General features: G+C 64.8%; 50 protein-coding genes (2 of these 50 only partly in view). 26 read left to right on the top strand and 24 right to left on the bottom strand.

Features of this window, described 5'->3' with window-relative positions; all coding sequences use genetic code 11:
- The 5 genes in view from ACYU03_RS14275 to ACYU03_RS14255 are tightly spaced (at most 48 nt apart) and all read left to right on the top strand, a layout consistent with a single transcriptional unit that may run on beyond the window.
- Positions 1 to 173: the end of a carboxymuconolactone decarboxylase family protein gene (locus tag ACYU03_RS14275; protein ID WP_461885225.1), read on the top strand. The gene continues 385 nt to the left of window position 1, outside the view; 173 of the gene's 558 nt are visible here — the last part of the coding sequence; its start codon lies beyond the left edge, outside the window; it ends in the stop codon at positions 171 to 173.
- Between the two features lie 48 nt (positions 174 to 221).
- Complete coding sequence (locus ACYU03_RS14270) at positions 222 to 1,283, top strand: acyl-CoA dehydrogenase family protein (protein WP_461885224.1); 1,062 nt, start codon at positions 222 to 224, stop codon at positions 1,281 to 1,283.
- Positions 1,280 to 2,128 carry an ABC transporter ATP-binding protein gene (locus tag ACYU03_RS14265; protein ID WP_461885223.1) on the top strand — a complete coding sequence of 283 codons (849 nt, stop codon included), beginning with the start codon at positions 1,280 to 1,282 and terminating at the stop codon, positions 2,126 to 2,128. The genes ACYU03_RS14270 and ACYU03_RS14265 overlap by 4 nt, the downstream gene beginning before the upstream one ends.
- Positions 2,094 to 3,293, top strand: a complete 1,200-nt coding sequence (locus ACYU03_RS14260; RefSeq protein WP_461885222.1) for an ABC transporter substrate-binding protein — start codon at positions 2,094 to 2,096, stop codon at positions 3,291 to 3,293. The genes ACYU03_RS14265 and ACYU03_RS14260 overlap by 35 nt, the downstream gene beginning before the upstream one ends.
- Entirely contained in the window at positions 3,293 to 4,048 is a 756-nt protein-coding gene (locus tag ACYU03_RS14255; RefSeq protein ID WP_461885221.1) for an ABC transporter permease, read from the top strand. The genes ACYU03_RS14260 and ACYU03_RS14255 overlap by 1 nt, the downstream gene beginning before the upstream one ends.
- A 59-nt stretch (positions 4,049 to 4,107) precedes the next feature.
- Here the strand turns inward: ACYU03_RS14255 and ACYU03_RS14250 are convergent, their stop codons facing one another.
- Positions 4,108 to 4,794, bottom strand: a complete 687-nt coding sequence (locus ACYU03_RS14250) for a GNAT family N-acetyltransferase (protein ID WP_461885220.1) — start codon at positions 4,792 to 4,794, stop codon at positions 4,108 to 4,110.
- Between the two features lie 60 nt (positions 4,795 to 4,854).
- Positions 4,855 to 5,814, bottom strand: coding sequence for an N-acetyl-gamma-glutamyl-phosphate reductase (gene argC / locus ACYU03_RS14245; protein WP_461885219.1), 960 nt, complete (start codon positions 5,812 to 5,814; stop codon positions 4,855 to 4,857).
- A 107-nt stretch (positions 5,815 to 5,921) separates the two neighbouring features.
- Here argC and ACYU03_RS14240 point away from each other — a divergent pair, with 107 nt between their 5' ends.
- A complete protein-coding gene (locus ACYU03_RS14240; protein ID WP_461885217.1) occupies positions 5,922 to 6,806 on the top strand; it encodes a LysR family transcriptional regulator in 885 nt (294 codons plus the stop codon).
- A 106-nt stretch (positions 6,807 to 6,912) separates the two neighbouring features.
- Positions 6,913 to 7,848 (top strand): 5'-nucleotidase, encoded by a 936-nt coding sequence (locus tag ACYU03_RS14235; protein ID WP_461885216.1) that lies wholly within the window; start codon positions 6,913 to 6,915, stop codon positions 7,846 to 7,848.
- A gap of 6 nt (positions 7,849 to 7,854) precedes the next feature.
- On the opposite strand, the gene ACYU03_RS14230 is transcribed toward ACYU03_RS14235, so the two are convergent.
- The 7 genes from ACYU03_RS14230 to ribBA form a co-directional block, all read right to left on the bottom strand.
- A complete protein-coding gene (locus tag ACYU03_RS14230) occupies positions 7,855 to 8,514 on the bottom strand; it encodes a TIGR04211 family SH3 domain-containing protein (protein WP_461885215.1) in 660 nt (219 codons plus the stop codon).
- A gap of 172 nt (positions 8,515 to 8,686) precedes the next feature.
- Positions 8,687 to 10,060: a nucleotide 5'-monophosphate nucleosidase PpnN gene (gene ppnN, locus ACYU03_RS14225; RefSeq protein ID WP_461885213.1), complete on the bottom strand. Its 1,374-nt coding sequence runs from the start codon at positions 10,058 to 10,060 to the stop codon at positions 8,687 to 8,689.
- Between the two features lie 147 nt (positions 10,061 to 10,207).
- Positions 10,208 to 11,356, bottom strand: a complete 1,149-nt coding sequence (locus ACYU03_RS14220; protein WP_461885211.1) for an ABC transporter ATP-binding protein — start codon at positions 11,354 to 11,356, stop codon at positions 10,208 to 10,210.
- A 19-nt stretch (positions 11,357 to 11,375) separates the two neighbouring features.
- Complete coding sequence (locus ACYU03_RS14215) at positions 11,376 to 12,185, bottom strand: ABC transporter permease (protein WP_461885210.1); 810 nt, start codon at positions 12,183 to 12,185, stop codon at positions 11,376 to 11,378.
- 6 nt (positions 12,186 to 12,191) lie between these two features.
- Positions 12,192 to 13,100, bottom strand: coding sequence for an ABC transporter permease (locus ACYU03_RS14210; protein ID WP_461885209.1), 909 nt, complete (start codon positions 13,098 to 13,100; stop codon positions 12,192 to 12,194).
- A complete protein-coding gene (locus ACYU03_RS14205; protein WP_461885208.1) occupies positions 13,097 to 14,122 on the bottom strand; it encodes an ABC transporter substrate-binding protein in 1,026 nt (341 codons plus the stop codon). The genes ACYU03_RS14210 and ACYU03_RS14205 overlap by 4 nt, the downstream gene beginning before the upstream one ends.
- A 254-nt stretch (positions 14,123 to 14,376) precedes the next feature.
- On the bottom strand, positions 14,377 to 15,498 hold the full coding sequence (gene ribBA / locus ACYU03_RS14200; protein WP_461885207.1) for a bifunctional 3,4-dihydroxy-2-butanone-4-phosphate synthase/GTP cyclohydrolase II: 1,122 nt from the start codon (positions 15,496 to 15,498) through the stop codon (positions 14,377 to 14,379).
- Between the two features lie 76 nt (positions 15,499 to 15,574).
- Here ribBA and ACYU03_RS14195 point away from each other — a divergent pair, with 76 nt between their 5' ends.
- Together ACYU03_RS14195 and ACYU03_RS14190 are read left to right on the top strand one after the other, a co-directional pair.
- Positions 15,575 to 15,868 carry a DUF1330 domain-containing protein gene (locus ACYU03_RS14195; protein ID WP_461885205.1) on the top strand — a complete coding sequence of 98 codons (294 nt, stop codon included), beginning with the start codon at positions 15,575 to 15,577 and terminating at the stop codon, positions 15,866 to 15,868.
- A gap of 129 nt (positions 15,869 to 15,997) precedes the next feature.
- Positions 15,998 to 16,633: a helix-turn-helix transcriptional regulator gene (locus tag ACYU03_RS14190; protein WP_461885204.1), complete on the top strand. Its 636-nt coding sequence runs from the start codon at positions 15,998 to 16,000 to the stop codon at positions 16,631 to 16,633.
- Positions 16,634 to 16,646: 13 nt separating this feature from the next.
- On the opposite strand, the gene ACYU03_RS14185 is transcribed toward ACYU03_RS14190, so the two are convergent.
- Positions 16,647 to 17,660: an ABC transporter substrate-binding protein gene (locus ACYU03_RS14185; RefSeq protein ID WP_461885203.1), complete on the bottom strand. Its 1,014-nt coding sequence runs from the start codon at positions 17,658 to 17,660 to the stop codon at positions 16,647 to 16,649.
- Positions 17,661 to 17,740: 80 nt separating this feature from the next.
- Positions 17,741 to 19,888 carry a methyl-accepting chemotaxis protein gene (locus ACYU03_RS14180; RefSeq protein WP_461885202.1) on the bottom strand — a complete coding sequence of 716 codons (2,148 nt, stop codon included), beginning with the start codon at positions 19,886 to 19,888 and terminating at the stop codon, positions 17,741 to 17,743.
- A gap of 722 nt (positions 19,889 to 20,610) precedes the next feature.
- Between ACYU03_RS14180 and ACYU03_RS14175 the strand changes: the two genes are divergently transcribed.
- The gene (locus tag ACYU03_RS14175; protein WP_461885201.1) at positions 20,611 to 21,930 is read left to right on the top strand and encodes a Na+/H+ antiporter family protein; all 1,320 of its coding nucleotides are present in this window, start codon (positions 20,611 to 20,613) and stop codon (positions 21,928 to 21,930) included.
- Positions 21,931 to 21,965: 35 nt separating this feature from the next.
- Here the strand turns inward: ACYU03_RS14175 and ACYU03_RS14170 are convergent, their stop codons facing one another.
- The 3 genes from ACYU03_RS14170 to ACYU03_RS14160 form a co-directional block, all read right to left on the bottom strand.
- Positions 21,966 to 22,970 carry a FecR family protein gene (locus ACYU03_RS14170; RefSeq protein WP_461885200.1) on the bottom strand — a complete coding sequence of 335 codons (1,005 nt, stop codon included), beginning with the start codon at positions 22,968 to 22,970 and terminating at the stop codon, positions 21,966 to 21,968.
- Between the two features lie 161 nt (positions 22,971 to 23,131).
- On the bottom strand, positions 23,132 to 24,901 hold the full coding sequence (locus tag ACYU03_RS14165) for an acyl-CoA dehydrogenase C-terminal domain-containing protein (RefSeq protein WP_461885199.1): 1,770 nt from the start codon (positions 24,899 to 24,901) through the stop codon (positions 23,132 to 23,134).
- A 15-nt stretch (positions 24,902 to 24,916) separates the two neighbouring features.
- Positions 24,917 to 26,539, bottom strand: coding sequence for an acyl-CoA synthetase (locus ACYU03_RS14160; RefSeq protein WP_461885198.1), 1,623 nt, complete (start codon positions 26,537 to 26,539; stop codon positions 24,917 to 24,919).
- A gap of 191 nt (positions 26,540 to 26,730) precedes the next feature.
- Here ACYU03_RS14160 and ACYU03_RS14155 point away from each other — a divergent pair, with 191 nt between their 5' ends.
- The 3 genes from ACYU03_RS14155 (at position 26,731) to ACYU03_RS14145 (ending at position 30,205) form a co-directional block, all read left to right on the top strand.
- Complete coding sequence (locus ACYU03_RS14155) at positions 26,731 to 28,521, top strand: PAS domain-containing sensor histidine kinase (protein ID WP_461885197.1); 1,791 nt, start codon at positions 26,731 to 26,733, stop codon at positions 28,519 to 28,521.
- Between the two features lie 13 nt (positions 28,522 to 28,534).
- The gene (locus ACYU03_RS14150; RefSeq protein ID WP_461885196.1) at positions 28,535 to 29,167 is read left to right on the top strand and encodes a response regulator transcription factor; all 633 of its coding nucleotides are present in this window, start codon (positions 28,535 to 28,537) and stop codon (positions 29,165 to 29,167) included.
- A gap of 168 nt (positions 29,168 to 29,335) precedes the next feature.
- Positions 29,336 to 30,205 carry a pirin family protein gene (locus tag ACYU03_RS14145; RefSeq protein ID WP_461885195.1) on the top strand — a complete coding sequence of 290 codons (870 nt, stop codon included), beginning with the start codon at positions 29,336 to 29,338 and terminating at the stop codon, positions 30,203 to 30,205.
- 180 nt (positions 30,206 to 30,385) lie between these two features.
- Here ACYU03_RS14145 and ACYU03_RS14140 read toward each other — a convergent pair whose 3' ends face one another.
- Positions 30,386 to 30,613 (bottom strand): DUF6555 family protein, encoded by a 228-nt coding sequence (locus ACYU03_RS14140; RefSeq protein ID WP_461885194.1) that lies wholly within the window; start codon positions 30,611 to 30,613, stop codon positions 30,386 to 30,388.
- Between the two features lie 412 nt (positions 30,614 to 31,025).
- On the opposite strand from ACYU03_RS14140, the gene ACYU03_RS14135 reads away from it, so the two are divergent.
- Positions 31,026 to 31,289: a DUF1652 domain-containing protein gene (locus ACYU03_RS14135; protein ID WP_461885193.1), complete on the top strand. Its 264-nt coding sequence runs from the start codon at positions 31,026 to 31,028 to the stop codon at positions 31,287 to 31,289.
- 17 nt (positions 31,290 to 31,306) lie between these two features.
- Here the strand turns inward: ACYU03_RS14135 and ACYU03_RS14130 are convergent, their stop codons facing one another.
- The 5 genes from ACYU03_RS14130 to ACYU03_RS14110 all read right to left on the bottom strand — a co-directional run bounded on the left by ACYU03_RS14130 (position 31,307) and on the right by ACYU03_RS14110 (position 35,175).
- Entirely contained in the window at positions 31,307 to 31,921 is a 615-nt protein-coding gene (locus ACYU03_RS14130; protein WP_461885192.1) for a Yip1 family protein, read from the bottom strand.
- A gap of 95 nt (positions 31,922 to 32,016) precedes the next feature.
- Positions 32,017 to 32,304: a hypothetical protein gene (locus ACYU03_RS14125; RefSeq protein ID WP_461885191.1), complete on the bottom strand. Its 288-nt coding sequence runs from the start codon at positions 32,302 to 32,304 to the stop codon at positions 32,017 to 32,019.
- Complete coding sequence (locus ACYU03_RS14120; RefSeq protein WP_461885190.1) at positions 32,301 to 32,837, bottom strand: DUF4142 domain-containing protein; 537 nt, start codon at positions 32,835 to 32,837, stop codon at positions 32,301 to 32,303. Before ACYU03_RS14120 ends, ACYU03_RS14125 begins: the two co-directional genes overlap by 4 nt.
- Positions 32,838 to 32,983: 146 nt before the next feature.
- The gene (locus ACYU03_RS14115) at positions 32,984 to 34,570 is read right to left on the bottom strand and encodes a rhodanese-related sulfurtransferase (RefSeq protein WP_461885189.1); all 1,587 of its coding nucleotides are present in this window, start codon (positions 34,568 to 34,570) and stop codon (positions 32,984 to 32,986) included.
- Positions 34,567 to 35,175, bottom strand: coding sequence for a cysteine dioxygenase family protein (locus ACYU03_RS14110; protein WP_461885188.1), 609 nt, complete (start codon positions 35,173 to 35,175; stop codon positions 34,567 to 34,569). Before ACYU03_RS14110 ends, ACYU03_RS14115 begins: the two co-directional genes overlap by 4 nt.
- A gap of 261 nt (positions 35,176 to 35,436) precedes the next feature.
- On the opposite strand from ACYU03_RS14110, the gene ACYU03_RS14105 reads away from it, so the two are divergent.
- The 3 genes from ACYU03_RS14105 (at position 35,437) to ACYU03_RS14095 (ending at position 38,933) form a co-directional block, all read left to right on the top strand.
- Positions 35,437 to 36,519, top strand: a complete 1,083-nt coding sequence (locus tag ACYU03_RS14105; RefSeq protein WP_461885187.1) for an LLM class flavin-dependent oxidoreductase — start codon at positions 35,437 to 35,439, stop codon at positions 36,517 to 36,519.
- A 79-nt stretch (positions 36,520 to 36,598) separates the two neighbouring features.
- Positions 36,599 to 37,555 (top strand): ABC transporter substrate-binding protein, encoded by a 957-nt coding sequence (locus tag ACYU03_RS14100; protein WP_461885186.1) that lies wholly within the window; start codon positions 36,599 to 36,601, stop codon positions 37,553 to 37,555.
- 58 nt (positions 37,556 to 37,613) lie between these two features.
- The gene (locus tag ACYU03_RS14095) at positions 37,614 to 38,933 is read left to right on the top strand and encodes an LLM class flavin-dependent oxidoreductase (protein WP_461885185.1); all 1,320 of its coding nucleotides are present in this window, start codon (positions 37,614 to 37,616) and stop codon (positions 38,931 to 38,933) included.
- Between the two features lie 177 nt (positions 38,934 to 39,110).
- On the opposite strand, the gene ACYU03_RS14090 is transcribed toward ACYU03_RS14095, so the two are convergent.
- The 3 genes from ACYU03_RS14090 to ACYU03_RS14080 all read right to left on the bottom strand — a co-directional run bounded on the left by ACYU03_RS14090 (position 39,111) and on the right by ACYU03_RS14080 (position 42,190).
- On the bottom strand, positions 39,111 to 39,905 hold the full coding sequence (locus ACYU03_RS14090) for a class II aldolase/adducin family protein (RefSeq protein ID WP_461885184.1): 795 nt from the start codon (positions 39,903 to 39,905) through the stop codon (positions 39,111 to 39,113).
- 225 nt (positions 39,906 to 40,130) lie between these two features.
- A complete protein-coding gene (locus ACYU03_RS14085) occupies positions 40,131 to 41,021 on the bottom strand; it encodes a LysR family transcriptional regulator (protein WP_461885183.1) in 891 nt (296 codons plus the stop codon).
- A gap of 122 nt (positions 41,022 to 41,143) precedes the next feature.
- Complete coding sequence (locus tag ACYU03_RS14080) at positions 41,144 to 42,190, bottom strand: LacI family DNA-binding transcriptional regulator (protein ID WP_461885182.1); 1,047 nt, start codon at positions 42,188 to 42,190, stop codon at positions 41,144 to 41,146.
- A 261-nt stretch (positions 42,191 to 42,451) separates the two neighbouring features.
- Between ACYU03_RS14080 and ACYU03_RS14075 the strand changes: the two genes are divergently transcribed.
- The 5 genes from ACYU03_RS14075 (at position 42,452) to ACYU03_RS14055 (ending at position 48,542) form a co-directional block, all read left to right on the top strand.
- The gene (locus ACYU03_RS14075) at positions 42,452 to 44,686 is read left to right on the top strand and encodes a TonB-dependent receptor (RefSeq protein WP_461885181.1); all 2,235 of its coding nucleotides are present in this window, start codon (positions 42,452 to 42,454) and stop codon (positions 44,684 to 44,686) included.
- A gap of 28 nt (positions 44,687 to 44,714) precedes the next feature.
- Positions 44,715 to 46,058, top strand: coding sequence for an LLM class flavin-dependent oxidoreductase (locus ACYU03_RS14070; RefSeq protein ID WP_461885180.1), 1,344 nt, complete (start codon positions 44,715 to 44,717; stop codon positions 46,056 to 46,058).
- A complete protein-coding gene (mgrA, locus tag ACYU03_RS14065; protein WP_461885179.1) occupies positions 46,055 to 47,098 on the top strand; it encodes an L-glyceraldehyde 3-phosphate reductase in 1,044 nt (347 codons plus the stop codon). The genes ACYU03_RS14070 and mgrA overlap by 4 nt, the downstream gene beginning before the upstream one ends.
- A 3-nt stretch (positions 47,099 to 47,101) precedes the next feature.
- Complete coding sequence (locus tag ACYU03_RS14060) at positions 47,102 to 48,034, top strand: aliphatic sulfonate ABC transporter substrate-binding protein (protein ID WP_461885178.1); 933 nt, start codon at positions 47,102 to 47,104, stop codon at positions 48,032 to 48,034.
- A gap of 193 nt (positions 48,035 to 48,227) precedes the next feature.
- Complete coding sequence (locus tag ACYU03_RS14055) at positions 48,228 to 48,542, top strand: DUF2388 domain-containing protein (RefSeq protein ID WP_461885176.1); 315 nt, start codon at positions 48,228 to 48,230, stop codon at positions 48,540 to 48,542.
- A gap of 116 nt (positions 48,543 to 48,658) precedes the next feature.
- Here the strand turns inward: ACYU03_RS14055 and ACYU03_RS14050 are convergent, their stop codons facing one another.
- Complete coding sequence (locus ACYU03_RS14050; RefSeq protein ID WP_461885175.1) at positions 48,659 to 50,773, bottom strand: TonB-dependent receptor family protein; 2,115 nt, start codon at positions 50,771 to 50,773, stop codon at positions 48,659 to 48,661.
- A 510-nt stretch (positions 50,774 to 51,283) separates the two neighbouring features.
- On the opposite strand from ACYU03_RS14050, the gene ACYU03_RS14045 reads away from it, so the two are divergent.
- The 4 genes in view from ACYU03_RS14045 to ACYU03_RS14030 are tightly spaced (at most 23 nt apart) and all read left to right on the top strand, a layout consistent with a single transcriptional unit that may run on beyond the window.
- Positions 51,284 to 53,377, top strand: coding sequence for a TonB-dependent receptor family protein (locus tag ACYU03_RS14045; protein WP_461885174.1), 2,094 nt, complete (start codon positions 51,284 to 51,286; stop codon positions 53,375 to 53,377).
- Between the two features lie 23 nt (positions 53,378 to 53,400).
- Positions 53,401 to 55,116: an ABC transporter substrate-binding protein gene (locus ACYU03_RS14040; RefSeq protein ID WP_461885173.1), complete on the top strand. Its 1,716-nt coding sequence runs from the start codon at positions 53,401 to 53,403 to the stop codon at positions 55,114 to 55,116.
- Entirely contained in the window at positions 55,113 to 56,045 is a 933-nt protein-coding gene (locus tag ACYU03_RS14035) for an ABC transporter permease (protein WP_461885172.1), read from the top strand. The genes ACYU03_RS14040 and ACYU03_RS14035 overlap by 4 nt, the downstream gene beginning before the upstream one ends.
- Positions 56,046 to 56,066: 21 nt before the next feature.
- Positions 56,067 to 56,193, top strand: partial view of an acyl-CoA dehydrogenase family protein gene (locus tag ACYU03_RS14030; RefSeq protein ID WP_461885171.1) — the 5' end (the start) only. 1,139 nt of this gene lie beyond the right edge of the window; only the first 127 of its 1,266 coding nucleotides appear in the window; it begins with the start codon at positions 56,067 to 56,069; its stop codon lies beyond the right edge, outside the window.

Here is a 56,193-nt window from a genome sequence, read left to right as displayed (position 1 = left end):
ATGTCAGCGAGGCGGGCTACGCCGCCTTCCGCGAAGCTGGCTACAGTGAAGGCAACGCCCTGGAAGTGATTCTCGGCGTGAGCCTCGCCACCCTGTGCAACTTTGCTAATGTGTTCGCCCAGACGCCCCTGAATGACGAGCTGAGCACGTACCGCTGGCAGCCTTCGGCTTGATCGACGCGTGTTGCCGGCGGGGCCGGCGTATTTCAAAGGAGTAAGGACATGCTTGATCCTGCATTCCGGCAATGGCTGGATGCCAGCGCCGAGGCCATCGATCTGGGACAATGCGACCCGCAGCAGGTGCTGGCACAGGTGGCCGAAGCGCAAGTGCTGCGTATCGGCGTCGACCCTGCTTTGGGCGGTACGGGCGGCCAGGTCGCCGACGCGGTGGAGGCCATTGCCGCTATCGCCAGCCACTCCCTGGCGTCGGCGTTCGTCTGCTGGGGCCAGCGCGCCTTCATCGAATACCTGCTGCACAGCCCCAACCAGGCCTTGCGCGAGCGCTTGTTGCCAGACCTGCTCAAGGGCGAACTGGCCGGTGCGACCGGGCTGTCCAATGCCATGAAGTACCTCTCGGGCATCGAGTCGCTGCAAGTGCGCGGGCACGCCAATGACGCCGGCTGGACCCTCGAAGGCCGCCTGCATTGGGTGACCAACCTGCGTAAGAGCGGTTTCGTGGTCGCAGCGGCCATCGAGCACGGCGAGGGCGGTTCGCCTTTCGTCCTGGCGATTCCTTCCAGTAGCCAGGGCGTGGAACGCTCCGACGACCTGCAACTGATGGGCCTGCAGTCGAGCAACACCGCCGCCCTGGCATTCCATCAGGTCCGCTTGAGCCGGGAGTGGTTGCTGCATGAAAACGCTCGCGAGTTCCTGCCGGCAGTGCGCCCGGGCTTCCTGGCCCTGCAATGCGGCATGGCCATCGGCCTGGCGCGCCGGGCGTTGCTGGAAGTGCAGGGACACCTGCAAGGCCGTGGCTCGTTCCTCGATGAAGCCCAACAGGTACTGGGTGAACGCCTGGAAAACACCGTCAACGAGCTCAAGCGGGGCCTGTCCGACGGCCGCTTCATCACGCAGCCGGCCGCATTGTTCAAGCTGCGTATCATTCTTGCTGAAAGCGCGGCCGATGCCGTGCAACTGGAGTTGCAGGCCAGTGGCGGCAAGGCCTACCTCAGTGCCTACGGCGCCGGCTTCGCCCGCCGCTGGCGTGAGTCGGCCTTCGTGCCGATCGTCACCCCAAGCCGGGTGCAATTGCGCGCCGAGCTTCAGCGCCAGGCGGCAGCATGAGCGGGACCTTGCTCGAAGCCCGGGAGATCAGCCTGGGCTACCCCCGCGAGGGTAGCTGGCAGGCGGTGCTGGAGCAGTTCGACCTGCAGTTGGCGCCGGGCGAGGTGGTCAGCATCCTTGGCCCCAGCGGGGTGGGTAAGTCGAGCCTGTTGCGCGTGCTGGCCGGCCTGCAACAGGCGCACAGCGGCAGCGTGACGCTACTGGGCGAGCCTCTGCAAGGGCCGCACCCACGCCTGGCGGTGGCCTTCCAGGATCCCAGCCTGTTGCCCTGGCTGAGCCTGGAGAAGAATGTCGCCTTCGGCCTCGACTTCGCTCGCCAGCCCAAGCTGGCAGCCGCCGAGCGCCAGGCGCGCATCGACCATGCCATCGAGGCTGTGGGCCTGGCCCATGCCCGTCAGCACTACCCGGCGCAGTTGTCCGGCGGCATGGCCCAGCGTACCGCGCTGGCCCGCTGCCTGGCGCGTCAGCCGCAGGTGCTGTTGCTCGACGAGCCGTTCGGTGCCCTCGATGAAGTGACGCGGGCCGACATGCAGCAACTGTTGCTGCAACTGATCGCCACCCATAACACCGCTGCCGTACTGATCACCCACGATATCGACGAAGCCCTGCTGTTATCCGATCGGGTCCTGCTACTGGGCAACCACCCGGCGCGCACCCTCGGCCAATGGCATATCGACCTGCCGCAGCCTCGCGCGCAACGGGTCGAGGAACTAGGCGCGTTACGTATCGAGATCCTCAAGACCCTTCGGCGGGCAAGCCGCACAGCCGAACCTTCTTCTTCAACCTTGCCGTTGCCGCCGGAGACTGCCCATGTGCATGGACGACTTCACCCACACTCGTCGTGACTTCATCAAACTCAGTGCGCTGCTGACCGCTGGTGGCGCCATGCCGTTGCTGAGCAGCCTGCAGGCGCGTGCGGCGGCAGAGCCGGATGCGCCGGTGCGCATTGGCTACCTGCCGATTACCGACGCCACGCCGCTGCTGGTGGCGCACAACAACGGCCTGTTCGAGGCCGAAGGTATCAAGGCCGAGCGCCCGGTGCTGCTGCGCAGTTGGGCGCAGGTGATCGAGGCGTTCATTTCCGGCCAGGTCAACGTTATCCACCTGCTCTCGCCGATGACCGTCTGGGCCCGCTACGGCAGCAAGGTGCCGGCCAAGGTGGTGGCCTGGAACCATGTCGGTGGTTCGGGCCTGACCGTGGCCCCGGACATCACCGACATCAAGCAATTGGCAGGCAAGACCGTGGCCATTCCGTTCTGGTACTCGATCCACAACGTGGTGGTGCAGCAACTGCTGCGTGACAACGGCCTGGAGCCGGTATCCAAGTCGGCCAGCGCCACCCTGGCGGCCAATGAGGTCAATCTGCTGGTGCTGCCGCCGTCCGACATGCCGCCGGCCCTGGCCAGCAAGCGCATCGCTGGCTATATCGTCGCCGAGCCGTTCAACGCCCTGGCCGAGGACCTCAAGGTCGGCCGGGTGCAGCGGTTTACCGGGGACATCTGGCGCAACCATGCGTGCTGCGTGGTGTTCATGCATGAGCATGACCTGAACAACCGCCCTGAGTGGTCACAGAAGGTCGTCAATGCCATCGTCAAGGCCCAACTGTGGACCCGCGACCACCGTGCCGAAGCCGCCGCGCTGCTGTCCAAGAGCGGGCCGAACAAGTACACGCCACACACTCCGCAGGTGCTGAGCAAGGTGCTGGCGCCAGCCGCTGAAGACCGCGCCGCCTACCTGGCCAGCGGGGCGATCCGGCATGAGCAGTGGGACGAGAAGCGTATCGACTTCCAGCCCTATCCGTTTCCCAGCTATACCGACGAACTGGTACGCCGCCTGAAGAACACCCTGATCGAGGGTGACAGCGCCTTCCTCGCCGGGCTGGACCCGGCCCACACTGCCCGCGACCTGGTCGACGACCGCTTCGTGCGCAATAGCATCGAAGCCGTTGGTGGCCTGTCGGCTTTCGGCCTGGCAGACAGTTTCGAGCGCAGCGAGGAGTTCGCGGTCTGATGGGCAAGCATGTCATGCACGCTGCTCTGGGTTTGGCCGGGCTGCTCGGGTTGCTGCTGCTGTGGTGGCTGGGCGTGCACCTGTTCGGCGAGGCCGATGGCTTGTCGGCGCGCTTTTCGCCCCAGGCGACCTTGGCCAGCCTGATCGAGCTGCTGGGCGAGGGCGAGGTCTACGGGCATGTCTGGGTCAGTCTCAAGCGTATCCTGGTAGGCCTGCTGCTGGCCTTGCTGATCGGTGTGCCTCTGGGGTTGCTGGTGGGCAGCTACCGTCACCTGGAGGCGGCGACCACCCCGGCGTTCCAGTTTTTGCGGATGATCTCGCCGTTGTCTTGGATGCCCGTGGTGGTGATGCTGATGGGCGTGGGCGACCAACCGATCTACTTCCTCCTGGCCTTCGCCGCGCTTTGGCCGATCTTGCTTAACACCGCAGCCGGCGTGCGCCAGCTCGACCCGCGTTGGCTGCAACTGAGCCGCAGCCTCAGCGCCACACGCTGGGAGACCCTGTGCAAAGTCATCATTCCCGGGGTGCTCGGCCATGTGCTGACCGGCGTGCGGTTGGCCATCGGCATTCTATGGATCGTGCTGGTGCCCTGCGAGATGCTTGGGGTCAGCGCGGGGCTTGGCTACTTCATCCTCGATACCCGGGACCGCCTGGCGTATTCGGAGCTGATGGCCATGGTGCTGTTGATCGGGGTGCTGGGGTTCATGCTCGATGCGCTGGCGCGGGGGCTGCACCGGCGTTGGGTGCACGCCTGACGGTACTGCCGTTTCGAGATAGGGAGCCAGCGCCGGCCTTGAGCGTCTGGGGATAGGACTCAGTGTACCGTCGTGCGCTGGCGCACGAACTGCTCGGCCTGCCAGGTCAGTTGGTCCAGCCGGCGATCCCGTTCCTTCTCCGCTTCGATCATCGCTTCGTCTCCATGCTGTTTGAGCAGGTAGGCATGGATCTGTTGCACCTCCAGGGTGCGGTAGATCGGGGCGATGTCGAGCCGGCCGATCAGCGCGCCGCTGGCGTGCCCGGTGTTGCTCATCAGTACCTGGGGCCCAGCGGCGGCGGTCACCTGGAACCCCATGGCTTCGAACCATGGCACCTGGTGGACGAAGCAGTTGAGCTCGACACAGGCATAACGCGCCTGCAGATCGGCCGCCATGGCCCGAGCGATGCCCAGGCGCCGATGACTGGGAGCGACAGCCATGAAGGCCAGGGCGCAGGCTTGCGCATCATCCTGGGCCGGCAGGGCGAGGGCGAAGCCGAGCAGGATGTCCGGTGCATCGGCATCCAGCGCCAGCAGCAACTCCACCGACAGGCCACGTGAACCGCCCAGGGCCTGCAGATACTGGTGCACCTCGAGGCCAACGCCATACTGGTACAGCGGGTATAGCGGGTTGTCCGGAGCGATGGCCACGCTGCTCAGTTCGCTGACGTGGTCGATCACCAATTGGCGGATCTGGTTCTGGAAACTTTCCGGGGGCACGCCGTCGAGGCGGCGAAGGATGAACATTGGTGACTGGGCTCCGGGCTGTTGAGGCATCCCGCGCCAGGCCGGCGCGGGGCGCACAGTTTAACCGGTTTTGCCGATCAGGCTCTGCTCGCGCAGCGCGGTGAGCATCAACTCAAGGTTCTGCACCGCCGCGCCGGACGCGCCCTTGCCCAGGTTGTCGAACACGGCGGTCAGCAGTACCTGGCCGTGCGCCGGATTGGCGAACAGGGCCAGGCGCAGGTCGTTGCTGCCGTTGAGCGCCTCCGGGTCCAACGGCAGGGCCGCGCCAGCCTGATGCAAGGGGGCAAGCTGGACGTGGCGGGCGCCCTGATAGTGCCGCTCCAGGCACTGCTGCAACTGCTCGGCCTGCACGCCCGGCGGCAGCAAGCGCAGTTGCAACGGGATACTCAGGACAATGCCTTGGCGGTAGTGGCCATAGCCCGGCACGAACACCGGCCGTTCGCTGAGGCCGGCATGCCGCTGGATCTCCGGCACGTGCTTATGCGCCAGTTCCAGGCCGTAGAGTTGCAGGGCCGGCAGGTTGTCCGTGTGCGGCTGCTCATGGCGTTCGACCGCCGTGCGGCCGCCGCCGGAGTAGCCGGAAATGGCATGGATGGCCAAGGGGTAGTCCGGCGGCAGCAGCCCTGCCTGGACCAGCGGGCGCAGCAGGGCGATAGCGCCGGTCGGGTAGCAGCCGGGGTTGCTGACGCGCTTGGCGTGGGCAATACGCTCGGCCTGCTGGTCATCCAGTTCCGGCAGGCCGTAGACCCAGCCAGCGCTGGTGCGGTGGGCAGAGCTGGCGTCGATCACCCGCACCTCGGGATTGCGGATGGAGGCCACTGCCTCACGGGCCGCGTCGTCCGGCAGGCAGAGGATGGCCACGTCGGCGCTGTTGATCGCCTCGGCGCGGCGCTGTGGGTCCTTGCGTTCATGTTCGGCCAGGGTCAGCAGACGCAGGTCCTGGCGCCCGTGAAGGCGAGTGTGGATCTGCAGGCCGGTGGTGCCTTGGTCGCCATCGATGAAAACGAGTGGTTGGTGCATGTCATGGGTCCAGGGAAGCGGGAGGGGTGTTTATCCTCGCCTGCGGCTGGACGAAAGAAAATTTGAATATCATGATGCTGGAATTCAAGAAAACTGAACGACATCCCATGCGTGAAATCAGCCTCGACCGCTTGCGTACCCTGGTGGAGATCGCCGACCTGGGCTCCTTCGCCGAAGCCGCCCGGCGCCTCAACCTGGCCCCGCCGACCATCAGCCTGCACGTTGCCGACCTGGAAGCCCGCATTGGCGCGCCGTTGCTGTCGCGCACCCGTGGCCAGGTGCGGCCGACCGCCGTGGGCGAAACCCTGCTGTTGCGCGCCCGGCGCTTGCTGGCCGACGCCGATCAGGCATTGGACGATGTGCGCCGGCAGGTCGAAGGCCTGGTCGGCCGGGTGCGACTTGGCGCCTCCACCGGCGCCATCGCCCATCTGCTGCCACAGGCACTGGAGGTGCTGCGGGTGCAGCACCCCGGGATCGATGTGCAGGTCCAGGTGCTGACCTCGCAGGCGTCCCTGACCCGGTTGCGCGAGGGCAGCTTGGACATCGGCCTGGTGGCCTTGCCGCAGGTGGCGGGGAAGGGCATACAGGTGCGGCCTTGGCGGCGTGACCCGATCATGGCCTACGTGCCCGCCGAGTGGCGGCCGCCGGCCCGGGTCACACCGGCCTGGCTGGCCAGCCGCGCGCTGATCCTCAATGACAGCAGCACTCAGCTGTCCCGGGTCACGTCCGACTGGTTCGCGGCGGCAGGGTTGTATCCCCAGGCGCGGATCGAGCTGAACTACAACGATGCAATCAAGAGCCTGGTCGCGGCGGGCTACGGGGCGACCCTGTTGCCCCAGGAGGGCAGTGCGCCTGAGCTCGACCCGCGCATCGCCAGGCGTGCGCTGCGTCCCGGGTTATGGCGCCAGCTCGGCATCGCCTGCCGGGTGGGGGAGATGGAGCGGGCCACCGCCCATGTACTGGATGCGCTGGCCCGTTTGCAGCCTCCTTGAATGGTGGCGCCTGGTGTAAGCTCGTCCGGCCCGGTGGGGCCTTGCCTTGGGCGAGGCTTCAGCAGCTGACGCTGGTATCGCGCCGAATCAAACAAGGATTATTCCAATGCCCTACGAACTGGACAACCGCCTGGTCATCGGCGTCGCTTCGAGCGCGGTGTTCGACCTGAACGAATCCGACGCGGTGTTTCGCCGCGAAGGCGAGGCGCAATACCGCAAGTACCAGGAGCAGCACCTGAACGCCCCGCTGGGCAAGGGCATCGCCTTTCCGTTCATCAAGCGCTTGCTGGCCTTGAACGATTTGCGCAATGACCCCGAGGACCCGCTGGTGGAGGTGGTGTTGCTCTCGCAGAATGACCCGGATACGGGCCTGCGGGTGATGAAAACCATCGAGCACTACGGCCTGGGCATGACCCGGGCGATCTTCATGCAGGGCAAGTCGCCTTACCAGTACATCCCGGCGCTGAACATCGCCTTGTTCCTTTCGGCCAGCAAGCACGACGTGGACGCGGCGATCAAGGCCGGCTACCCGGCCGGGCAGGTGCTCGACTCACAGTTCGACGACGATGAGGATGATGCCAGCTTGCGCATTGCCTTCGACTTCGACGGCGTGCTGGCTGGTGACGAGTCGGAGTCGGTCATGCAGCGCGATGGCCTGGACAGCTTTCATGCCCATGAAGTGCTGAACGTCACCCAGCCGCACAATCCTGGGCCGCTCAAGGAATTCTTCGTGCGTCTGGCGCGGATCCAGGCGGCCGAAGAGGAGTACAAGGCCAGCCATCCCGGTTACGAAAACCGTATCCGCGTCTCCATCGTCACCGCGCGCAACGCGCCATCCCACGAACGGGCGCTCAATACCCTCAAGAGCTGGGGGGTGATGGCCAATGACGCGTTCTTCCTCGGTGGTATCGAGAAGCGCCGGGTATTGCAGGTGCTCAAGCCGCACATCTTCTTCGACGACCAGTCCGCGCACTTGAAGAGCACCAGCACCGTGGTGCCGTCGGTGCACATCCCGTTCGGCGTCACCAACCAGGGACGCTGAAGCCCGTCAGAACCAGCGGTCGTTGCGCTTGCGGCCGCGGGTCAGGGCCGGCAGGATCAGGCCGGCGAGCAGGCCGATACCGGCGATGCCGCCGCCGTAGACCATGTAGTTCATCATCACCTGCTTGTTCTCGTCGCCCAGGCGTGCCTGGGTGCTGCGCAGGTCGGACTGGGTCTGGGCGAGCTCCTCGTTGAGGCGCTTGTTGCGAGCTTCCAGTTCATCGATCAGGGCTTTGCGCGAGTCGAGGGTTTCCTGCATGCCTTGCACGCGGGTCTTCCAACTGTCGTCGATGGTTTTGAGCTGTTCGCTCAACTGCGTCACCTGGCTGTCCAGCTGGGGCAGGCGCTCTGCCTGGCCTGGCACGTCCTGTAGGTCGCTGCTGGGGATCCACACCACGCTGCCGCTCTCGCCACGCACCTGGCTGTAGCTGCCCTGGCTGCCGATCAGGGTGACCTTTTGCCCGGACTTGAGGGTGCCGACGATCCGGTGGCCATCGGTGGGGCCGCTGCGCACATAGGTGCTCAGGCTGTCACTGACCCAGCGTGCGTCGCTGGCGGTTTCTTCGGCATGCAGGGGGGAGGCAAGCAGGAGCAGGGCGCCGATCAGGCTGCCGCGCAGGGCAGGGAAGGCAGTGGAAACCGGGGAGGCAGGACGGGAATCAGGCATGGTGATCTTCGCATGAACAGGACAAATGAAGGCCCGGTGACTGGGCCGATAAACCGGTCGGGTGAATTGACCGTCAGCGACAGACCGTTTTTATCGAAGCTGGTTCACTCTCCAGTGTAGGAAAAATCCTGCAGAATGTTGCGGGCACCTCTAGTGCCCGCAACCGCAGGTGTCAGGTCACGACCTGGTAGCACGGCACGTATTCGGCGCCGCCCGGCAGTTTCATCCGGTGCTGGTCGACGAAGGCCTGCAACAGGCGGCCCAAGGGGTCGAGCACGGCGCTGTCGCCACGGATCTGGTACGGGCCGTGATCCTCGATCAGGCGGATACCCTTGTCCTTGACGTTGCCGGCGACGATGCCGGAGAAGGCCCGGCGCAGGTTGGCGGCCAGTTCGTGGGCCGGCAAGTCACGGCGCAGTGGCAGGTTGGCCATGTTCTCGTGGGTTGGGTCGAAGGGGCGTTGGAAGCCTTCCTCGATCTTCAGCAACCAGTTGAAGTGGAAGGCATCGTTGCGTTCGCGGCGGAACTGCTTGACCGCCTTGAGGCCGTCGACCATCTGTCGGGCCACCTCGACCGGGTCGTCGATGATGATCGAATAGTGGCGTTGTGCTTCCTTGCCCAAGGTCGAGCCGACGAAGGCGTGCAGTTGCTGCAGGTAGGGCTCGGCGCTCTTCGGGCCAGTGAGGATGACCGGGAAGGGCAGGTCCTGGTTGTCCGGATGCATGAGGATGCCGAGCAGGTAGAGGAACTCCTCGGCAGTACCGGCGCCGCCGGGGAAGATGATGATGCCGTGGCCGACGCGGACGAAGGCTTCCAGGCGTTTTTCGATATCCGGCAGGATCACCAGTTCGTTGACGATGGGGTTGGGGGCTTCGGCGGCGATGATGCCCGGCTCGGTCAGGCCCAGGTAACGGCTGCCATGCATGCGCTGCTTGGCGTGGGCAATGGTCGCACCTTTCATCGGGCCCTTCATGACACCGGGGCCGCAACCGGTGCAGATATCCAGTTTGCGCAGGCCCAGTTCGTGGCCGACCTTCTTGGTGTACTGGTATTCCTCGGTGCTGATCGAATGGCCGCCCCAGCACACGACAAGCTTGGGCTCGACGCCCGGGCGCAGGGTGCGGGCGTTACGCAGCAGGTGGAAGACATAGTCGGTGATGCCCTGGGAGCTTTCCAGGTCGATACGCTGGCTGGCCAGCTCGCTCTCGGTATAGACGATGTCGCGCAGGGCGCTGAACAGCATTTCGCGGGTGCTGGCGATCATCTCGCCGTCGACGAAGGCGTCGGCCGGCGCGTTCAGCAGTTCCAGGCGCACGCCACGGTCCTGCTGGTGGATACGGACTTCGAAGTCTTTGTAGGCTTCGAGGATGGTCTTGGCATTGTCGACATGGGCGCCGGTGTTGAGGATAGCCAGGGCGCACTGGCGGAACAGGGTATACAGGCTGCCGGTACCGACTTCACTCAGTTGCTGGACTTCACGTTGCGACAGCGTCTCCAGGCTGCCTTTGGGGCTGACAGATGCATTGATGACATGGCGTTGGGGCATGCTGGGTTTCCTGTGCGGGTAAACATCCTTCCGATACACCACCATACCGACAATTGCGGGCGGCAACGAGGGGGTGGGTGAAAAAGCGGATGGGATCGCCGACATGGGGCCCACCCCGGGCGGCGACCCAGGGTGGGGCTGGAAACCTCAGTGCGCGCCGGCGGACTTGCTCAGGTCGCTTTCGGCCCATTCGGTATAGACGCAGGCATCGGCGGTGGCCCAGCGGACTTTCACGGTGTCACCCGGCTGCATCGGCATGCCCGCCGCCGACAAGGCCTTGACCGTCAGCTCGGTGCCGCCTGCGGTGAGCACATGGCAGGTCTGGCTCTCGCCGAGAAACAGCACTTCGGCAACCTTGGCGGACACTTCGTTCCAGCCGGCCGGGAGTGGCTCACGGCCGGCCTGCCCGGCGGTCAGGGCCAGGGCCTTTTCCGGGCGCACCATGATCAGCGCATCCTGTTCGGCGGCCAGGCCAGGGGTCAGGCGGATCGCTACCGGCTGGCCTTCGAAACCCGCCGCGCCGTTGCTGTGAGCTTTGACGCGCAGGAAGTTGGAGTTGCCGAGGAAAGAGGCGACGAAGGCATTCGGCGGGTTCTGGTAGAGGTCATAGCCGCTGCCCAGCCCCACGATCTTGCCGTGGCTGAAGATGGCGATGCGCTGGGACAGGCGCATTGCCTCTTCCTGATCGTGGGTGACGTAGACGATGGTGATGCCCAGGCGCCGGTGCAGTTGGCGCAGTTCGTCCTGCAGGTCTTCGCGCAGCTTTTTGTCGAGGGCGCCGAGGGGTTCGTCCATCAGCAGGATGCGGGGCTCGTAGACCAACGCCCGGGCGATGGCCACGCGCTGCTGCTGGCCGCCGGACAGCTGGGATGGCCGGCGGTGAGCGAAGGTATCCAACTGCACCAGCTTGAGCATGGCATCGACGCGCTTGGCGGTCTCGGCGGCGCTTTGCTTGCGGATGCTCAACGGGAAGGCGATGTTGTCGCGCACCGACAGGTGCGGGAACAGCGAGTAGCGCTGGAACACCATGCCGATGTCGCGCTTGTGCGGTGGCACCTGCACCAGCGACTGCCCCTCCACCAGAATCTCGCCGCTGCTCGGTGTTTCGAAGCCGGCGAGCATCGACAGGGTGGTGGATTTGCCCGAGCCGCTGGAGCCGAGGAAGGTGAGGAACTCGCCGTCCTGGATGTCCAGGCTGATGTTGTCCACAGCGGCGAAATCGCCGTAGTGCTTGTTCAGGTTGCGCAGGCTGACCAGGGTCTTGTCGTGCGCGGAATCTTTGATGACTGCACTCATTGTTGTTTTCTCCGGGCGCTCAGGCGCTGACTTCGTTACGCCGGCGCAGGGCGGCGGCGATCACCATGACCAGGACCGACAGGCCGATCAACAGCGTCGAGGCGACGGCGATCACCGGTGTCAGGTCCTGGCGCAGGGTGGTCCACATTTTCACGGGCAGGGTCTGCAGGGTGGGGCTTGCCATCATCACGCTGAGCACCACCTCGTCCCAGGACACTAGGAAGGCGAACAAGGCGCCGGCGATCATTCCCGGGCGGATCGCCGGGAAGGTCACCTTGACGATCGCTTGCAGGCGCGAGGCGCCACAGATCACCGCTGCATCCTCGATCGACTGGTCGAACAGTTTCAGCGAGTTGATGATGGAGATGATGGTGAACGGCAAGGCGACGATCACATGGCTGACCACGAAGGAAAACAGCGTGCCCGTGTAGCCCAGCTTGAGGAACAGCGCGTACACCGCCACGGCGATGATCACCAGCGGCACGATCATCGGCAGGGTGAACAGGCCATAGAGCATCTCGCGACCGGGGAAGCGTCCACGCACCAGGGCGAACGCAGTGGGCAGGCCCAGCAGCACGGCGCAGACCGTGGTGAGCAGGGCGACCTTGAGGCTGGCCAGGGCCGCGTGCATCCACTCCGGGTTGGCGAAGAACTGGCCGTACCACTTGAAGGTCCAGCCCGGTGGCGGGAACACCAGCCACTGGGAGGAGCCGAACGACAGCAGCACGATGAACAGGATCGGCAGCAGCAGGAACGCCGCGATCAGCCCGGTGGTCAGGTACAGGCCCAGGCGCAGTGGCCGGCCCATGGCATTGGGAGTCAGGAGCATGGCGGCTTACCTCGCATTGCCGACCGGGGATTCCGGTTGCAGCTTCAGGTAGAAGTAGAACAGCACCAGGGTGATGGCGATCAGCAACGCGGCGGCCGCGCTGGCCAGGCCCCAGTTGAGGAACGACTGCACCTGCTGGACGATGAACTCGGGCAGCATCATGTTCTGCGCGCCACCGAGCAGGGCCGGGGTGACGTAGTAGCCGAGAGACATCACGAACACCATCAAGGCCCCGGAGAACAGCCCCGAACGGCACAGCGGCAGGAAGACCCGGAAGAAGTTGGTCCAGGGGCTGGCGCCGCAGATCGAGCCGGCCTGCAGCACCATCGGGTCGATAGCCTGCATGGTCGCCTGCAGCGGCAGGACGATGAACGGGATCATGATGTAGCTCATGCCGATCACCACGCCGGTGAGGTTGTGCACCATCTCCAGCGGCGCGTCGATGACACCCAGGGCCATCAACGCCTTGTTGATCACCCCGGAGGCCTGCAACAGCACCAGCCAGGAGTAGGTGCGCGCCAGCAGGCTGGTCCACATCGACAACAGCACGATATTTAGCAGCCAGCGGCCCCAGCCCTTGGGCACCAGGGTGATCGCCCAGGCCAGCGGGAAGCCCAGCAACACGCTGATCAGGGTGACCAGGCCGGCCACCGAGAAGGTGTTGAACAGCACCCGGGCATAGGCCGAGTTGGCGAACAGTTGCTCGTAGTTGCCCAGCCCCGGCACGGGCTCGAGCACGCCGCGCAGCAACAGGCCGATCAGCGGGGCGAAGAAGAACAGGCCGAGGAACAGCAGGGCGGGCAACAGGTTGCGGCTGCCGCGCCAGCGCTGGCTCAAGCTGGGACGCTCCATTGCCGCTGTCGGAGCACTGGCGGCACCTTGCGCGTTTTGCAGGGCGTTGATGGCGACTTTCATTTGACCAGCCACTCATTCCAGCGGGTAGCGATGGCCTGGCCATTCTTCGCCCAGTAGGCGAAGTCGAGGGTTACCTGGTCCTGGGCGTAGGCGGTCGGCAGGTTTGGCGCGAGGTCCGGCTTGAGCTGGTCGATGCTGTCCAGGTTGACCGGGGCGTAGGCTGTGAGGTTGGCGAAGTCGGCCTGGCCCTTGGCGCTGCTGGCGTTGGCCAGGAACTTCATGGCCGCGTCCTTGTTCTTGGCGCCCTTCGGGATCACCAGGAAGTCAGCCATGACCAGGTTCTGCTTCCAGCTCACGCCGACCGGGGCGCCATCCTGTTGCAAGGCATAGACGCGGCCATTCCAGAACTGGCCCAGCGAGGCCTCGCCAGAGGCCAGCAGTTGCTGCGACTGCGCGCCGCCGCCCCACCAGACGATGTCTTTCTTGATGCTGTCGAGCTTCTTGAAGGCGCGGTCCAAGTCCAGCGGATAGAGCGTGTCGGCGGGTACGCCATCGGCGAGCAGGGCCAGCTCCAGCACGCCAGGGCTTGGCCACTTGTACAGGGCGCGCTTGCCTGGGTAGGTCTTGGTGTCGAACAGGGCGGACCAGTCCACCGGCTTGTTGGCGCCGAGCTTGCCTTCGTTGTAGCCCAGGACGAAGGAGAAGAAGAACGAACCGACACCATGCTCTGAGACGAAGCGCGGGTCGATGCGTTCTCGGTCGATGGTGGTGAAATCCAGCGGCTCCAGCAGCCCTTCGGCAGCCGCCCGCAGGGCGAAGTCGGCCTCGACGTCGACCACATCCCATTGCACGTTGCCACTTTCGACCATGGCCTTGAGCTTGCCGTAGTCGGTCGGGCCGTCCTGGACCACACGGACCTTGCTGCTCTCGGTGAACGGCCCGGCCCACGCTTGTTTCTGGGCGTCCTGGGTCGTACCGCCCCAACTGACGAAGTTGAGGCTGTCGGCGGCTAGGGCGGCCTGACAGGTCAAGGTCAGCAGGCTGGCAGACAGCACTGCGCTTACACGTTTGCTCAACAGCATGGTTACGCCCTCATTTCTTTTGTTATTGAGCGGGCTTCCTGTCGCCCGCCATGTGTTCGGGGGAGCAGCTTTCTACAGTGTGGAGAGGCCGTTCGGGCCAGCCTGAAGATTCAAGGTCTACGGGATATCATATTATGGTATTCCAAACTTTTAGCAAGAGGATTGGGATTACCGGCCATCACTCCGGGACGATTTACCGCTCCTACAGACTGCGCCGATTGCAGGCCGCGGGGCTGGAGTCTGTTCGAGCGCTCTTACTCCACGGCCCCTGGTTCGAACGGAATACTCTGCACCACTTCCAGGTCATACCCTGTCAGCCCCGCGTACTTGAGCGGTGGCCCCAGGTGCCGCAGCTTGCCCACGCCCAGGTCCTGGAGGATCTGCGCCCCGGTTCCCACTTCCGAATACACCTTCGACTGCCCGCGCTGGTAAGGGCGCACCGGTTGGGTCAGGTGCGGTACGCGTTCGAGCAAGGCCTGGGAGGACTCATGGTTGGCCAGCACCACGACCACCCCCGAGCCTTCGCTGGCGACTTTCTGCAACGCCGCCCACAAGGTCCAATTGGCCGGCCCGGCGTATTCGGCACCGACCAGGTCGCGCAGCGGGTCGATCACATGCACGCGCACCAGGGTCGGTTCGTCGCGGCGGATATCGCCCATCACCATGGCCATGTGCACGCCGCCTTCGATCCGGTCTTCATAGGTCACCAGGCGGAAAGTGCCGTGCACCGTCGGCAGCTCGCGTTCGCCGATGCGCTTGACGGTCTGTTCGGTGCTCAGGCGGTAGTGGATCAGGTCGGCGATGGTGCCGATCTTGATGCCATGGCGGACGGCGAAGGCTTCCAGGTCAGGGCGGCGGGCCATGGTGCCGTCGTCATTGAGCACCTCGACGATCACGGATGCCGGGCTGTAGCCAGCCAGGCGCGCCAGGTCGCAGCCGGCTTCGGTATGGCCGGCGCGGGTCAGCACGCCGCCTTCACGGGCGCGCAGGGGGAAGATGTGGCCTGGCTGCACCAGGTCTTCGGCACGGGCGCCTGGAGCGACGGCGGCGGCGATGGTGCAGGCGCGGTCGGCGGCCGAGATGCCGGTGGTCACGCCGTGGGCGGCCTCGATGGACACGGTGAAGGCTGTGCTGAAGGCGCTGCCGTTGGCCGGCACCATCTGCTCCAGGCCCAAGCGTTGGCAGTGATCGTCGGTCAGGGTCAGGCAGATCAGGCCGCGCGCGTGGCAGGCCATGAAGCTGATGGCCTTGGCGTCACAGCGCTCGGCGGCGATCAGCAGGTCGCCTTCGTTCTCACGGTCCTCGTCGTCCACCAGCAAGACCATCTTGCCCTGACGGTAGTCCTCGAGGATTTCTTCGATGCTGTTGAAAGCCATGCTGCATGCTCGCTGTGGTGGTGAGTGTTTTATGGTATACCATAATACATATCAACCTGGCATAGGAGAGACGCCGATGAAGGCCTACTGGATTGCCCATGTGGATGTCACTGACCCCGAGCAGTACCCGCACTATACCCAGCGCGCGCCGGCGGCCTTCGCTGCATTCGGCGGCAAGCTCTTGGCCCGGGGCGGGCGCAGCGAGGCGATGGAAGGACGGCCCACGCCCCAGCGCAGCGTGGTGATCGAATTCGAGTCCTATGAACAGGCCGTTGCCTGCTACCACTCGGAGCAATACCAGGAAGCTTGCCGTTTCCGCCAGGGGGCGGCCAGGGCCGAGGTGATCATTGTCGAGGGCTGCCAGCCCTGAAGACAGCTGACACCGGCCCTGGGCTGCGCGCTCGATACGCTCTGGAGCGCATCTGGTGATTGCCTTTGTGCAGCACAACGCTCAGCATCGGAGCCCATGGAATCCGATGTTCGTTTTCGAGAAGAGACAATGAGTTCAAAGGCTGTGCCCGACACCCGGCGTATCCAAAACTACACGACCATCGCCGACTGCATCGCGACCTTGCTGTTCCCCCATGCCGAGGTCGTGCTGCACGACCTGCGCAGCCAGTCGGTGGCTTACATCGCCAACAACATCTCCAAACGCCGGATCGGTGACGACTCCGCGCTGGAGGACCTGCCTGCCGAGCTCGGCACCGAGCTGAGCCTGGGGCCCTACGAGAAGTTCAACTGGGATGGCCAGAAGATCCGTTCGATCAGCAGCGTGCTGCTTGACGAGCAGGGTGAGGCGGACATGATGCTGTGCATCAACCTGAACGTATCAGTGCTGGAGCAGGCCAAGGACGCCTTGCTGCAGTTCTTCCAGGCCAGCCGCTTGATCCCGCAGCCGCAGGCGCTGTTTCGCGACGACTGGCAGGAGCGTATCAACACCTTCCTGCACGACTGGCTACGCAGCCGCAACCTCGGCCTGCAAGCGCTGGACCGCGAGCAGAAGCGGGCGCTGGTCGAGGCGCTGTACCACGAAGGCGCCTTCGAGGGACGCAGCGCTTTCGACTATGTGGCCAGCGTGCTGTCGATGGGGCGGGCGACGGTGTACAAATACGTGAAGGCGCTCAAGCAGCCCTAGCGCAAAGCCATCCTCACAGACTGGCCTCGACCTTGGCGGCGACCTCGATCGGCAGCCACGCCTTCCATACCGCCGGGTTGTCACGCAGGAAGGCAAGCGCCGCATCCCGGGGCGTCTGGCGCGACTCGCTCATACGTGCCAGGGCCTGGTTGAGGCGATCTATGGGTAGGTCGACCTTGCTGAAGAACTCGACCAGCTCCGGGTATTGCTGGTGAAAAGGGGCTGAGACGCCGATGGACAGCTTGGCCGGCAGCGAGCTGCTGCCACGCGGATTCGGGTTGTTGGCATCGGTCAGGGTGGCCCAGGCTTCGGCGTCGAACGGTGGCTCTTCCAGGCGCACCAGGTCGTGGCGCCCCATCAATGGGGTGGGGTTCCAGTAATAGAACAAGACGGGTTGGCCACGGCGGATCGCCGAATTGATCTCGGCATCCAGGGCTGCGCCTGTGCCGCTGCGGAAGTTCACATACAACTGGTCCAGGCCATAAGCCTTGAGCTTCTGGCTGTTGACCGTCTCCGAGGTCCAGCCGCTAGGGCTGTTGAGGAAGCGGCCCTTGCCTGGCGACTCGGGGTCGCTGAACACCTGGGGGTAGCGCTTGAGGTCATCGACGCGGCGCAGGTCCGGGGCCAGTGGCTCGAGGTTGCGTTTGGGGTCGCCCTTGATCACATAGGCTGGAACCCACCAGCCTTCCTCTGCGTTCTTCACCGTATCGCCAAGGCTGAACACCTGGCCAGCCTGCTCGGCCTTGACCCATGCCGGGCTGCGACCAGCCCATTCCTCGGCGATCACCTGCAGGTCATTGCGGGCCAGGGCCACCTCCATACTGACCGTGCTGCCGGGAAGGGTGTCGGTGGGGTATCCGTAGCCCTGCTCGACGATCAGGCGCAGGACTTCGGTGGTCAGGGCGCCGCTTTCCCAGCCGATGGCGCCAAACTGGATCGGTGTGCGTTGCTCGGCGGCGGCGCTGTCGGTACTGGCCAGGCCCAGGGCCAGCACCAGGCCGGCCAGGAGCTTTGGAATTCTTTTCATCGGGGGCCTCGTCGGGGTTGCCGGTCCGTGAGACAGGCAAGTGTAGACGAGGGGAAGGGGCGGCTTGCCCCTCCATGGCTTCACACCCTGAACTGATCCATCAAGCCTTGCTGTTGGTTGGCCAGGCTGTTCAGCGACTGGCTGACCCGCGCCGACTCATTGGCCTGGCCGGACAGCGACTCGGTGACGTCGCGGATGGTGGCGACGTTGCTGTTGATCTCTTCGGCCACGGCGCTTTGCTCTTCGGCGGCACTGGCGATCTGCAGGTTCATGTCGGTGATGACGGTCACCGCTTGGCCGATCTTCTGCAGGGCGGTGGCGGCTTGTTCGACCTGTTCGACGCTGCCCTGGGCCTGGCGGTGGCTGCTGTCCATGGCATCGACCACCTCGCGGGTGCCGGCCTGCAGCTCTTCGATGACCTGGCGGGTCTCTTCTACGGACTCCTGGGTGCGCCGGGCCAGGTTGCGCACCTCGTCGGCGACCACGGCGAAGCCACGGCCGGCTTCTCCGGCCCGGGCCGCTTCGATGGCGGCGTTCAAGGCCAGCAGGTTGGTCTGTTCGGCGATGGAGCGGATCACCTCGAGTACGGAGCCGATCTTCTCGCTGTTGTGTGCCAGGCCTTCGACCTGGGTCATGGCGCTGTTCATGTCGGCGGCCAGGGTATCGATGCCCTGGGTGGTGCGGTCGATCACCGACAGGCCTTCGCGGGTGGCCTGGTCGGCATCACGGGCAGCCTGGGCAGCCTGGGCCGCGCTGCGGGCCACGTCCTGGGCGGTGGCGCTCATTTCATGGGAGGCGGTGGCTACCTGGTCGACCTGGCGGTACTGCTGCTCCATGCCGGCGCTGGTCTGGCTGGCGATGGCCGAGGACTGGTCGGCGGTATCCCGTGCGGCCTGGACCGAGCGCTTGACCTCGGCGATGGTCGGCTGCAGCTTGTCCAGGAAGCGGTTGAACCAGCCGGCCAATTCGCCCAACTCGTCGTGCTTGTCGTAGTTCAGGCGGCGGGTCAGGTCGCCTTCGCCGCTGGCGATGTCCTTGAGCATGGTCGCCACGCTCAGGATCGGCCGGGTGACCGAGCGAGCCATCAGCCAGACCAGGAGCAAGCCGATCAGTGCTGCCAGCAGCCCCAGGCCGAGTTCGATCAAGGTGCCGCTGCTGTTGAGCCGTTCGAGTTCGTGCTTCAGGGTTTCGGCCGGGCCGGTGAGGGCGTCTTCCGGTACATCGAGCAACACGCCCCAAGGCTTGACGCCGGGGATAGGGGCGAAGGAGGCCTGCACCTTCAAGCGCTGCTCATGACGCAGGATGTGCATGGGCTTGCTGTCGGCCAGCAGGCGCACCAGCTCGGCGCCCTGGGCCGGGTCGACCTGTTCGAGGCGCTGGGCCAGCTTACTGGCGTCGGCACTGTAGCCGGCCAGCAAGCCGACCGGGCTGAGGATGGTGACGCGGGTCTGGCCGTCATAAAGGTTGCGGCTGGCGTCCTGGCTGAGGGCCTGCAGGCTATTGAGGTTGATGTCGACCGACAGCGTGGCGATCACCTTGTCGGCCACCATCAGCGGGAACACGATGCTGGTCATCAGCACCTGCTGGCCGTCGATCTCGTAGAAGTAGGGTTCGATCAGGCAGACCTTGCCCGTGGTGCGCGGGCACACCGACCAGGTATTGGCCGGCTCGCCGCTGGGGCCGACGGCCGTGTTGGCCATGTCATGCTCGGGCAGCGCCATGGAGATCAGTTGGCCGGCCTTGGGCTGCGACCAATAGAGGGCAAAGCGGCCGGTTTCGTTGCTGCCCAGCTCGGCCTGGTCGGTGAACAGGGCATCCTTGTTGTCCAAGGCATTGGGCTCGAACACCAGCGACAGGCCAAGCAGTTCCGGGTTGGCCTGCAGGGCCGAGCGCACCTGGCGGGTCAGATCCTCACGCAGGTCGAAGGCATCGAGGAAGCGCTTTTCCGCCTGCTCACGGAGGAACAGCACCTGGCGGGCGAAGCCGGCACCGTACTGGTAGGCATCCATGAACTGGCGACGGATGGTCAGGGCCTGGACTTCGCCTTGCGACTCGATGCGTGCCTGGGCCGCTTCGGTCAACATCTGCGAACTGCTGGCTTTCACCAGCTCGGAACTGTGCTCCATACGGTAGAGCGAAAGGCCTATGAGCAAGGTGACGATGCTGGCCAGGCAGAGGCCCGCAAGCAGGGTGATCTTCCACTGGATGGAAAGCTGTCTGAGCGGCATGGGCGAATCTCTTGAGGCGAAAAGGCTGGGGTGATGACTGTATCGGCTGGTGGGTGGGGTTCTTTATTCGAGCGTTCGATTTAAGGAGGATGGCGTGGGGGCTGCCAGGTGCATGTCTTGGGTTCTTTCGGCGCCCTCAAGATCCCGCGCCGCCCGCGCGGCGCATCGCTGTGCATGTCGAGAGTTTTGTAGCGCCCTCAAGATCCCGCGCCGCCCACGCGGCGCATCGCTGTGCATGTCGAGAGTTTTGTGGTGCCCTCAAGATCCCGCGCCGCCCACGCGGCGCATCGCGACACAAGGCCGCTCCCACATTGATTGCAACGTGCCATGGCCTGATGGACCGAAGTTTTAGTCTTTGTTTGTATGACAGAGGTATCGAGGTGGGCGCAACTAGCCCCTACATAGTCTTTCGCCTAGCACCAAGACTACTGTGGGAGCGGCCTTGTGTCGCGATGCGCCGCGCGGGCGGCGCGGGGTCTAGAAGGCACCGAAGAAGCGCCGGCATGCACAGCGATGCGCTGCAGGATCTCAAGAGCACCAAATAACCCAAGACCTACCCCCCGATAGCCCCACGCCCATTTTCAACGCCCGTGGCTTTGACAAGCGTCCGGGTCTGCTTCAGAGTGTGCGCCCTCCATAAAAACATCCCCTCGTTCGGCCACTGCCCACGGGCAGACTGTCGCCGAAACGCTCGCTTTTCGTCTGGCTCCAAGAGGTAAACCATGAATGCAGTGATTGCCGCGGTCGGCATCATGCTGATATTGAGTCTGTCCCGCGTGCATGTGGTCATCGCCCTGATCATCGGCGCCCTGAGCGGTGGCCTGGTCGGCGGGCTGGGTATCGAAGGCACGCTCAAGGCCTTCAACGGCGGCCTGGGCGGTGGCGCCACCGTGGCCTTGTCCTATGCCTTGCTCGGGGCTTTTGCCGTGGCCATCGCCAAGTCCGGCCTGGCCCATGCCCTGGCCGACCGCGCGCTGGCGATGATCGATCGCCAGGGCCACGCCAACGGCGGCAAGGTCAAGTGGCTGCTGATCGGCCTGATGCTGGTGGTGGCGGTGTCGTCGCAGAACATCCTGCCGATCCACATCGCCTTCATTCCGCTGCTGGTACCGCCGCTGTTGTACGTGCTGACCCGCCTGCAGATCGACCGGCGCCTGGTGGCCTGCGTGATCACCTTTGGCCTGATCACGCCCTACATGTTCCTGCCGGTGGGGTTCGGCAACATCTTCCTCAATGAGATCCTGCTGGCCAACGTCGCCCGTGCCGGTGTCGATATCAGTGGGGTCAACGTCACCCATGCGATGGCCATTCCGGCGGCGGGCATGCTGGCCGGCCTGCTGCTGGCGGTGTTCGTCAGCTATCGCAAGAAGCGCGTGTACGACCTGGAGCGGATCGAGCAGGTCGAGCAGGTGTCGGTGAGCTACAACCCACTGACCTTGCTGGTCGCTGGTGTGGCCATCGCTGCGGCTTTCATCATCCAACTGTGGCTGGACTCGATGATCATCGGCGCCATGGTGGGGTTCCTGATCTTCTCGCTGTCGGGCATCGTGCGCTGGAAGGACACCGATGATCTGTTCACCGAGGGCATGAAGATGATGGCCATGATCGGCTTCATCATGATTGCCGCCTCGGGCTTCGCGGAGGTGATGAAGGCCACCGGTGAGGTCAAGACCCTGGTGGAAACCTCGGCACAGTGGATCGACCACAGCAAGGGCATCGGCGCCTTGCTCATGCTGCTGGTGGGCTTGCTGGTGACCATGGGCATCGGCTCCTCGTTCTCGACGGTACCGATCCTGGCGGCGATCTTCGTGCCGCTGTGCGTGCAGCTGGGGTTCGATCCGCTGGCCACGGTGTGCATCGTCGGCACCGCCGGCGCCCTGGGCGATGCTGGTTCGCCAGCCTCGGACTCGACCCTGGGCCCGACCTCGGGCCTGAACGTCGATGGCCAGCACCACCATATCTGGGACACCGTGGTGCCGACCTTCATCCACTACAACCTGCCGCTGCTGGCCTTTGGCTGGCTGGCCGCGATGATGCTCTGAACAAGGCTGGGAAGGGGGCGGGGCCGGCGGTGGTTTCAGCCTCTGGCCGGCGGCGAGATGCGGTTGAGGACGGTGCTGCCGTCCTTGTTGCGGGTCAGGTACACCGGCAGCACCTTGGGCAAGGTGCTGACCAGATGGTCGACCTCGCCCGTGTTGTAGATGCCGCTGATGCGGATGTTGCCGGCGCTGGCATCTGCCAGCAACAGCGGCTTGTCCAGGTAGCGGTTGATCAACGGCAGGGCCTGATCCAGGCTCAGGTTGTCGAGGATCAGCTTGCCGCTGCGCCAGGCCAGGCTGTTGGAGTAGTCCTCGCTCTGGGCCAGGTGCGGCTCGTAGTCACCGAGGCGGTAGCTGGCCTGCATGCCCGGGCCGAGGCGGTAACCGCCATCGCTGCCGTTGCTGCTGACCAGCACCGAGCCTTCTACCAGGGTCACTTCGACCTGGTCCTCATACTTCCATACGTTGAACTGGGTACCGGTCACCCGGGTCTGGCCCTTGCCCGCGCGGACGATGAACGGGTGCTGGCTGTCATGCACGACCTTGAAGAAGGCCTCGCCCTTGAGCAGGGTGACCCGGCGCTCATCCTTGTAGTTGGTGAAGCGCAGTTCGGTGCCCAGGTTCAGCTCGACCTCGCTGCCATCGCTCAATTGCACCTGGCGCAACTGGTCGCTGCTTTCGAAATGCTGGTAGTGATTGGGCAGCCAGCCTTGTTCCCAGCCGACCCAGCCCGCCAGGGGCAGAGCTAGCAGGGCAATGGCTGCTGCCGAGGCGAACGGGCGCCAGTGCCTGGCGGCAGGCGACCTGCGCGCAGCCGGGTTGAGTTCGACCACGGGAGCGCTGTGGGGCAGAAGGTCGGCGGTCTGCCAGATCTCCAGCATCGCCAGGTATTCCTCTTCATGCCGTGGGTCGGCCGCCAACCACTGGCTGAAGGCTTGCCGTTCGGCCTGCGTGCAGTCATCGGCATGCAGGCGCATGCACCACTGCGCCGCGGCATCGGTGATGGCATCGTCTTCGCTGGGGGTGAGGCGGTCTTGGTTCATTGAGGCTCCCGGTTTTGCCCATTCTACCCTTGCCAGAGGGTTGGCGAGAACCGAGATAATGGCGAATAACTATCAGTTGTGGGATTTTTCGTCGGGAAGCCCCCCGTTTGCACCTTTATGGGCGCCGTTCCACGCCAATGCGTGGAACGGCGCCCTCGGTGTCAGAACTGCTCCGCCGCGAGGCCATACAGGCTCTCGCTGCCCGCCTGGATGCTGGCCTGTAGGGTCAGCACACGTGGCAACAGCCGTTGGAAGTAGAACGCAGCGCTGGCCAGCTTGGCGCTGTAGAACGCCGGTTCCTCGGCCTGGCGGTTTTGGGCGAGCGCCGCCATGCGCGCCCACATGTAGGCATAGGCGACATAGCCGAACAGGTGCAAGTACTCCACCGCCGAGGCGCTGACCAGGTTGGCATCGATACCAGCCTGGCCGCGCAGCCATTCGGTGGTGCTTTCCAGTTGTGCGAGGGCCTGGAGCAAGGGTTCGCGGTACAGCGGCGCGCTGGCGCAGAAGGCACGGATTTCGGCGGCGAAGCCGGCCAGCGCCTGGCCGCCGTCGGCCAACACCTTGCGGCCCAGCAGGTCCAAGGCCTGGATGCCGTTGGTGCCTTCGTAGATCTGGGCGATGCGCACGTCCCGCACCCGTTGCTCCTGGCCCCACTCGCGGATATAGCCGTGGCCGCCGAACACCTGCTGACCAAGCACGCAACTCTCCAGGCCGTTGTCGGTAAAGAAAGCTTTGGCCACCGGCGTCAGCAGGGCTACCAGGCGTTGCGCCTGTTCGCGCTCTTGAGGCTGCTCGGCGTAGCGGGCGATATCCAGTTGCTGACCCACATAGGTGGCGAAGGCACGCCCGCCTTCGGTCAGGGCGCGCATGGTCATGAGCATCCGCCGCACATCGCCATGGACGATGATCGGATCAGCTACCCGCTGCGGCGCCTGAGGACCGGCGGCGGCCCGGCTCTGCAGGCGTTCGTTGGCATAGCGCGCGGCGCTCTGGTAGGAAGCCTCGGCGCAGCCGATGCCCTGGATGCCGATGGACAGGCGCTCGTAGTTCATCATGGTGAACATCGCCGCCAGGCCTTTGTTCGGCTCACCGACCAGGTAACCGACCGCGCCATCGAAGTTCATCACACAGGTGGCCGAAGCCTTGATGCCCATCTTGTGTTCGATCGAGCCGCAGTGCGCGGCGTTGCGCGCTCCCAGGCTGCCGTCGGCATTGACCAGGAACTTGGGCACTAGGAACAGCGAGATGCCCTTGGGCCCGGCCGGAGCCTCGGGCAGCCTGGCCAGCACCAGGTGGACGATGTTCTCGGTCAGGTCCTGCTCGCCGCCGGTGATGAAGATCTTGCTGCCGCTCAGGCGGTAGCTGCCGTCCGCCTGGGGTTCGGCCTTGCTGCGGATGATGCCCAGGTCGGTGCCGGCGTGCGGTTCGGTCAAGCACATGGTGCCGGTCCACTGTCCGCTGTACAGCGGCGCCAGGTAGGTGGCCTTGAGCGCTTCGCTGGCGTGGGCGTCGAGGGCTAGGCAGCAGCCGGCGCTCAGCGCCGAATAGAGGCTGAAGCTGCAGTCGGCGGCATAGAGCATTTCTTCGAACTGCACCGCGAGCATCTTCGGCATGCCCATGCCACCGTACTCGGGGTTGCCGCCCAAGCCGACCCAGCCGCCGTCGCGGTAGGTCTGCCAGGCCTGGACGAAGCCCGCCGGAGTCGTGACCTGGCCATCGTTGAAGGCGACGCCTTGTTCATCGCCGTTGCGGCTCAGCGGCGCGATCAAATGGCCTGTGATTTTCGCTGCTTCGTCCAGAATGGCGTCGGCGGTAGCGGCGTCCACCCGCTCGGCCAGGGCCGGCAAGCGCGCCCACAGGGCCGGGCCCTGGAAAACTTCATGCAGGACGAAGCGCATGTCGCGCAGGGGAGCGTTGTAGTCAGTCATGGCGATTCTCGCAGGTCAGAGGGCCTTGGCCCGGTCGCGCAGCAGGTACTTCTGGATCTTGCCTGTGGAGGTTTTCGGCAGCTCACCGAAGACCACTGTCTTCGGCACCTTGAAGCCCGCCAGGTGTTCGCGGCAGTAGCCGATGATGTCGGCCTCGCGGGTACCATCGCAGCCGGGCTTGAGGGCGACGAAGGCGCAGGGCGTTTCGCCCCATTTCTCGTCCGGCCTGGCGACCACGGCCGCCTCCAGCACCGCAGGGTGCTTGTAGAGGGTGTCTTCGACTTCGATGGTGGAGATGTTCTCGCCGCCGGAAATGATGATGTCTTTGAGCCGGTCCTTGATCTCCACGTAGCCGTCGGCGTGCCACACCGCCAGATCGCCGGTGTGGAACCAGCCGCCACGGAAGGCCTCGGCCGTGGCTTCGGGATTCTTCAGGTAGCCCTTCATCACGGTGTTGCCGCGCATGAAGATCTCGCCCAGGGTGTTGCCATCGCGCGGCACCGGTTCCAGGGTCTGCGGGTCGGCCACCATCAGGCCTTCCAGGGTCGGGTAGCGAACCCCCTGGCGTGACTTGATCCGCGCCCGCTCGGCCAGGGGCTGTTCGTCCCATTCGGCATGCCAGGCGCATACGGTCACCGGGCCGTAGACCTCGGTCAGGCCGTAGACATGGGTGACCTTGATACCCATTTCCTCGACCGCACCGATAACCTTGGCCGGTGGCGCCGCCCCGGCGACCATGGCCTGCACCGGGTGCTCGATAGCGGCCTTGGCGGTCTCGGGCATGTTCACCAAGGCGTTGAGCACGATCGGCGCGCCACACAGGTGGGTGACCCGATGTTCGCGGATCAGGGTGAGGATCTTCTGCGGGTCGACCCGGCGCAGGAACACGTGAGTGCCGGCCAGGGCGGTGACGGTCCAGGGGTAGCACCAGCCGTTGCAGTGGAACATCGGCAGGGTCCAGAGGTACACCGGGTGATGGCCCATGGCCCAGGTCATCTGGTTGCCGAGGGCGTTAAGGTACGCGCCGCGGTGGTGGTAGACCACGCCCTTGGGGTTGCCGGTGGTGCCGGAGGTGTAGTTCAGCGAGATAGCCTGCCACTCGTCCTCCGGCCACTGCCAGGCGAACTCCGGGTCGCCCTCGGCCAACAGGGCCTCGTAGTCCAGGTCACTGACGGCAAGGCCTTCGCCGTACTCGGGGTCGTCCACGTCGACTACCAGTGGCGGGTAGTCCAGGCGCGCCAGAGCGTCTTCGATGACCGCGTGGAACTCGCGGTCGGTGATCAGCACCTTGGCCTCGCCGTGCGCCAGCATGAACGCGATGGCCTCGGCATCCAGGCGCACGTTGAGGGTGTTGAGTACGGCGCCAATCATCGGCACGGCGAAGTGCGCTTCGAGCATCGCCGGGGTGTTCGGCAGCATCACGGCCACCGTGTCGCCCTGGCCGATGCCGCGCCCGGCCAGGGCGCTGGCCAGGCGCCGGCAGCGGGCGTAGGTCTGGCGCCAGTCGCGGCGGATGGTGCCGTGGATCACCGCCGGGTAGTCAGCGTAGACGGCGGCAGTGCGCTCGATGAAACTCAGGGGGCTCAGGGCAACGTGATTGACAGGGGCGGGCGCCAGGCCCTGGGAGAAGATCGACATGCAGTGGTCCTGTAGGGGAGGCAGGCGCAGCCAGTGCGCGAGCCCCCCGGTGGCTGATTGTTAGCTCTGATCAGGGTGTGGGAAGCGCTCGTAGGGGCTTCCTCTGTCGCAAGTTTTACGCGAATCGCTATGGTAGCTGGAAGTTAGACTATAGCAATATGGTATATATACTATAAAAACGAGTCGTAACCGTGGAACAGATCCATACCCTCTTGCTCGCCAAGGACCCGCAACCCAGTCTGCTGCTCGATGCGAGTGCACGGCCGGTCGCGTCCAATGCGGCTTTGCAGGCCCTGATCGCCGAAGGGCCACCGCTGGCGCAGTGGTTGCCGGCCAATTGCACGGCGCTGGTCCGCGCCTGCCTCAGGCAAGGGCGGGCGATTGCCGAGGTGGAAACCGAGGTGGGAGCCCGCATCCTGCTGTGGACCTTCATCCCCGATGACCAAGGCCAGCAGGTGTTCGCCCGCTGCCGCGACGCCAGCGAAGAACGCCATGCCGCCCGCGAGGCCAGCCAGGCGCGGCGCTTGTACCGGCTGATTACCGAGAACACCACCGACCTGATTTCCCGGCACAGCCCCGATGGCCGCTTCCTCGACGCTTCGCCCGCCGCCTTTCGCCTACTCGGTTACTGGCCGGAGCAGTTGCGCGGGACATCGGTGCAGGCGCTACTGCATCCCCGTGACCGGCGCCTGGCCCTGCAGCAGGCCGCGGTGGCGTTGGAGCAGGACGGCTACCAGACCATGACCTGCCGGGTCCGGCATTGCGATGGCGACTACCGCTGGTTCGAGATCGCCAGCCGGGCCATCCGCGAAACCTACACCGGCGCGGTGGTGGAGATCGTCAGTGTCTCGCGTGACATCAGCGTGCGCATCGAGGCCCAGGAGAACCGCCGGCGCTTGGCCGAGGTGGTGGAGGCCAACACTGACCTGGTGCTGTTCAGCGACCGTGCGGGCCGGCTCAGCTACCTCAACTGCTCGGCGCGGCGGGCCCTGGGCCTGGAGGCGCTGCAAGCCTTGCCGGAGCTGTCCGAGTTGCTCGATCCGCAGGCCCGCCAGGCGTTGGACCGCGAGGGTTGGCAATGTGCCGAAGAGCAGGGCGTCTGGCAGGCTGAGGCGCGCCTGCAGCGGTGGGAGGACGGCACGGCCTTTGCGGTTTCGCTGGTGTTGTTGGCGCACCGCGCCGCCGGTGGCGAGCGCTATTACTCGCTGGTGGCCCGCGACATGACCGAACGCGAACTGCGCGAACAGCAGCAGCGTCGGCACCAGGACGAACTGGCGCACACCGCACGGCTGATCACCTTGGGGGAACTGGCGTCCGGCATCGCCCACGAAATCAACCAACCGCTGGCCGCCGTCGTCAACTACGCCGGCGCCAGCCAGCGCTACCTGCAAAGCCTCGACCACGATCCACAAGCCCGCGTCCGCATTGCCCAAGGCCTGCAACGCATCAGCGAGCAGGCGACCCACGCAGCGCAAGTGATCCGCCGCTTGCGCGCCTTCCTGCGCAAGGAGCCCCGCCGCCTGCAGGCCCTGGCCATCGCGGACGTGGCGGGTGAAGCGGTGCGCCTGTGCGCCTGGGAAGCGGCCCGTGACCAGGTGACCATCGAGCAACGCCTGCCAGCCCCCTTGCCATTGGTCTACGCCGACCGGGTGCTGCTCGAACAGGTGTTGCTCAACCTGTTGCGCAATGCCATCGAGGCCAACCGCGAACAGCAGCCCGGCCAAGCGTCACGCATTCTGCTCAGCGCCAGCCAGCAGGACGGCTGGTTGTTGATCGAGGTCAGCGACCAAGGGCCGGGCGTGGCGGCCGAGCGCCTGGATGACATCTTTACCCCATTCACCACCAGCAAGGCGGACGGCTTGGGGCTCGGCCTGAGCATGAGTCGCAGCATCATCGAAGGCTTTGGCGGCACCTTGCAGGCCCGGCCGGGTGACAAGGGCGGATTGACACTGTGCTGCCGTTTGGCAGCGAGCAATGGATAAGGAGAGGTAAAGGGTGCAAGCGAACGTCTATGTGGTCGATGACGACCAGGGCATGCTCGATTCGACGGTCTGGCTATTGGAGTCGGTGGGCTTGCGGGCGCTGCCGTTCACCAGCGGCCAGGCGTTTATCGACGCTTGCGACGACAGCGAGCCGGCCTGCGTGCTGCTTGATGTGCGTATGCCTGGACTGGGTGGCCTGGCGGTGCAAGAGGCCTTGCGCGGGCGGGGGCTGGCGATACCGGTGATCTTCGTCAGTGGGCACGCCGACGTGCCGATCGTGGTGCGGGCGTTCAAGGCCGGGGCCTGCGACTTCATCGAAAAACCCTACAACGACCAATTGCTGCTCGACAGCGTGCAGGCCGCGCTCGACCAGGCCCGGCGTGCCCGCGCCGACAGCGGGGAGCGGTCGCTGGTGCAAGCGCGCATCGACAGCCTGACCCGCCGCGAGCGGGACGTGTTCATTCCCCTGGTGCAGGGCCTGAACAGCCGTGAAATCGCCGAACAGCTCCAGGTCAGCGTGAAGACCGTCGACCTGTACCGGGCGCGGGTCATGAAGCGCATGCAGGCAGCGAGCCTGGCGGAGCTGGTGGGGATGGCGATTGCTTGCGAGCAGGTCCGGGCATTGGGGCTCAAGGTTGTGGGATGAGCCACAGGGACCCTGCAGGCTGCATCAGCTCCTACAAGGTTCTGCGTGGACGACAGCGACCGAAGCGTGTGTCGTCCTGTTGGTGGGACACTGAGTGCTAATTTAGCGGTCTACTCCAGGTATCGTCCCACCTGTATGGTTATCCTCAGCCAAGAGAGGAGGCATCTCATGAAGAAGATCCAAGGCATCTACCGCAGCCCCCATCCCCATTGGGTGGGCGATGGCTTTCCGGTGCGCAGCCTGTTTACCTACGATAACCTGGCCCGCCATATCAGCCCCTTCTTGCTGCTGGACTATGCCGGCCCCCATGACTTCACTCCAACCAGCGCGCGCCGCGGCGTCGGCCAGCATCCGCACCGTGGGTTCGAGACGGTGACCATCGTCTACCAGGGCGAACTGGAACACCGCGATTCCACCGGTGCCGGCGGCCTGATCGGCCCGGGCGACGTGCAGTGGATGACCGCCGCAGATGGCATCCTCCATGAGGAGTTCCATTCCCCGGCCTTCGCTCGCAGTGGCGGCACCCTGGAGATGGTGCAACTGTGGGTCAACCTGCCTGCGCGGGACAAGCATGCCCCGGCTGGCTACCAGACCCTTTTGGCCACGGACATTCCCGTGGTGCCGCTGGAAGATGAGGCTGGCAGTTTGCGAGTGATCGCCGGCGACTTCCGTGGGCACAAGGGACCAGCGCGGACCTTCACTGAAATGGACGTCTGGGACCTGCGCCTCAAGCCTGGCGCCACGTTGCCGCTGTTCAGCGCGAGCGGACGCAACACCGCGCTGGTGGTGCTCAATGGCACCTTGCGGATCAATGGCGAGCGCGAGGCGGGGCCGGCCAGCCTGGTGTTGTTCGATCGCGAGGGTGATCAGGTGCTGGTCGAGGCACTGGACGAGGTGAGCGTGCTGTTCCTCGCTGGCGAGCCGATCGAAGAGCCTATTGTCGGCTACGGCCCCTTCGTGATGAACAGCCAGGCCGAGATTGCCGAGGCCTTCGACGATTTTCAGGCCGGTCGCTTCGGCAAGATGACCAGCGGCTGAGTACGCAGGTGCTGGCGTGACTAACCTCAAAAGCCTTATGGGTGACAGGGTAGGCGCGGCCTTTGCGGCGTAGCCGGCGATCGAGGAGGGCGTCGAGGTGTTCATGGTCACTGACGCTTCGGCACCTTCACTGAAATCCCTCGCGAGTCGGCTTGGCAGCGGATGGCGTTGGCCAGTGCCTCAGCCGGACTGACGCCAGCTCACCTCGGTGATGCCGTAGCGCTCGGCCAGCGGCTTGCTGACTTTCTTGATCTTTTCCCGACCATAGCGGCCGATGCGCCCGACCCCAGCATCGCAACTGGCCCAATGCCAAGCCTCGGCGTTGTCCATGCGTTCTGCGCGGATGATGAAGGATTTGTGCTGCCCATGCAGGGCATAGTCGATCACGAAGAGTTTGGCGTCGTTCATCAGGTACTCGGCATCCTTTTCTGTATTGCTGTGACGATTACGGCCTTATCTAGTGGGAACCTCGGCGTGGCGGAAAAGTTTGAAAAATCTTCCAGCGGCGGGACGAATGGCCCACTGCTGCACACAGAGGGCTTGCAAGTGGGCCTTGCGTCGCGATGGGGCGCGCAGCGGCCTCAAAACACTTAAGTGAACAGCATTAGTCCAAGGCCGACCTTCTGTCGTATACCGGCTGCAACCGGTCGAACTCATCAGAAGGCGAGGGGTTCTTCCGCTAAGGTGCTAAGGGATCGGGCGTACCCCCATTGCCTGGGCGAATGGACCGCCGCCCGGGCATGCGCATTATCAATTTGCACCTTCACGCCCAAGGGCGTAACTCCCCCCAACAGGCCATCCGGATAGAGAGGGTCTTACCATGTCGTTGATTGGAGTTTCCTTGCTTGAAATGCGTCAAATAATCGAACAAGCCTGCCTGCCCGACCGTTGCGAGGTGTCATGCCCTGACGGCACCTGCCTGACCATCCGCCTTGGCCAGGGCGAGAGCATGGACGATTGCCTGGTCGTCACCGATATTCCCCTGGACAGCCTCAACAGCTGCCGGGACCTGGTCGACCTGGTGACGCAGTTGCGCGCAGAACAACGCCTGGGCCACCGCAGCGTGGCCAAGGCCTCTGTCTGAAGACGCCCGTGCCCCGGTCAGCCAAGGCTGGCCGGGCGTACGTATTCAGGCATCAGGACGTTGAACCAGAACAGGATCAGCGACACCAGGATGGTCACCAGCACTAGCAATCCCACACCCCAGACGCAGCTGGCATAGAGCAGGGCCTGTTCCTTACGCAAGCGCAGGAAGGTCTGCAAGCCGCCGAACAGTAGGAAGGTCGCATAGGCCGAGGCCAGCAGCAGGGCGGTTACGGCCAGCCAACGGCTGGGCACCAGGCCGGCGATTCCGGCGACGAACCAAGGCGTGGCGCAATACGCGGCGAAGCCGATGCACTGGTTAAGACTCGGGCGGCTGTCAAAGCTGCGTGACATCCAGCGGATCAGCACCCCCATCAGCATCACTCCCACCACGGTCGACCCATACAGCAGCGCTCCCAATTGTGCCGCGCTGGTGGCGCTCAGGCGTACCCGCTCTTCGCCGATCAGGCTCCAGCCCAGCGTGGTGGTGCCAACGAACAGGCAGACGGCGGGGATCAGCGCCAGCATCAACAGACGGGGCAGGTATTGCCGAGGGTGTGCTTCTTCTGCCCGGCGGATGTCCAGCCAGGCATCACTGGGGTGGGTGAAGAGCTTGAGCAATGGACTGTTCATGGCGTTCTCCTCGAGGCAAGGGCGCTGGAACGTGCGTCCTCTTGCAGTGGAGGGCCCTGGAGGGTGGCGGGTTCATCTTTTTTCGCCGTCACCGATCACTGCAACTCCACCAGCAGCTTCAGGCCACCGTCTCCGCAGTGCGAATGGTGGCGCACCAGGGCGTGGTAGCTGCGGCCTTCCCAGACGAAGGCCAGGCTATGGGAGCGCTCCAACTTCTCAGGCAAAGGTGGGGCGATATGCAATTGCAGCCCAGGCCGGCCTTCCAGGTTCAGTGCGGCCAGTTGCACCTGGCATTCGACGCTCTGGGCCACCGGCCCGAACAGCGTGTCACGGACGAAATCCAGCTGCAGGCAGCTGCTGGGCGCCCGGCAGGACATTTTCATGGTTGGCGGGCTCCATCGTCATCGGTCGGCAGCTCGTCTTGCAACTGCCTGGCCATCTCCAGGTGATGCTTGAGCATGGGCAGGGTATCGCGAGCATAGAGGCGGATGGATTCCTCTGCGTTGGGCGAGCGACCCTGTTCTTCGAAGAGCTGGATGGCCTGCTCATGGGCATTGACCTGATGGCGGGCATAGGCGGAGTCGAAGGAGGCGCCATCCTGCACCTGCAGCGCCATGCTGCGTGCTTTGCTGGTCAGGGCAGCATTGTCCGGGACCTCGAAGCCATGGGCTTGGGCCAGGTCGAGCAATGCCAGGTTAGCCTTGGTGTGGTCATCGATCATGCGTTGGGCGAAGGCCCTGACCGCAGGCGTGTCGGACTTGGTCAGGGCCAGTTGGCTGGTCTGGATCTCGGCCATGCCAGCGCTGGCGGCTTCACTGACGAAAGTACCGTCGGTCGCGGCGGCGTATGCCGGGCCGCTGATCAGAAGCGCCAGGCCTAGGGCGAGGGTAGCTGGACGGAACAGGGACGGTTTCATGGCTCGGGCTCCTTGCAAAGATGACGCTGGTTCTTTGTTCGAAGCCAGAACGAGGGCTGCGTTCAAGTTTTTTGCCGATACCGGACAGGTCAGGGAGCGTGTGCTCAGCGTGCCTGCCGTTGAGGCGTCGCTTGATGCCGGCGGTGTCAGTCAAGCACTCTGAAGCCGTGGGTGCCGTCGCGGTCCAGTTGCGCGATCAGGCCAAACTCCCAGTCCAGGTAGCCTTGCATGGCTTCACGCGGGTTGTCGGTGCCTTCATAGGGGCGCCGGTAGCGGTCGCTGCGCGGCACGGCCAAGCGCGTTTCCCCGCTTTCCAGTGGCAGCCCGGCGGCGATCCAGCTCGTTGTGCCGCCTTCGAGCAGGTACACGGGTTTGGCGGTCAAGGCCTGTAGGTCGGTGGCCGCGAAGCGTGCCAGCAGGCTGCTGCCGCAGGTCAGCACATAGCGCTCGGCCAGCGGCAAGCGCTCCAGCGCCTGGGGCAGTTGGGCGCGTATGGCCCAGTGGGCGCCCGGGATATGGCGCTTCACGTAGTTGGCGCTGGTGGTGACGTCCAGCAACACGGTGCTGTTGTCCTGCAACCATTGGCTGAGTTGCCCGGGGGCGATGGACGCGACCTCGGGCAAGGCAGGCAGCGGCGCTTGCCATTCGCCCTGTTCGCTGAAGTCGTCGGCGGCCAGCCCATCGAGCACTGCCACCTGCCAGCCCATCTGGGCCAGCCAGGAGGCGCTCATGTTGGCGCGCACGCCATCGTCATCCACCAATACGATGCGTGCACCGCGCACGCTGGCGATATGGTCGGTTTCCTGCACCAACTGGCCGCCGGGCGTGGAGCGGCTGCCTGGCAGATGGCCTTGGACGTATTCCTCCGGGGTGCGTACATCCAACAGGTAGGTGGTGCGCCGGGTGTCGGCCTGCCAAGTGGCCAGGCCTTGCTTGTCCAGGCGCTCGACACCTGCCCGGTCGGCCACGGCGCGGGCATTGCGCGCAGCGCTGGCGCGGGTGGCCGGGCTCACCTCGGCGAACTGGCGGTCCTGGCCGTGGGCCAGTTGCTGACCGGCCAGGGTCCAGCCGATGGTGCCGTTACGCAAGGCCGCCACCGGGTTGGGGATGCCGGCATTGACCAGCGACTGGGTGCCGATGATGCTGCGGGTGCGTCCGGCGCAGTTGACGATGACCCGGGTCGCCGGGTCCGGCGCCAGTTCGCCGACCCGCAGCACCAGTTCGGCGCCTGGCACACTGATGCCGCCAGGAATGCTCATGGTCTGGTATTCGTCGAAACGTCGCGCATCGAGGATCACCACATCGGCCTTTTCATCGAGCAGGGCTTGGACTTCTTCTGCGGCCAGCGAGGGGGTGTGGCGCTGGCTCTCCACCAGTTCGCCAAAGGCCTTGCTCGGCACATTGACGTCGCGGAACAGCTCGCCGCCGGCTTCACGCCAACCGGCCAAGCCACCATCGAGCAGCGCCACATCGCTGTAACCGAGGTCCAGCAAGCGCTCGGCGGCCTGGACGGCGAGGCCTTCGCCCTCGTCGTACAGGGTGATCGCGGTGTCGCGCCGGGGCACCCGGGCGTAGATCTCCAGTTCCAGCTTCGACAAGGGGATGTTGGCCGCGAACAGCGGATGCGCTTCGGCAAAGGGCGCTTCTTCGCGCACATCGATCAGGGCCAGCTCTTCCTTGTTCAGCAGGGCCCGGCGGATGGCCGGGAAGGTTCGGGTGGTGACAGTGGTCATGGGGCAGGGTTCTCTTTGGACAGGTCCCAGATGTTGGGCAAGCGGGTGTTGGAATAACCAGAAATGAAAGGCTTCTCGCTGCCGTCGGCAAGGTATACGGCACGCTTGACCGCGCCGATGTTGCCGCCGTAGACGTGGATGCTGATCGACACCTGGTCGTCGAAGGCATTGCTGACCTGGTGGATGTCGCCGATGCGTGGCGAAACGGCTTCGACCTGCCCGGGCGACAGGCGCACCGCATCGCCATCGGGCAACAGGGCGCCTTGCCCGTCGCGGGTGAAGCCTTGTGAGTATTCGGCGCCGCGCAGCATGCCGATCAGCCCCCAGACACGGTGGTCATGGATCGGGGTGCTCTGCCCCGGGCCCCAGACGAAACTGACCAGGGAAAAGCGCTGGCGCGCGTCGCAGTGCAGCAGGTATTGCTGGTAGCGCTCTGCCGAGGGCTGCGCCAGTTCGTCGGGCAGCCAGTCATCGTGGGCCACCAGGCTACGCAGCAGGCCTTGGCCATGGTCGAGGAGGGTGGCTTCGTCTGGGGCTCGGTCAACCAGGTCGGATAGGGCGCCGATGAAGTGACGCAGGCGCTCGAGGCGCAGGGGATGGCTCATGGTTCAGGCTCGGTCAACGGTGTCCTGCACCACCCTAGCAATCCGCTGAATATTCTCAAAATGCCATTTGTGCATAAGCTAATATGCGAGAAATGCATCTATCGGTGGACGAGTATTATCTAAAACAGGCGCATTATGTTTTCATTAGGTTATGCCAAAAACGAATTTTACAGGGTGGCTCTGAGTCGATAGCTTATAAACAATCGTTCATTCAGCGATAAAAGCTATAACCAAACAGACACTGACCCTGGGAATCCCTCCATGAGCGTCCAATTCATCGGCATGATCGGCCACCGCCAGTCTTCGGAAACCCTGGACCCGTCCGGGCCGATCTTCGACAAGGCCTACATCACCCGCTTCGCCCAGGCCCATGAGGCAGCCGGTTTCGACCGCATCCTGGTCGGCTACTGGTCGGATCAGCCAGACGGATTCCTGGTGACTGCCCTGGCCGGGCAGGCCACCTCGCGCATTCACTTCCTGCTGGCCCACCGCCCAGGCTTCGTCGCCCCGACCCTGGCCGCCCGCAAGCTGGCCACCCTTGAGCACCTGCTCGACGGGCGCCTGGCCCTGCACGTGATCAGCGGTGGCAATGACATCGAACAGCGCAAGGACGGCGACTACCTCGAACATGACCAGCGCTATGCGCGCACCGACGAGTTCCTCGACGTCGTGCGCAAGGTCTGGACCGCTGAGCAACCCTTCGACCATGCCGGCACCTTCTACCAGGCGCAGCACGCGTTCTCGGCCATCAAGCCCTTGCAGCAACCCCACCTGCCCATCTACTTCGGTGGCTCGTCGCCAGCGGCGCTGGAGGTGGCGGGCAAGCACGCTGATGTCTTCGCGCTGTGGGGCGAGTCCCTGGAGCAGACGGCCGAGACCATCGCCGCTGTGCGCGAGCAGGCTGCGCGGCATGGACGCCAGGTGCAGTTCAGCGTGTCGTTCCGGCCGATCATCGCCGACACCGAAGACGCCGCCTGGGCCAAGGCCGAGCGTATTCTCGGCCAGGCCCGCCAGCGCCTGGAGCGCGCGGGGCCGGTGTTGGCCAACAAGCCGCAGAGCGTCGGCGCCCAACGCCTGCGCGATACCGTGGCCAAGGGCGAGCGGGTTGATCAGCGCCTGTGGACCGGGATCGCTGCGCTGGTCGGTGGCGGGCACAACTCCACCGCCCTGGTCGGCACTGCGGAGCAGGTGGCCGATGCGTTGCTGGACTACTACGACCTGGGCGTGACCACCTTCCTGATCCGCGGCTTCGATCCTGTGGCCGACGCCGAGGACTATGGCCGCGAGCTGATCCCCCTGACCCGCGCCAAGGTCGCCGAACGCCTGGCCCGGCGCAGCGCCTGAGACACTTCCCCTTACCGGCGAGACCGCGCGCGCGGATCGACTTCTGCCTGACGTGCCCAAGAGGCACCTGGAGATTAGCGTGCGTTACTTCAAACAACTGGCCGCAGGTGTGCTGGCCGTCTCCCTGAGCATTGCCGCCACGGCGCAGACCCTGACGGTCGGCGACCAGAGCTTCAACGCCCGTGCTGTGATGGAAGCGGCCGGCGTGCTCGACGACCTGCCCTATACCCTGGAGTGGAAGCAGTTCACCGCTGGCTCGCCGGTGGCCGAGGCCCTCAATGTCGGCAGCCTCGACCTGGGCCTGCTCGGTGATGCGCCGCCGTTGTTCCTCGGCGCCCTGGGCGCGCCGATCAAGGTCATCGCGGTGACCCGGCAGAACCTCGATGGCGTGGCTATCCTGGCCCGCAAAGATTCGCCGATCCACAGCCTGGAGGATTTGCGCGGCAAGCGTGCGGCGATCTGGAAGGGCTCCTGGAGCCAGCAATTGCTGTTCACCGCCCTGGACAAGGCCGGCGTACCACGGGACTCACTGGAGCTGCGTTACCTCAGCGCCCTGGATGCCTCGCATGCCCTGGACGGCGGCTCGGTGGACGTGATCGCCACCTGGGAGCCGTACGTCACTCAACAGGAGCGCCAAGGCGCGCGGGTACTGGCCACGGCTGAGGGGGTGATTCCGGCCCAGAGTTTCGTGGTCGCCAACGACAAGGCGATCGAAGGCAAGCGCGCGCAGATCAATGACTTCTTGCAACGCCTGAAGCAAGCCCGCGACTGGACCCTGAGCAACCCGGCCAACACCGAGGCCTATGCCGATGCCTGGGCCAAGCGCACCCGTGCCGACCGCGATATCGCCCGCGCCTGGTTCGCCCGCGCCCGCACCGATGTAGCGCCGCTGGACCCACAGGTGCTGGTGGAGGCGCAGAAGACGGTGGACTTCTTTGCCGGGCTCGGCCTGATCAAGACCTATCCGGCCGCCAGTCTGTTCGACACTTCATTCGCTGCTGCGCTGCAACCAGCCAGCGCTAAGGCCGCGCCATGAGCGGTGGAAGGCTTGCGCATGGCGTTGTGTTTTGCTTGACCACGAGGAACGGTTGCAGATGAGCGAAAGAACGATCAAGTTGGGCGCCCTGACCATGGGCTGTGGCGGGCCGGGCAGGCACAACTTGTGGTTGGACCCTGATTTGCCGGCCGATGCCAGCGTCAACATCGACTGGTATATCGATATCGCCCGCCAGGCTGAAGCCGCGCTGTTCGACCTGATGTTCATCGTCGACAGCCAGTTCATCACCCCCGGCTCGCCGTCCCACTACCTCAACCGCCTGGAGCCGTTGACCCTGCTCTCGGCGCTGGCGGTCAGCACCCGGCATATCGGCCTGGTCGGTACCCTCACCACCTCGTATAACGAGCCTTACAACGTCGCCCGCCGCCTGGCCTCGCTGGACCTGATCAGCAAAGGCCGCGCCGGCTGGAACGTGGTGACCAGCGGCGATGCCGGCACCGCCGGCAATTACGGGCGAGATGAGCACTACGACTACGACACCCGCTACGCCCGGGCCCAAGAGCATGTTCAGGTGGTGCAGGGGCTGTGGCATTCCTACGAGGACGATGCCTTCGTCCGTGACCGTGGCACTGGGCAGTTCCTCGACCCTTCCAAGTTGCATGCCTTGAAGCACAAGGGTCGGCACTTCTCGGTGGTCGGGCCTTTGAACATCCAGCGCTCGCCTCAGGGGCAGCCGGTGATCTTCCAGGCCGGTGACTCGGAGCAAGGCCGTGAGCTGGGTGCGGCCACCGCCGACGTGGTGTTCACCCATGCGGCGAGCATCGAACAGGGGCAGGCCTTTTACCGCGACATCAAGGGCCGTGCCGCGCGTCTGGGGCGTGATCCGGAGCAGTTGCTGGTCTTGCCGGGGGCGGAGATCTACGTCGGCGACACCGATGAGCATGCCCGTGAGATCGAGCGTCACTATCATCAGCTCGATCACAGCTTCGAGCTGGCGTTGAAGGAATTCGGGCGCAATTTCGGCTGGCACGATTTCAGCCAGTACGACCTGGATGCGCCGTTTCCGCAACAGAGCCTGGAGGCCGCCCGCAGCAGCTTTTTCACCAACGCCAAGCGTATTGCCGACCAGGCGCGGGAGAAGGGCTTCAGCCTGCGCCAGGCCGTCGAGTTCTCCCGGCAACTGCGCCCCGGCGCCTTTGTCGGTTCGGCCGAGACGGTCGCGGCGAAAATGACCGAATGGTTCGAGGCGCGGGCGCTGGATGGCTTCAACATCTACATCGGCCACCCCGAGCAGTTCCGCCGCTTTACCCAGGAGGTGGTGCCGCTGCTGCAAGCCCGTGGTGTCTACCGCAAGGCCTACGAAGGCACCACCCTGCGTGAGAGCCTGGGGCTGGCGATACCCCGTTTCCGCCGTTGATCCTGTCCTTGCGGGGGCTGGGCGATTCTATGGTGCATGGCAAGTGATGTATTGCCAGTGCCGGCCCAATCGCCCGCTCCCTGGGGGCTTGCATGCCTCAGCTCTTGTGGTTGACGCAGAACCTTGTGGGAGCAGGCGCAGCCTGCGATTGGGCCGCGAAGCGGCCCCGACACTAGCTCAAGCCTTGTAGTCCAGGCCTTCGCGCTCGAGCTGGCGGATCAGCGCATCCCAATGCCGCTGCACACCTGGCCCATGCCCATCGGCGAACACTAGCGACTGTTGGTGGACTTTCTCGATGGCCTCGGCCGAGGCCAGGTGCAGCTCGGCGTTGCCGCCGGCCTGGGCAGCGATCTGGATGTTGCAGGCGCGCTCCAGGCCGTGCAGCTCGCGAAAGGCGTGCTCGACACTGACGCCACCGGTGAGCAGGCCATGGTTGCGCAGGATGAGGATGTTGCTGTCGCCCAGGTTGGCCACCAAGCGTTGCTGCTCGTCCAAATCCAGGGCCACGCCTTCGTACACGTGGTAAGCCACGCGGCTGTAGTACGCCAGGGCGTGTTGCGAGATCGGCAGCAGGCCAGCACGCTGGGCCGAGACGGCGGCGCCGTCGCGCGTGTGGGTGTGCAGCACCGCCTTGAGGTCTGGGCGGGCGCGGTGGATGGCGCTGTGGATGACGTAGCCGGCCTGGTTGATACCCAGGCCCAGCGGGTCGTCGATCAAGGTACCGTCGACATCCACCTTGACCAGGTTGGAGGCGGTGATTTCGTCGAACAGCAAGCCATAGGCATTGATCAGGAAGTGCTCCTCGGGCCCGGGGACCCTGGCCGAGAAGTGGGTGTAGATATGGTCGGTCCAGCGTAACAGCGCGGCCAGGCGGTAGGCTGCGGCGAGCTTGACGCGGACTTCCCATTCCTCGGGGCTGACCCGCTGGCGGGTATCGGGCGTCGGGGTAGGCAAGATCGACAAAGTGGGCATGCAGGGCTCCGGTACGGGGGAGGGTGGCAGAGGGCGGTGTCTCTCCAGGCAAAGCGTGGGGAATGCAGCCCTGGCATGCAGGGTTGAAAGCCGCCGGCAAAGCCGGAAAACAAAGACCGTATGCGGATGGAAAGGCCCTGTAAAAGTCTTTTTGGTTCTATGCTAATTATTTGTTTTTTGAATCTAATTCAGATGATTTTATGAAATTTCTTTATCAAAATGGCTTCATCCCTGAAGCCCTCGGGCGGCCACCTGGCCAAACAGCTCCACTGGCTCCTGCAGGTTGCCCAGGTAGCGAGGATGGAACAGCCAGAGGTCGACCAGGGGCTTGAAATCGCTGACAGCCAGCACGTCCAACTGATCGCGGTGGCGGCTCGCCAGCAACAGCGGTTCGGGCACCAGCCCCAGGCCCTGGCCGTTGGCGACCAGGCCCAACTGCAGTTCGGTGCCGAAGGTTTCAAGGTTGATCGATAAGCTCAGGCCCTGTTCGCTCAGTGCCCGCTGCAGGCCGGCACGAAAGCCGCAGCCGTCCGGGTTGAGAACCCAGCCACGGGTGTAGCAGTCCTTGAGCTTGTAGCTGCGCTTGCTGGCGGTGCCCCGGGCGGCCACGACGCGCAGCGGCATCCGGGCGATGGAGCGGCTGGCGATGCCCTCGGGAAAGATCTTACCCGGTGGGAACAGCGCGGCGGCGGCGTCCAGCTCACCGTTCTCCATGCGGGCGATCAGGCTGCTGCCCCAACCGCTGGTGACCTGGGTACGCAGCACCGGATAGGTTTCGCGGATCTGCGCCAGGGCATCGAGCAGCACGACATCGCCCAGGGTCTGTGGCACGCCCAGGCGCAAGGTGCCCGAGGGCGCGCCATCGTTAGCGACCAGTTCGCGTAGGGCATCGATCTCACGCAGGATGGCTTTGCATTGCTCGTACACGCGCAGCCCCATGGCGGTTGGCTTGAGGGGCTTGGTGTTGCGGTCGAGGAGGGTGGCGCCCAGGTCTTCCTCGAAGTTCTGCACGCGTCGGGTGATCGCCGGTTGCGTCAGCTGCAGGGCTTCGGCGGCCAGGTTGGTCGACTGGCAACGAATGACGGCGACGAATGCGTCCATGTCATCGATTTTCATATTCGGCTCTCACATTATCTGGGCGTTGAGAAATACCTCCCAAGAATAATCTCATACGCGGGGAATGTCACAGTACGCGCCTCCCTGCCGTGGTGTGGCCGTCCCATTCGCGAGGCGCGGCTTCAGGCGCTTTCGCGCACTACCAGTTCGCACGTCAGCAGGTTCAGTTGCGGCACCTCGCCCTCATGGGCGATCACCCCGAGCCGTTGCAGCACGCGCAAGGCCGCCACCTCGCCGATCTCCCGCGAGGGCGGGCGCAGGGTGGTGAGGCTGGGCAGCAGCATGTCGGCGAAGGCGTAGTCGCCGAAACCGATGATCGCCATGTCCTCGGGCAGGCGTAGCCCGGCGCGCTGGCCGGCGAGCAGGGCGCCGGCAGCCAGGTTGTCGTTGGCGAAGATGATCGCATCGGGGCGGGGCTGGCGCTTGATCAGGGCCTGCATCGCCTGTTTGCCTGCCTCAAAGGGCGCGGCGTCGGCGGAAGGCACGAAGACCCACGGCTCCAGCCCGGCCTCTTGCAGGGTCTGGCTGTAGCCGTCGCGTCGTTCCAAGGCACTCAGGTCGCCAGCGACGCTGTTCTGTACGAAGGCGATACGCCGGTAGCCCTTGTCTAACAGGTAGCGGCAGGCCTGGACGCCGACCTCATGATGCAGAAAGCCCACCTGCAGTGGTGCTCGCTCGGGGCGGTAGTCCCAGATCTCCACCACCGGGATGTCGGCATCGGCCAACATCTTCTCGGTGGTGCTGCTGTGGAAATGGCTGGTCACCACCAGGGCCGCGGGCGACCAGCCGAGGAAGGCGCGCACGGCGCTTTCTTCCTGTTCCTCGCTGAAGTAGCTGGAGGCCAGCAGTAATTGGTAGCCATGGCGGCTGAGGGTGTCGCTGAAGGCCTGGATGGTCTGGGCGAATATCGGCCCGGAAATGTTCGGGATGACCATGCCGACGATGCGCCCGCGTGCCGACGCCAGGCCGCCGGCGACCAGGTTGGGCACGTAGCCCAGCGCCTCGACTGCCGCCTGGATGCGCTCGCGCAAGGGGGGGGAGACCTGCTCGGGCTGATTGAAGTAGCGCGACACGCTGATCGCCGAAACACCGGCCTCGCGCGCCACCTGGTTGAGGGTGACGCGACCGGCGCCGCGACGTTTGCGAGGGGAGTCCTTGGCCTGGCTCACGGAAGGGGTCTCAAGAGGAAGGTGGTCGCATGTTAGCGCTAACGACCGGTCTGTTCACAAATAGCTTTAAGGAATATGAACGGTATTTTTTAGTATTTGACCTGCTAACGGCGCCGCTCCGATACTGATGATGTTAGCGCTACCAAGCGCTGCTGTTGGCAATCGGCTGCCACTCGCACGAGCGAGACCAGACAACGACAGCACTTCATGTCGGCCTGCCATGGGGCAGGCCAGGTCTGGTCATTCAGGGCAGTGAGCGTCATGCAGAAATTCCTATCCCACGCCGCCAGGAGCGGTTCGGTTTTCCCTCCCGTGCGTCGCCATCCACTGGCCGCCGCCTTGTTGCTGGCTTCCATCGGCCAGGGGGCCTACGCCGCCGAGCCCGCCGATGACGCTGAGCAGGCCACCGCGTTGAGCGCGGTGACCGTCACCGCCACCCGCCGCGAAGCCAGCCTGCAGGAAGTGCCAGTGGCCGTCTCGGTGGTGCAGGGCGAGCAGTTGGAGCGCGATAACCGCAACAACGTCGCCAGCATCGTCCAGCAAGTGCCGACCCTCAACTACCGTGCCGGCGCATCGAACAAAGACACCTCGCTGTTCATCCGTGGCGTGGGCACCATTTCCACCTCGCCGGGTGTCGAGCCGACCGTGGCCACGGTGGTCGATGGCGTGGTCTTCGGTCGTCCTGGCCAGTCCACCCTGGACCTGCTCGACCTGGAGCGCATCGAGGTGCTGCGCGGGCCCCAAGGCACGCTGTTCGGCAAGAACGCCTCGGCTGGGGTGCTCAACGTGGTGAGCAAGGCCATCCCGGAGCAGACCCAGGGCTATGTCGATTACTCGCACTTCGGCGGTGGCAACGAGAACCGCCTGCGCTTCGGCATCGGCGGGCGCCTGAGCGAGCAGCTCAAGGGCTCGCTGAGCACCTTATGGGGCGACTACGACGGCAATGTCGAGAACGTCGCCAACGGCCATGACGTCAACGGTTACGAGCGCAAGGGCGTGCGCGGCAAGCTGGAGTTCGAGCCCAGCGAAGACCTGCGCCTGACCGTAATCGGCGACTACATGAAAGGCGAGGACACCCTGCCCAGCGGCGTGATCACCCAAGCCAGCGCAGCCTTCGCCAACCAACTGCGCCCGGTGACGCCGAGCAGGCACAACCGCGACATCAACAGCGATTTCAAGACCCATGTCGAGGACGTCAACCAAGGCCTGTCCGGCCAGCTCGACTGGCAACTGGGCGACTACACCCTGACCTCCATCACCGCCTGGCGTGGTTGGGACAACACCCAGTACCAGGACGGCGACCGCCGCGCGCTGCTGCCGCTGACCGCTTCCCACGACAAGGGCACGGTGGACTACAACCAGTACTCTCAGGAGTTGCGCCTGACGTCGCCCAAGGGCCAGTTCAACGAATACGTGCTCGGTGCCTTCTACATGCACGGCAAGTCCGAGGAAACCTACCGGCGCCTGTCGGTCAACGGCGGCGTGGCCGACAGCGGCCGCGCAGACTACAGCGCGACCAACGACAGCGTGGCGCTGTTCGGTGAAAACACCTTCAACCTCACCGAGGACTTTCGCCTTATCTTCGGGCTGCGCTGGACCCACGACGACCTGGAATACGACCACCGTCGCGTCTCTACCTCGCCCACCGCCGTCACCGGCATCCAGCCCTCCACCGCCAGCTCTGGCTCGGTGGACGAGGATGGCTGGAGTGGCCGCACCGGCCTGCAGTACGACTTCAATGACAACCTGACCGGCTATGTCACCTATTCGCGCGGCTACAAGGGGCCGGCCTACAACGTCTTCTTCAATATGCAACCGCGTGACACCGACGCACTCAAGCCGGAGACCTCGGACGCCTATGAGATCGGTCTCAAGAGCAGCACGCTGGATAACCGGCTGGTAGCCAACCTGGCGGTGTTCCACACCGACTACGACAACTACCAGGCCAACTTCTTCGACACCGTGGCCAATCAGGTGGTGACCCGCCTGGTCAACGCTGGCAAGGTCAAGACCCAGGGGGTCGAGCTCGACGCCAGCTTCCAGGTCACCCGCCAGCTCAAGCTGTCGGCGGCCGTGGCCTACACCAAGGCGCGGGTCGATCACTTCAACTGCCCGGTGGGCGCGGCGGCCAATTGCAACATCGACGGTGGCCACCTGCCGTTTACCCCGGATTGGAAGAGCTACTTGCGCGCCGACTACGTGATCCCCCTGGACAACGGCCTGGACATCGAGCTGTCCAGCGACTTCAGCTGGCAGGACGAAGTGCAGTTCAGCCTCGACCAGAACCCCGACACCGTGCAAGGCGCCTATGGCATCTGGAACGCCAGCATCGCCCTGGCCGACTACAACGATGGCTGGCGCGTGGCCTTGCTGGGCAAGAACCTGGGCGACAAGTCCTATGCGCAGATACTCAGCAGCGGTGGCGACCATATCTATCGCTCGGTGCCCCGTGACGACCAGCGTTACTTCGGCGTGCAACTGCGCAAGGACTTCTGAGCCGCGTCCAAGAAACCGAGGAGATTCCATGAGCCATTCCAACCGCCAGCTCAGCCTGGGCGCCTTCCTGATGGCCACCGGTCATCATGTCGCCGCCTGGCGCCACCCCGATGTGCCGGACGACCCGCTGGACTTCGCCAGCTACAAGCGGGCCGCCCAGGTGGCCGAGGCGGCCTGCTTCGACGCCTTGTTCGTTGCCGACAGCGTCGCTGCCCCGAGCGACCCACTGGCCAGCCACAGCGCCCGGTCGGTGTACTTCGAGCCGCTGACCCTGCTTTCGGCCCTGAGCGTGGTGACTGAACGCATCGGTCTGATCAGCACGGTGACCACCAGCTACAACGAGCCGTACCACGTGGCGCGCAAGTTCGCTTCGCTGGACCACCTCAGCGCTGGGCGCGTCGGCTGGAACCTGGTGACCTCCGATGCCGCCGCCGAGGCGGGCAACTTCGGCCGCGATGCGCACATGCCCCACGCCGAGCGCTATGCCCGGGCCCGCGAGTTCCAGCAGGTGGTGCAGGGGTTGTGGGACAGCTGGGCCGATGACGCCTTCGTCCGTGACAAGGCCGGAGGCCGCTTCCATTTGCCTGAACGTGTCCGGGCGCTCAACCACCAGGGCGCGCATTTTCGCGTGCAGGGGCCGCTCAACGTTGCCCGCTCGCCCCAGGGTCGTCCGGTGCTGGTGCAGGCCGGCTCATCTGAAACGGGCCGTGAGTTGGCCGCCGAGAGTGCTGAGGTGGTGTTCACCGCGCAACCTTCGCTGGTCCGCGCGCAGGCGTTCTATGCCGATCTCAAAGGGCGCCTGGCCAAATACGGACGCCACGAGGACGACCTGAAGATTATGCCGGGCGTGTTCGTGGTGGTCGGCGCGAGCGAAGCCCAGGCGCAGGAAAAGTTCGAAGCATTCCAGGCGCTGGTCGAACCCGAGGTCGGTGTTGGCTTGCTCGGACGCATGCTGGGCAACTTCGACCTGTCCGGCTACCCGCTGGACGGCCCACTGCCCGAATTGCCGCTGACCGAGAATGGACAGCGCAGCCGCCAGCAGCTGTTGACCGAGCTGGCCGGTAACGAGCAACTGACCCTGGCCCAGTTGGGCCGGCGCATTGCTGGCGGGCGAGGGCACTACAGCCTGATCGGTACGCCGCGGCAGATCGCCGATGAGCTGCAGGCCTGGTTCGAGGGGCGCGGCGCCGATGGTTTCAACGTCCTGGTGCCGCACTTGCCGCAGGGTCTGGAAGACTTCGCCCAGCACGTGGTGCCTGAATTGCAACGCCGGGGGCTGTTCCGTCGTGCCTATCAGGGCAGCACTTTGCGCGACCACCTGGGCCTGCAACGGCCCGCCAATCCCTATTTCACTGATCGAGGACAGCCATGAGCTACGTCGCCCATCCCGAGCGCTATGCGCGCATGCCCTATCGTCGCGTCGGCCGCAGTGGCCTGGCGCTGCCGGCCCTGTCCCTGGGCCTGTGGCACAACTTCGGCGATGCCACGCCGATCGACACCCAGCGTGCCTTGTTGCGCACGGCCTTCGACCTGGGCATCAATCACTTCGACCTGGCCAACAACTACGGCCCACCCTACGGCAGCGCCGAAACCAACTTCGGCCGCTTGCTGCGTGAAGACCTGCGCGCCTACCGCGATGAACTGATCATCTCCAGCAAGGCCGGCTGGGACATGTGGCCTGGCCCCTACGGGCAGGGTGGCAGCTCGCGCAAGTACCTGATCGCCAGCTTGGACCAGAGCCTGGCGCGCCTGGGCCTGGACTATGTCGACATCTTCTACTCGCACCGCTTCGACGCCGACACGCCGTTGGAAGAGACCGCCATCGCCCTGGCCGACATCGTTCGCCAGGGCAAGGCGCTGTACATCGGCATCTCTTCCTACTCGGCGGGCAAGACCCGCGAAATTGCCACGTTGCTAGATGAACTGAAGGTGCCGCTGCTGATCCACCAGCCGGCCTACAACCTGTTCAACCGCTGGATCGAGCAGGACCTGCTGGACACCACCGACGCGGTCGGCGCCGGTGTCATCGTCTTCACGGCCCTGGCCCAGGGGCTGCTCAGCGACAAGTACCTGAACGGCATCCCCGCCGATGCGCGGGTCAATCGGGCAGGCGGCGGCTCATTGCAGCCAGGGCACTTGTCCGAAGCCAATATCGCCCGAGCCCGTGCCTTGAACGAGATCGCCCAGCGCCGTGGCCAGAGCCTGGCCCAATTGGCCCTGGCCTGGACCCTGCGCGACCCACGGGTGACCTCGGCGCTGATCGGCGCCAGCCGCCCGGAGCAAATCATCGAGAACGTCGCCGCGCTGGACAACCTGGCCTTCAGCGCCGAGGAGCTGGCTGAAATCGACCAGTATGCGGTGGAAGGCGGGATCAACCTCTGGGAAAAACCCTCGACCGACTGGAAGGAGTGAGCCATGAAGCTCGCACGTGCCGCGCTGCTGTTGCTGCTGAGCCTCGCCGGAGCGGCCTGGGCCGCTGATCCGGCGGCCCTGCGTATCGGTTACCAGAAGGGCTCGGCCGGGCTGGTCCTGGCCAAGCAGCACCAGATGCTGGAAAGGCGCTTCCCCGGGACCCAGGTGGCATGGATCGAGTTTCCCGCCGGGCCACAAATGCTCGAAGCGCTGAACATCGGCGCCCTCGACATCGGCTCGACCGGCGACATCCCGCCGATCTTCGCCCAGGCTGCCGGCGCCGACCTGCTGTATATCGGTGCCGAGCCGGCCAAACCCCTGGCTGAAGTGATCCTGGTGCCCAAGGACAGCCCGGTCGACAGCGTGGCAGCGCTCAAGGGCAAGCGCGTGGCTTTGCAGAAGGGCTCCAGCGCCCACAACCTGCTGCTGCGTGCCTTGGCCAAGGCCGGGCTGGGGATCGCGGATGTGCAGCCGGTGTACCTGCCCCCGGCCGATGCCCGCGCCGCCTTCGAGCGTGGCAGCGTCGATGCCTGGGCTATCTGGGACCCGTTCTATTCAGCTATCGAGCTGGAGGGCAAGGCGCGGTTGCTGGTCAATGGCGAAGGCCTTGGCCTGACCGGGCCTTTCGTCCTGGGCGCCCGCCACTATGTCGAGGCCAACCCGGCTTTCGTCCAGCAATTGCTGGATGAGTTGAGCGAAGCCGAGGCCCTGACCCGCAGCGACGAGGCGGGCAGTATCCGCCTGCTGGCAGCTTTCATGGGGCTGCCGGAAGCCGTGGTGCGGCGTACGTTCAGCCACCGCCCAGCGTCGCCGATCCTGCCGGTCACCGATGATATCGTCGCGGCGCAGCAGCGTACGGCGGACCTGTTTTTCGAGAACCGCCTGTTGCCCCGGCAGGTGCAGGTGCAAGGAGCCGTGTGGCGGCCAGGGACCTGATTGATTACGCAGGGGCGATGCTCTACCGCTAGGCGCCAGCCTGCGCCATGTCGCCGGTGGGCATTTCTATGTCATCGGTGATGCACTGGCGCCGGCCGGGGCGATCAAGGGCAGGGGGAACTCCTGGCCGGCGCCGCACCTCATAAAAGTATGGGGCAGCCGCTTTCGGCTCCAATGCTCTGGAGGACACGTCATGCGCCATATCGTACTTGTTCCGCTGCTGGTGTTTTGCCTGCCTATTGGTTCAGCCATGGCCGTGGGCGCCAGGGATGTCGCGACCTCAGCCGGGATTTCCGCCTCGCTGTACTCGACCTTCAAGGACGACAAGAGGGTAATGCCCGCCCGCGATGAGCTCTCTGCTTTCATTGCCAGCGACGGTGCGATCCGGGGCGCCTACCTGGAGTCGGCGCTCCAGCAGATCCGGCGCGACCATCCGGGTCTGACGGTCAGTGATGAGGAGTTGGCCAGGGCGCTTCTGGTGCAAGACGACCCACCCGCTGGCCAGTAGTCGTTGATCGACCGGTCTCCTGCATGAGCTCCTGCATGACCTGTGCCGATACGTAAACCGGTGGTGTACAGCCCGGAGCCATAGCCGGGCTGCAGCGCTGCTTGCACGCGTGCCGATCAATACCTCACTTCAAATCCTACGTACGCTCCTATCCCATCGCCTGGATACAACGCCGCCGTGTCGGCGCCTGCCACGTTGTACTGGGGCGTCACTGCGGTGACATAGGCCTTGTTGGCCAGGTTCTTCACATCCAGCGAGACCTTCCAGTCGCCCTTGGGCGCTTCGTAGCCGACGTTCGCCCCCCAGATCGTGTAGGACGGCGCATAGAAGGTGTTGGCATAGTCCACCGCCGTGCGCGAGGCCGACTGCACGTTCACCCCGGTATAGAAACCACCGTGATGCTGGTACTGCAATTCACCTTGGTAGACATGCTTGGGGATACCCGGCAGTTGGTTGTCGCCGAAGGTATCGTCGTTGCGGTAGTGGAAGTCGTTGTAGGTGTACACCTGGCGCCAGCGCAGCAGGTCGCCTTGTGGGTTTTCCCAGAGGCGGGTGGTCAGGCCGGCTTCTACGCCCTGGTGGATGGTGGGCGAGGCATTGAAGGCACCGGTGACGGCCGGCGTTTCCGGGGTCGCGGCAATCAACTGCACGTTCAGCAGTTCGTCGTGGATCCATGAGCGGTAAAGGGCCAGGCTGCCGTCGAAGCGGCCGGACGAGCCCTTGATGCCGACTTCGAAGGTGTTGGCCTTCTGCTCCACCAGCGGGCGGATGTAAGGGGTGGTCGGGCCGGAGCCGGAATATTCCCAGGACGCGGGCGGATCGATGGAGCGGCTGAAGTTGGCGAATGCCTGCAGTTGCGGGGTGAATTCATAGCGCAGGCCGATACGCGGGGCAACGCTCCAGTTGTCGTAGTCCTCGTAGGTCGGGAAGGTGGTGGTGTTGGCGTTGGCTGCGTAATCGATATTGGTCTTGCGGCGCACGTTGATGAACGACAGGCCGCTGGTGAGCCATAGCCGGTCGACGAGATTGAAGTCGTTGCCCAGGGCGATGACCCGGTCGAAGGAGTCCTTGTAGTTCACCTGCTTGAGCGGGACCTTGGACGCAGTGGTCGAATTGACCTCGCCGCGCAGGTGCTGGGTGGAGGTGAAGGCGATGTTGCTGCGGCTTTCATGGCCGAACCAGTTGTCGATGCGCTCGTAGCCCACGAGCAGGTTCAGGTCATGCCAGTCCCAGTAGCTGGGGTTGCCCGGGCTGTTGGGGCTGTTGTTGTGGGCATAGTCGTGATACGCCACGCCCAGGGTCAGGCGCGCGTCGTCATCGAAGGTGTAGGTGGTCTTGCTGCCCAGCCAGAGGCTCCCCGGGCGACGGCTGCCGGCGCCGCTGGACTCGGCGGTGGCGCTGGCGCGGCGAGGATGGTGCTTGACCGCGTCGAGGGTGGTCGCGCTGGGGTCGTTATGGAATTCGTCGCGGTAGCGCAGCATCAGCCGGGTCTCGAGCTTGGGGCTGAAGCGGTAGCCGAGGTTGGCGACCACGCCCTGGCTCTTGGACAGGCTGTAGTCGCGGTAGCCTTCGTTGCGGTAGTTGTCGACGTTCAGGTAGTAGTCCAGCGCACCTTCCACTCCGCCGACGCTCAGCGCCTGTTTCTGGTAGCCGTAGCTACCGGCCTCGGCCCGCAGACGCAGGCCCGGGGCCGTGTAGCCACTGTGATTGACGAAGTTCACCGCGCCGCCCAGGGTCAGGGCGCCGTACTGGAAGGCGTTGGCGCCACGCAGGATCTCGGTGTAGTTCACCCCGGAAGCATTGAGAAACTCGTAGGGCGTGCCGCCCGGGCCGGTCAGCGCCAGGCCGTCGAAGAGGAACTTGATGCCTTCGCGGAAGTAGCCTGGCGAAGTGTTGGCGCCGGAGCCACGAATGGAAATCTTCGCGGCGTCATTGCCGCCGGTGGACTGTACGAAAACACCAGGCTGGTAGGCGAGGGTGTCCTGCAGGTTGGCGGTGCGGCCTTTGGCGACTTCTTCGCTGTCGACCACGCTGGTGCCGCCGGGCACCTCGGCGAGTTGGCTCTTGGCGCTTTCAGCGGCGCTCTGGCGAGCACCCTGGACGGTGACCGTCCCCAGCGTAGGGTCGGTGTCAGCGGCATGGGCCGGGGCGAGCAGGGCAGAGCCCAGGCCCATGGCCAAGGTGGCGCGGCGTACGGCCAGGCGCAATCGATCCTGTTGTGTGGCGTGCATCAATATGTCCCCTGATGGTCATCAATAATGGTCCTCGGCGTTCTATGGGCATAGTCAGGCCAGCGACGAGCCACGAGCAGGTTTTGTGCCAAACGTTTGAATCCAATAAGTTGGGCGTTCGAACGTGTTGTCTTGAAAAGCAAGTGAGCGGAAGTCGTAAACTTTGTCGGTGGGATGTTGCTGGGCGGACAGTGTCGGTTATATGTAAATTACTTATTGCAAGGATGCTCCGCTTAACGCTGTTGTCGAACAATGTGTCGGTAAATCCAGAGTTCCAGAGCCTTTCAGGGTTTTTTACTGTTTGAGGCGGAGGCAACTGTTGGCTGGCCAACATTGCCTGGTCAGTTTGTCTTGCCTGGCAACTTTCTATATGTGCGGGAACGCCGGAAATACTACGAAAAGTAGCTGGCACGACAACTGCAATAACAGACTCCAATAACTTTCGGTGCTGTTCGAGTTGGTAGCCGATTGGCGACCCGGACATCAGCCTTATAAAGGGGAGTACTTGCAGTGCGTGCAATCAAGCGACAAGCCAGCCTGGCCACAGCGGCCAGCCTGCCGATCCTGTTGGCCGTGCTCGGCCCGGCCGCTCAGGCGGCCGACGAGCCGACCACGACCTTGGGCAAAGTGACGGTTACCGGCGCTGCCGCGAGCGGCGCGCAGAAGGACCAGAAGCGCCTGCAGAAGGTGGCTGGCAACACTGCTGTGGTCGACAACCGCCAGGTCGAGCAGGGCCGGGCGTCCAATGCCGAAGACGTATTGGCCTTGCAGCCGGGAGTGTTCGCCCAGGCCACCAGCGGTACCGGCGCCAACAAGATCTCCATCCGTGGCTCGGGCCTGAACACCTTCTATCAAGGCTATGTGCTGGGCACCAAGTTCCTCTTCGACGGCCTTCCCATCACCGGCCCCGGCGGCACCCAGGAAGACTTCCTCGACATGCAGGCGGTGGATCACACCGAAGTGCTCTACGGCGCCAATGCCTCCGAGTACGCGGCCCTGTCGCTGGGCGGGGCGATCAACTTCGTCAGCAAGACCGGCCGTACCGACCCGGGCAACTACGCCCGTTTCGAGATCGGCAGCTACGGTTACCGCAAGCAGCAGGTGAGCACCGGTGGCGTGGTCGGTGACAGCGATTACTACATCAACCTGCAGCACAACGAGCGCGACGGCTACCAGGACCATGCGCGCAACGAAGCCCGTGGCCTGGCGGCGAACTTCGGCCATGTGTTCAGCCCCAAGCTCGAGACCCGTTTCTTCCTCAAGTACCGCGAAGAGCAGCTCACCAACGGCAACACCCTGACCCGCCATCAGCTCAAGCACGACCCGCGCAGCAACCTGGTGCCCACCGGGCGGCGCAAGGACGGCACCACCTTCCTGGCCAACAAGACCACCTACACCTTCGATGATGGCGGCAAGCTCGAAGTGGGCGCCGCCTACAACAATTACCCCTTGCTCAACGGCTGGCGCTATGCCGTGGCACCACAGGACTGGCGCTCCAAGGACATCAACCTGACCCTGCGCTACTTCCGCACCGGCGACAGCTTCTTCGGCCTGCCCAGCGACAGCAGCATCATCTTCAGCAACACCCGGGCGTACCTGGCCGACGTCAAGTCACACAGCGCCACCACCGGCGCCAAGCTCCAGGAGACCAACTACACCGGCTCGCGTGACACGGTGCTGAGCTTCGGCAACGAGCTGCAACTGACCGACAACCTGTGGTTGTCGTCGGGCTTGTCGTTCATCAACATCCGGCGCAAGGCCGAGATCGAGGCCACCACCGGCAGCAACACCACCGACTTCCCAGACAGCGTCGAATACACCGAGAACGATATCGCCCCGCGCATTGGCGTGCGTTATCAACTGACGCCTGAGTTCCAAGTGTTCAGCAACGTCAGTCGCAGCATCGATCCACCGGTGACCTGGCAGTTGGGTAGCACCAGCACCCCCTACCTGTATGACAACCGTCCGCAGAAGGCGACCACCTTCGAGGTGGGCATTCGCGGCAGCCATGGCATCTTCGACGGCAGCCTGACCTTATACCGCTCCTGGGTGCAGAAAGAGCTGCTGACCGTAGTGGTGCAACAGGCCAGCGCCACCCAGGACCAGATCACTGCGACCTCCAATGCCAGCCCGACCTTGCACCAGGGCATCGAGGCCGGGCTCAGCGCGTTGCTCTGGGCCGGCGCCAACGGCGATACTCTCGACCTGCGCCAGGCTTACACCCTCAACGACTTCAAGTACCGTGACGACGACAGGTTCGGCGGCAACGAGCTGCCGGGCCTGCCGCGCCAGGTCTACCAGGCCGAGCTCGCCTATCGCCAGCAGAGCGGCTTCTATGCCTCGCTCAATGTGCGCGCGGCGTCCAGCTACTACATCGACTTTGCCAACACCTGGCAGGCGCCTTCCTACGTGGTGTGGGGCGCCAAGGTCGGCTACCAGGCGCCGAGCAAGAAGTGGGAAGTGTTCGCCGACCTGCGCAACCTCACGGACCAGCGCTACGCCACTGCCTCCAACACCGCCTACGACGCCAATGGCCAGGACTCGGCGAACTTCTATCCGGGCGATGCCTTCTCGGCGACCACCGGCGTGGCGTTCCGCTTCTGATGGCCAGGGCAGGAGACAATCCAATGGGCCAGCATCCGGCCGCGGTGTTCTGGGCCGCCTGCCTGCTGGCGCTGGCTGCGTGCTCGCCGGCCGCGCCGCCCAAGGCCGTGTCGGCGTTGGCGGGGGAGGCGGTCTCCAGCCAGGAAGGCGTGCTGCGCTACCCCACCAGCGACTTCGTCGAGCAGGGCGTGGGCCGCCGTGGCGGCACCTTGCGGGTATCGGCCGCCAGCGATGCCGGCAGTTTCGATATCCATGCGCTGTCCCACGGCAACGTCCAGTGGCTGGGGCGCATCTTGTTCGACTGCCTGGTGTACCAGGCTGGCGACGGCACCTTGACCCCGTGGCTGGCGAAAAGCTGGGACATCAGCGCCGACGGCAAGACCTACACCTTCCACCTGCGTGATGACGTCACCTTCAGCGATGGCGAGCGCTTCAATGCCGAGGCCGTGCGGGTAAACCTCGAGCACATGCGCGACCCGACGACCAAGTCGCCGTTGGCAGCGGCCTATATCGCGCCTTACCTCAAGGGGCGCGTGATCGATGACTACACGTTCGAAGCGACCCTGCGTGAACCCTACGCCCCCTTCCTCGATGTGCTGTCGCAGGCCTGGCTGGGGATGATCTCGCCACGACAGATCCGCGAAGCACCCGCCAGCATCGCCAGCCATCCGATCGGCAGCGGCCCGTTCGTGCTGAGCGGTTATGTGCGTGACCAGGGCGCTAGCTTCGAGCGCCGGGCGGGTTACAACTGGTCGCCGCCGGCGATCGCCCACTCTGGCGAGGCCTACCTGCAGCGCATCGAACTGAGCTATGTGCCCGAGGCGATGATCCGCTACACCTCGCTCGAATCCGCCCGTAGCGACTTGGCCCTGGACGCGCCGCCGCAAAACGCCGCGGCTATCCGGGGCAACCCGCAACTGGTGCTGCGCAGCCGGATCCGCAAGGGCAACCCGAGCCGCAGCATCACCTTCAATGTCGAGCGCGCGCCGTTCGATGACGTGCGGGTGCGCCAGGCCGTGGCCCATGCCATCGACCGTGAAGGCTTGGCCTGGATTTCCGGCTTTGGCGAGTACCTGGCCAAGGGTGATTTCCTCGCGGTGAACACCCGCGACTACGACCCGGTCGCGCGGCATGCGCTGGACTTCGATCCGGCCAAGGCCAACCGCCTACTCGACCAGGCCGGCTGGACCGACCGCGATGCCCAGGGCTACCGCACCCGCGACGGCCAACGCTTGCAGGCGACGCTGCTGACCTACGACAACCCGGCGTTTCCGGCCAACGTCTCGGTGGCGGTGCAGGCCGACCTGAAGAAGGTCGGTTTCGACATGCCGATCGAAGTGTTGCCCCTGACCCGCGTCACCGAACGTCGCTATGCCGGTCAGTTCGATGCCATGGGTGGTGGTTACTGGCACACCAATACGCCGGATGGCCTGTTCATCCTCTACCACAGCCAGGCCATTCCCAGCGGCAAGCTGATCGGCCAGAACGTCGGGCGCTTCCGTGACCCGCTCCTCGACCGCGTGCTTGGCGAGGCCCGACGCAGCACCGACCCGGCGCGGCGCCAAACGCTCTACCGCCAGGCCCAACAGCGCCTGGGCGAGACGGTCCCAGCGGTGCCTTCGGCAGAAAGCCAGATGCTGGTGGCCTACCGCAAGGCCGTAGGCGGCGTGCTGTTCGATGGTTCGCACAATGTTCCGCTGTTCACCAGCGTCTGGCTGGCCAGGGAGGAGCACCCATGAAGCTGTTCGCGATCATCCTGCGCCGCCTGCGCGATGGCCTGGTGGTGCTCTGGGCCGCCGCCAGCCTGACCTTCCTGGCGGTGAACCACAGCGGTGGCGATACCGCCCTGGCCATCCTTGGCGGTCCGGATGCCTTGCCAACGCCCGAGCTGCTCGCCCAGGTACGTGCCGAGTACGGCCTCGACCAGCCTTTGCTGGTGCAGTACGGCCATTACCTGGCGCGCCTGGCCAAGGGCGACCTGGGCGAGTCCTACCGTTTGCGCATCCCGGTCACCCAGGCGATCGCCGAGCAACTGGGCGCCACCCTGGCGCTGGCCCTGTGTGCGGGGCTGCTGGCGGTCGGCATTGCCCTGGCGTCGGCGTTGCTCACGGCCAACCGTGGTCGGCGGGTGCGTTCGCTGGTGTCAGGCGCGGAACTGGTGCTGTCGTCGGCGCCGAGCTTCGTGATCGGCAGCCTGTTGCTGCTGGTGTTCGCCTTTCAGTTCCACCTGTTGCCGCCGTCCGGCTCCAGCGGCTGGCAGTCGCTGGTGTTGCCGACCCTGGCGCTGTCGCTACCGGTGGCCGCGGTGCTGGCGCAGGTGTTGCGCCACTCGCTGGAAAGCGTGCTCGAACAACCCTTCATCACCCAGGCCCGCGCCCGTGGCATGGGCGATGCCGCTGTGCGCTTGCGCCATGCCTTGCGTCACGCCCTGGTGCCTTTGGTGACCCTGGCCGGCTTCGTCTTCGCCAGCCTGCTTGGTGGCGCGGTGGTGGTGGAGCTGCTGTTCGGCCGTCAAGGCATCGGCCGGTTGATGCTCGACGCCACCGCCAACAAGGACGTGCCATTGGTGCTCGGCGTGACCCTGCTGGCCGCGGCCATCTACGTGCTGGTGAACCTGGTGGTCGATGTGCTGACCCAGCGCATCGACCCGCGCACCGCTACTCCCTGAATCCGAATGCAAGGAACAGCCATGAGTCATGATTCTGAACTACCGCTCACCGACGCCGAACTGGATGCGCGCTTCGACGCGGTCTTCGCGCGGATCAAAGCGGGCGCCGTCGAGCGCGAACAGCAGCGCCTGCTGGCGCACGAGCCCG

Source organism: Pseudomonas sp. X10 (assembly GCF_054889225.1).
This window is presented reverse-complemented; position numbering and strand designations above follow the sequence as displayed.

Coding starts and splice junctions, on each gene's coding strand:
- ACYU03_RS14270 (WP_461885224.1), top strand. CDS start 222: ATGCTTGATCCTGCATTCCGGCAATGGCTGGATGCCAGCGCCGAGGCC.
- ACYU03_RS14265 (WP_461885223.1), top strand. CDS start 1,280: ATGAGCGGGACCTTGCTCGAAGCCCGGGAGATCAGCCTGGGCTACCCC.
- ACYU03_RS14260 (WP_461885222.1), top strand. CDS start 2,094: ATGTGCATGGACGACTTCACCCACACTCGTCGTGACTTCATCAAACTC.
- ACYU03_RS14255 (WP_461885221.1), top strand. CDS start 3,293: ATGGGCAAGCATGTCATGCACGCTGCTCTGGGTTTGGCCGGGCTGCTC.
- ACYU03_RS14250 (WP_461885220.1), bottom strand. CDS start 4,794: ATGTTCATCCTTCGCCGCCTCGACGGCGTGCCCCCGGAAAGTTTCCAG.
- argC (WP_461885219.1), bottom strand. CDS start 5,814: ATGCACCAACCACTCGTTTTCATCGATGGCGACCAAGGCACCACCGGC.
- ACYU03_RS14240 (WP_461885217.1), top strand. CDS start 5,922: ATGCGTGAAATCAGCCTCGACCGCTTGCGTACCCTGGTGGAGATCGCC.
- ACYU03_RS14235 (WP_461885216.1), top strand. CDS start 6,913: ATGCCCTACGAACTGGACAACCGCCTGGTCATCGGCGTCGCTTCGAGC.
- ACYU03_RS14230 (WP_461885215.1), bottom strand. CDS start 8,514: ATGCCTGATTCCCGTCCTGCCTCCCCGGTTTCCACTGCCTTCCCTGCC.
- ppnN (WP_461885213.1), bottom strand. CDS start 10,060: ATGCCCCAACGCCATGTCATCAATGCATCTGTCAGCCCCAAAGGCAGC.
- ACYU03_RS14220 (WP_461885211.1), bottom strand. CDS start 11,356: ATGAGTGCAGTCATCAAAGATTCCGCGCACGACAAGACCCTGGTCAGC.
- ACYU03_RS14215 (WP_461885210.1), bottom strand. CDS start 12,185: ATGCTCCTGACTCCCAATGCCATGGGCCGGCCACTGCGCCTGGGCCTG.
- ACYU03_RS14210 (WP_461885209.1), bottom strand. CDS start 13,100: ATGAAAGTCGCCATCAACGCCCTGCAAAACGCGCAAGGTGCCGCCAGT.
- ACYU03_RS14205 (WP_461885208.1), bottom strand. CDS start 14,122: ATGCTGTTGAGCAAACGTGTAAGCGCAGTGCTGTCTGCCAGCCTGCTG.
- ribBA (WP_461885207.1), bottom strand. CDS start 15,498: ATGGCTTTCAACAGCATCGAAGAAATCCTCGAGGACTACCGTCAGGGC.
- ACYU03_RS14195 (WP_461885205.1), top strand. CDS start 15,575: ATGAAGGCCTACTGGATTGCCCATGTGGATGTCACTGACCCCGAGCAG.
- ACYU03_RS14190 (WP_461885204.1), top strand. CDS start 15,998: ATGAGTTCAAAGGCTGTGCCCGACACCCGGCGTATCCAAAACTACACG.
- ACYU03_RS14185 (WP_461885203.1), bottom strand. CDS start 17,660: ATGAAAAGAATTCCAAAGCTCCTGGCCGGCCTGGTGCTGGCCCTGGGC.
- ACYU03_RS14180 (WP_461885202.1), bottom strand. CDS start 19,888: ATGCCGCTCAGACAGCTTTCCATCCAGTGGAAGATCACCCTGCTTGCG.
- ACYU03_RS14175 (WP_461885201.1), top strand. CDS start 20,611: ATGAATGCAGTGATTGCCGCGGTCGGCATCATGCTGATATTGAGTCTG.
- ACYU03_RS14170 (WP_461885200.1), bottom strand. CDS start 22,970: ATGAACCAAGACCGCCTCACCCCCAGCGAAGACGATGCCATCACCGAT.
- ACYU03_RS14165 (WP_461885199.1), bottom strand. CDS start 24,901: ATGACTGACTACAACGCTCCCCTGCGCGACATGCGCTTCGTCCTGCAT.
- ACYU03_RS14160 (WP_461885198.1), bottom strand. CDS start 26,539: ATGTCGATCTTCTCCCAGGGCCTGGCGCCCGCCCCTGTCAATCACGTT.
- ACYU03_RS14145 (WP_461885195.1), top strand. CDS start 29,336: ATGAAGAAGATCCAAGGCATCTACCGCAGCCCCCATCCCCATTGGGTG.
- ACYU03_RS14140 (WP_461885194.1), bottom strand. CDS start 30,613: ATGAACGACGCCAAACTCTTCGTGATCGACTATGCCCTGCATGGGCAG.
- ACYU03_RS14135 (WP_461885193.1), top strand. CDS start 31,026: ATGTCGTTGATTGGAGTTTCCTTGCTTGAAATGCGTCAAATAATCGAA.
- ACYU03_RS14130 (WP_461885192.1), bottom strand. CDS start 31,921: ATGAACAGTCCATTGCTCAAGCTCTTCACCCACCCCAGTGATGCCTGG.
- ACYU03_RS14125 (WP_461885191.1), bottom strand. CDS start 32,304: ATGAAAATGTCCTGCCGGGCGCCCAGCAGCTGCCTGCAGCTGGATTTC.
- ACYU03_RS14120 (WP_461885190.1), bottom strand. CDS start 32,837: ATGAAACCGTCCCTGTTCCGTCCAGCTACCCTCGCCCTAGGCCTGGCG.
- ACYU03_RS14115 (WP_461885189.1), bottom strand. CDS start 34,570: ATGACCACTGTCACCACCCGAACCTTCCCGGCCATCCGCCGGGCCCTG.
- ACYU03_RS14110 (WP_461885188.1), bottom strand. CDS start 35,175: ATGAGCCATCCCCTGCGCCTCGAGCGCCTGCGTCACTTCATCGGCGCC.
- ACYU03_RS14105 (WP_461885187.1), top strand. CDS start 35,437: ATGAGCGTCCAATTCATCGGCATGATCGGCCACCGCCAGTCTTCGGAA.
- ACYU03_RS14095 (WP_461885185.1), top strand. CDS start 37,614: ATGAGCGAAAGAACGATCAAGTTGGGCGCCCTGACCATGGGCTGTGGC.
- ACYU03_RS14090 (WP_461885184.1), bottom strand. CDS start 39,905: ATGCCCACTTTGTCGATCTTGCCTACCCCGACGCCCGATACCCGCCAG.
- ACYU03_RS14085 (WP_461885183.1), bottom strand. CDS start 41,021: ATGAAAATCGATGACATGGACGCATTCGTCGCCGTCATTCGTTGCCAG.
- ACYU03_RS14075 (WP_461885181.1), top strand. CDS start 42,452: ATGCAGAAATTCCTATCCCACGCCGCCAGGAGCGGTTCGGTTTTCCCT.
- ACYU03_RS14070 (WP_461885180.1), top strand. CDS start 44,715: ATGAGCCATTCCAACCGCCAGCTCAGCCTGGGCGCCTTCCTGATGGCC.
- mgrA (WP_461885179.1), top strand. CDS start 46,055: ATGAGCTACGTCGCCCATCCCGAGCGCTATGCGCGCATGCCCTATCGT.
- ACYU03_RS14060 (WP_461885178.1), top strand. CDS start 47,102: ATGAAGCTCGCACGTGCCGCGCTGCTGTTGCTGCTGAGCCTCGCCGGA.
- ACYU03_RS14055 (WP_461885176.1), top strand. CDS start 48,228: ATGCGCCATATCGTACTTGTTCCGCTGCTGGTGTTTTGCCTGCCTATT.
- ACYU03_RS14050 (WP_461885175.1), bottom strand. CDS start 50,773: ATGCACGCCACACAACAGGATCGATTGCGCCTGGCCGTACGCCGCGCC.
- ACYU03_RS14040 (WP_461885173.1), top strand. CDS start 53,401: ATGGGCCAGCATCCGGCCGCGGTGTTCTGGGCCGCCTGCCTGCTGGCG.
- ACYU03_RS14035 (WP_461885172.1), top strand. CDS start 55,113: ATGAAGCTGTTCGCGATCATCCTGCGCCGCCTGCGCGATGGCCTGGTG.